The organism is Pseudomonas palmensis, assembly GCF_049942755.1.
Taxonomy (GTDB): domain Bacteria; phylum Pseudomonadota; class Gammaproteobacteria; order Pseudomonadales; family Pseudomonadaceae; genus Aquipseudomonas; species Aquipseudomonas palmensis.
Window position 1 is genome coordinate 5,124,051 of the sequence record NZ_CP187958.1, and the last position, 57,671, is coordinate 5,181,721.

A 57,671-nucleotide genomic window follows, 5' to 3' on the forward strand; every position below is an offset into this window, starting at 1 on the left:
TCTGTCGGTGCACTGCCTGGCACCACGCAGTTGCTGGAGGAGCAGGGTGATGGCCTGGCCGAGAACATGTACCGCATGGTGGGTGACTGGATGCGTGGCACCCAGGTACGCCTGCCCGACCAGCCGGTGGCGGCGGGTGAGCGTGCGTTCGGTTCGCACCGGCTGCGGCTGCTGGCCTTGACCGGTCACAGCGGTGCCGACCTGGCGGTGTTCGACGAGAAGACCGGAGTGTTGTTTGCCGGCGATCTGTTGTTCTACCAGCGTGCGCTGACCACGCCCAACACCCCTGGCCTGGCGGTGTGGCTACAGGATCTGCAGCGGCTCGAGGCGCTGCCGTGGAAGGTGCTGGTGCCGGGGCACGGCCCGCTGGCCACGGACCGTGCGCCGTTTGCGCAGATGGTTGATTACCTGGGGTGGCTGGACAAGGTGATGCGTGAGAGTGCGGCGCAGGGGCTGGACATGACCGAGGTGATTGCCACGCCGATACCCCAGCGGTTTGCGGGCATAGCGTTGAGTCAGTACGAGCTCATTCGCAGCGTGAGCCATCTGTACCCGCAGTATGAGCGGCAGGTGCTCAAACGGGTGGATCGCTAGAAGGTCTGGGGCCGGGCCAACAAGGCTGACAGGCCATGGTGGCCCGGCATCACATCAAACCGCGCCTTTACAACGGATAGTGCTTCAACTCCCGCGCAATCAGCATGCGCTGAATCTCGCTCGAGCCCTCATAGATCTGCGTGATCCGCGCATCGCGGTAGTATCGCTCCACGGGGTAGTCTTCCAGGTAACCATACCCACCATGCACCTGGATGGCCTTGGAACACACCCGTTCGGCCATCTCCGAAGCAAACAGCTTGGCCTGCGAAGCCTCGCTCAAACACGGCTTGCCCGCACTGCGCAAACGCGCCGCATGCAGTATCAACAACCGCGCCGCATTGAGTTGCACCTGCATGTCGGCCAGCAGGTTGGCCACACTCTGGTGCTCGTTGATCGGCTTGCCGAACTGGATGCGGTCACGCGAATACACCAGCGCCGCCTCGAACGCCGCACGCGCAATGCCCAGCGCCTGAGCCGCAATCCCGATACGCCCACCCTCAAGGTTGGACAGCGCGATCGCCAGGCCCTTGCCACGCTCGCCCAGCAGGTTGGCTGCCGGCACACGGCAGTTGTTCAAGGTCACCGCACAGGTGTCGGAGGCGCGAATGCCCATCTTGTGTTCGCTGCGATCGACCACGAAACCTTCGTTGTCGGTCGGCACCAGAAACGCCGACAACCCTTTCTTGCCCAGCTCCGGGTCGGTCACCGCAAACACGATCGCCAGGCCCGCGCGCCGCGCATTGCTGACGAACTGCTTGGACCCGTTGATCACCCACTCGTCACCCACGCGCTCGGCACGGGTGCGCAGGTTGTGCGCCTCGGAGCCGGCCTGGGGTTCGGTAAGGCAGAAGCAGCCGATCACCTGGCCGGTGGCCAGACGCTCCAGCCAGGTCTGCTGCTGCAGGTCGCTGCCATAGGCGAGCAGGGGGCCGCAGCCAACCGAGTTGTGGATGCTCATCAACGCCCCGGTGGCGCCATCGCCGGCGGCAATCTCTTCCACCGCCAGTGCATAGGCCACGTAGTCGGTGTAGCTGCCGCCCCATTGCTCGGGCACCACCATGCCCAGCAAGCCCAGCTCACCCATCCTGGCCACCACGCCATCGTCGATCCAGCCGGCCTTTTCCCAGGCCTGGGCATGCGGGGCGATCTCGTTACGGGCGAAGTCGCGCGCCATGTCGCGGATCATGATCTGTTCTTCAGTCAGTTCCAGGTCTTGCATGTGCGTACTCCGGCCCTCACAGGCCTTCGAAGAATTGATCCACCCGCGAGCGTGAAAGCTCGGCGACGGTGGCGGGGTTCCAGCGAGGCTGCTTGTCCTTGTCGATGATCAGCGCGCGTACGCCTTCGATCAGGTCGCCGTGCTCGAACCATTGCCGGTCCAGGTGCAGCTCCATCGCAAAGCAGTCCTCCAGGCTCAGGTGGCGCCCGCGGCGCAGCATCTCCAGGGTCACGGCCATCGCCAGGGGCGAGCGCGTGGCCAGCAGGTCGGCGGTCTTGAGTGCCCATTCGTGGCTGTCGCCGACGGTCACGGCACGCAGTTGCTCGATGATGCTGGCCACATCGGGCAACGCGAAGAAGTGGTCGATGGCCGGGCGCAGCGCAGCCAGGGGAGGGTTGTCCAGGGTCTGGGTGCCCAGCCTGGCCAGCACGCCCTGCAGGTCCTTGAGCGGGTGCTCGCTCCACTTGAGCGTGTTCAGGCGTTCATCCAGGGTGCTCAGCCTGGCGCTGTCGATGTGCCAGTCGGCCAGCCCGCAGTACAGCGCGTCGGCCGCCTGGATCTGCACGCCGCTCACCCCCAGGTAGGTGCCCAGTTCACCGGGGATGCGCGACAGGAAATAGCTGCCGCCCACGTCCGGAAAGTAGCCGATGCCGGTTTCGGGCATGGCCAGGCGGCTGCGCTCGGTGACCACACGCAGCTCCGCGCCCTGGGCCAGGCCCATGCCGCCGCCCAGGGTAAAGCCGTCCATCAGGGCAACGATGGGCTTGCGGTAGTGATGAATGCACAGGTCCAGCGCGTACTCCTCCACGAAGAAGTCGCGGTGCAGGCTGTCGCCTGCCTTGAAGCTGTCATGCAGCGAACGGATGTCGCCGCCGGCGCAGAAACCCTTGGGGCCTTCGCCACGCAGTACCACTGCGTGAACCTGCGGGTCGACGGCCCAGGCGTCGAGCTGCTGCTGCAGCTGACGCACCATCGGCAAGGTCAGGGCGTTGAGGCCGGCGGGGCGGTTGAGGGTCAGATGGCCTACATGGTTGCGTACGGTAGCCAGTACGTTGGTATCGACCGGGGAATGCGCTTGCGCGGTCATCGCTGTCTCCCTGCTTTGTTATTGATTTTCCACATGATTTGTCGCGCCGTGGAGATGAATTCAAGGATCGTCGGATCGTAACAGTGCAATTTTGCCCATTACAATCGACAAAACTGCAGTGCCTGTCTGCATTTTTGCATGGTGGTCTCGGCCATCCGGAGCGGGTGCTGGCACTTTAGCCTTGTGACACTGGCGGACACAGGATTAGTTCCCCGGTGCCTGGCACCTCGCGCCTCGCCAAAGCAGCAGCGCCTTGCCCCCAAGGCAGCGTAGGGCGCGCGGCGCCGCTTTTCGATAATCGCCTCCGACAACCGTCCACCCGTTTGCGGAGAGCGTCATGCACAACAATAAGAATGCCCATACACGTTTCCTGCCCTTGGTGGCGAGCCTTGCCGCGCTGGGCCTGACCCCGCTGGCCCAGGCCGAGATCATGCTGTACGACAAGGACGACACGACCTTTTCCACCGACGGCTACATCAACGCCTTCTACGTCAACAGCAAGGTCGACCGTGACGGCGAGCAGTTCGACCGTCGCCAGTCCCGGGTCAAGATGGGCTTTCTGCCCAACTACCTGGGTTTCAACATGACCCGTCAGATCGACGACCTCAAGCTGGGCGGGCGCGCTTCGTTCTGGGTCACCATCAACGACAGTGAAACCAACGGCACCGACACGGCCATCGACGTGCGTCAGTTCTACGGCACCGTGACCAATTCAGAGTGGGGCGAAGTACTGATCGGCAAGGACTTCGGCCTGTTCGCCCGTTCCAACATCCTGCTCGACGAGTTGCTGGCCGGCTATGGCCAGGTCAGTGACACCCTCGGCCTGGTGGACGGTGGCGGCGTATCGTTCGGCAACATCGGCACCGGCTACCCGTACCCGTTCCCCACTGCGCAGATCACCTATCGCACCCCGGTGATGGATGGCCTGCGCATCGCCGTGGGCATCATGGACCCGGTCGATACCAACGATGACAGCGCGGTGGGCAAGGCCTACCAGAAGAATCCGCGCACCGAGAGCGAGATCACCTACCAGTTCGACCTGGGGGGCGCCAAGATCTACAGCTGGATCAACGGTGGCTACCAGACCTCGGACAACACCGACCACAACGTCGACTCGGTGACCTCCAAGGGCCTGGGCTATGGCGTACAGGCCAAGATGGGCGCCTTCTCGCTGACCGGTTCCGGCTTCACCGCCAAGGGCATCAACCCGTTCTTCACCAACAACGCCGGGGAAGCCACCTTGCGCGAGGTCGACAGCAAGGGCTACCTGATGCAGGGCTCGTACAAGTTCGGCAAGAACCGCCTGGCGTTGTCGTACGGCAAGACCAAGGACGACGGCAACGGCGCGGTCAACACCGGCGCCGACTACGAGACCCGCGGCATCGCGCTGTTCCGCGACATCAATGCCAACCTCACCCTGGTAGCCGAATACAACCAGTTCGAAATCCGCGGGCATGAGGGCAGCAGCCAGAACGAAGACACCGATACGCTGGCCCTGGGTGCCGTGCTGACCTGGTAAACCGCGTCGCCCCCTTCGCTGGCAAGCCGGCGCCCACAGCGATGCCACTGTTCTTCACGTCAGTGGCAAACCTGTGGGCGCCGGCGTTCCAGCGAAAGGGCACCGCCCTTGCAAACCTACAACCAATGCCACCCCCACCCACTACCCAAGTAGCATTCGACCCCCTCCAGCCCCTTCGTACACTGGGCCCATCCGTTAAAGCCCCCGCCGGAGGCCGTCATGCACCAACCCCCCGCCGAGGGCATTGTCAGTGCCGTCTCGCGCGCCAGTGTCGCCGAAGAGGCCGCACAGGACCTGGCCCGTCAGCTGCTGCACCCGCACCTGGGCTTCGTGCTGTTCTTCTGCTCCGCCGAATACGACTTGCCAGCCCTGGCCCACTCGCTGCAACAGAGCCTGGGCGGCATCCGCCTGGCAGGCTGCACCAGCGCCGGCGAAATCACCCCCGAAGGCTACGGCCGCGGCTGCATCACCGCGCTGGGCTTCGATTACCGGATGTTCTCGATTGCCGCCGAACTCATCGCCCCCATGCAGTACTTCAGCCTGATCGACGCGCAGCAGATGGTCGAGCGCCTGGTCGGCGACTGTCGCAGCAACACCCTGGCCCCGATCAAGGGCCACAGCTTCGCCCTGACCCTGCTCGACGGGCTGTCCAGCCGTGAGGAAACTGTGCTTGCCGCCCTCAGTGCCGCCCTGGGCGACATCCCGCATTTCGGCGGCTCGGCCGGCGACGACAACTACCTGCACCACACCCATGTGTACTTCGACGGCGCCTTCCACAGCAGCGCTGCCGTGGTGCTGCTGGTCAATACCTGCCTGGATTTCGAGGTGTTCACCACCCACCACATCCAGCCGCGCCAGGAAAAGCTCGTGGTCACCCGCGCCGACAGTACCCTGCGCCGGGTCTACGAGCTCAATGCCGAACCCGCCGCGCAGGAATACGCCGCGCTGATCGGCGTGCCCCCCGAACAGCTCGACCACCGCACCTTCGCCGCCCACCCGCTGGCGGTGCGCATCAACGAGCGCTACTACGTGCGGGCCATCCAGCAGGTGCACGACGACGGCAGCCTGAGTTTCTACTGCGCGGTGGAGAACGGCATCGTGCTCACCGCCATGCGCCCCGGGCCCCTGCTGCCCAACCTGAGCGCGTTGTTCGACGGCTTGCGCGAACGCCTCGGGCCGTTGCTGCTGACCATCGGCTGCGACTGCTTCCTGCGCCGCCTGGAGCTGGAAGGCAGCGCCGAGTTCGAAGCCGTCGGCGCCTTTTTGCAGCAGCAGCCTGTGGTGGGGTTCAACTCCTATGGAGAACAGTTCAATGGCATGCACATCAACCAGACGTTCACCGGCGTCGCCATTGGCCAGCCCCGTGCACGCCGTGGACATTGACCAGGCCGCGCTGATCGCCCGCTTGCAGCATGAAAACCGCAAGCTCAGCCGTATCAACGCCGCCCTGATCGAACGCCAGGAATCGGGTGCCGCGCGCCCGGACGACTCGTATGCGGCGTTCCAGCACTCGGTGGTGCTGGCCGAGCAGGTGCGCGAGCGCACCGATGCGCTGAACCAGGCCATGGCCGAACTCAAGGCCAGCAACCACCTGCTCAGCGATGCGCGGCTGCGCGCCGAAACCGCGCACCAGTACCTGGTGGACGCCATCGAAAGCATTTCCGACGCCTTCGTGCTGTTCGACCCGCAGCAGCGCATCGTGCTGTTCAACCAGCGCTTCAAGGCGTTCTGGGCCAACAGCCGCATCCGCATCATCGGCGGCATGCGTCTGGCCGAGATCAAGCGGCTGATGCAGAGCACCGGGCTGTTCTGCGAAGAACAACGCGGCCCCAGCGCCGAGCACATGGTGTACCGCCTGCAGGGCGGGCGCTGGCTGCAGGTCAGCGAGCGCCCGACCCAGGGCGGCGGCTGCGTGATGCTGTTCACCGACATCACCCAGATCAAGCTCAGCGAAACCCAGCGCCGCGAACAGGCCGTGGCGCAGAAGTCGCATCTGCTGCAGCGTGCGGTCGACAACCTGTCCCAGGGCGTGGCCATGGTCAATGCCGACGGCGTGCTGGAGTTGTGGAACCGGCGCTTCCTGGAACTCAGCGGGCTGGCCCCGATTGCCGCCCATCGCGACTTTGCCGAGGTGATCGCCGACAGCGAGCTGGCCTTGCTCACCCCGGCCAGCACCGATGCCAACGGGCGCAGCATCCATGAACTGGAGCAGCGCCTGTTCGACGGGCGCATGCTCGAAATCCGTACCCATCCGCTGCCGGCCGGCGGTTTCGTCAACACCTTCACCGACATCACCGAGCGCTATCAGCATGCCGAGGCGCTGAGCGAGAGCGAGCGCTGGATCCGCCTGATCACCGACCACGTGCCGGCGCTGATCGCCTACCTCAACGCCGACCTGGTCTACGAGTTCACCAACAAGGTGTACGAGCAGTGGTACTGCTGGCCGCGCGGGGTAATGCTCGGCCAGAGCCTGCGCGAGGTGCACAGCGCCGAGCATTACCAGCGCCTGGAGAGTTACGTGGAGCGGGCACTGTCGGGCGAGAGCGTGACGTTCGAGTTCGCCGAAACCAACGCCCACGGCCAGGAGCGCTACATGCTGCGTTCCTATGTGCCCAACCAGCTGGCCAGCGGCGAGGTGGTGGGGATCTTCGTGCTGATCCGCGACATCACCGAACGCCGGCGTACCGCCGAAGCCCTGCACCAGGCCTACCAGAACCTGGAGTTGCGGGTGCGCGAGCGCACCGCCGAACTCACCCAGCTCAACCAGCAACTGCTGCGCGAAATCGAAGAGCGGCGCCGCGCCGAAGCGCGCCTGCGCGAGGCCAAGCAGGAGGCCGACCAGGCCAACCTGTCCAAGACCAAGTTCCTTGCCGCGGTCAGCCACGACCTGCTGCAACCGCTCAACGCCGCGCGCCTGTTCACCAGCGCGCTGCAGGAGCAGAACTGTGCAAGCCCGGCGCTGGTGCGCAACGTCAGCAATTCGCTGGATGACGTCGAAAGCCTGCTGGGCACCCTGGTCGACATCTCCAAGCTCGATGCCGGGGTGATCAAGGCCGATGTCGCGACCTTCGCGGTCAGCGACCTGCTCGACAACCTGGCCGCCGAGTACGCCCATGCCGCCGCCAGCGAAGGCTTGCGCATGAGCTACGTGCGCAGCAGCCTGCGGGTGCGCAGCGACATCCAGCTGCTGGCACGCATCCTGCGCAACCTGCTCAGCAATGCCATCCGCTACACCCCGCAGGGGCGCCTGATGCTCGGGTGCCGTCGGCGTGGGCAGCGGGTGTTCATCGAGGTATGGGACACCGGCATCGGCATCGCCCCCGACAAGTGCGCCGAGGTGTTCCAGGAGTTCAAGCGCGGCGACCTGCAGCGTCCCGACCAGGATCGCGGCCTGGGCCTGGGCCTGGCCATCGTCGACAAGATCGCCGGCATTCTCGGCCACCGCGTGCACCTGCGCTCCACGCCGGGCAAAGGCTCGGTGTTCTCCATCGAGGTGCCGCGCAGCAAGCGTGCGCCCCGGCGCGAGCCGCAACCGTCACAGGTCGAGCCGCTGACCGAACGCCTGGACGGCGCACGTATCTGGGTGGTGGACAACGATGCGGCGATCTGCGCGGGCATGCGCAGCTTGCTGGAGCAGTGGGGCTGCTCGGTGGTCACCGCCCTGAGCGAACAGGACCTGGCCCGCCAGGTGGCACTGGACAGCGAGTGGGCCGACCTGCTGATCGTCGACTATCACCTGGACAACGACCGCAACGGCCTGGAGGCGGTCGGGTCGATCAATACGCAGCGGCATACGCCGTTGCCGGCCCTGATGATCACTGCCAACTACAGCGTGGAGCTCAAGCAGCAGGTGCGCGACCTGGGCCACAGCCTGCTGCACAAACCGGTGCGGCCGATGAAGCTCAAGGCCGCCATCAGCCACCTGATCGGTTGCGAACTCAGCGTGGCTGGCGCCCGCTGACGAAGTGCGCCGCGTCGTTGTAGCCGTGGGTGGAGGCATGCCCGGGGGTAACCAGCGAATCGATGAAAGCTTCGTCTTCGGCGGTGATCTTCACCTGCAGCGCACCGCCATAGGTGTCCCACTGCGCTTCGGTGCGCGGGCCGACGATGGCGGAGCTGACGTGCTGGTTGTTGAGCACCCAGGCAATGGCGAACTCGACCATGCCCACGCCCTTGGCCTGGGTATAGGCGTGGATCTTCTGCGCGATGGCCAGTGACTCGCTGCGCCATTCGGTCTCGAGGATGCGCTTGTCCTGGCGCCCGGCGCGGCTGTTGGCGTCCGGGGTGGCGTCGGGGGCGTACTTGCCGCTGAGCACCCCACGCGCCAGCGGGCTGTAGGGCACCACGCCCAGGCCGTGAAAGGCTGCAGCGGTGAACTGCTCGGTTTCGGCCTGGCGGTTGACGATGTTGTACAGCGGCTGGCTGATCACGGGCTTGGGGATACCCAGGCGTTCGGCCAGGTTGCACACCTCGGCGATGCGCCAGCCGCGAAAGTTCGACACGCCCCAGTGACGGACCTTGCCCTGGCGCAGCAGGTCGCCGATGGCTGCCACGCTGACCTCCAGCGGGGTGGCGTGGTCTTCGCGGTGCAGGTAGTAGATGTCCAGGTAATCGGTGCCCAGGCGCGTGAGGCTGGTGTCGATGGCATTGAAGATATGCTTGCGGCTCAGGCCGCTGCGGTTGGGCAGGCCGTCGACCGGGCCGAAGCCGACCTTGGAGGCCAGCACCCAGTCGTGACGGTGGCGGGCGATGGCTTCGCCGACGATTTCTTCGGAGCGGCCGGCGTTGTACACGTCGGCGGTATCGATGAAATTGATGCCCTGGTCCCAGGCCTTGTCGATGATACGCAGCGAGTCTTCGGTGCTGGTCTGCTCGCCGAACATCATGCTGCCCAGGGTGAGGGCGGAAACCTGCAGGCCACTGCGGCCCAGGGGACGGTAGATCATGCTCGAGCATCCTTTTGCGGGAGGGGGTCGAGCTGTTTTACAGGGTTGAAAGCTTCGTCGGCAAGGCCGGCTCCCGCACAATCGTGTGAACGGCCCTCAGGCCCGTAGGAGCCGGCCTTGCCGGCGAAGCGGTCGTCAGCTGGAGCGCGACACCCGCAGCGCCACCAGGCTGCCCACCACGATCAACCCCGCCAGCGAATACAACGCCACGTCGGTCGAGCCGGTCTGGTCCTTGATCCAGCCCACCAGGTACGGGCTGAGGAACCCGGCCATCTGGCCCACCGAGTTGATGATCGCCAGGCCCGCCACCGCAGTGCCCGCAGTGAGCAGGGCAGTGGGCATCGGCCAGAACATCGGCAGGCCGGTGAGCGCGCCCATGGTCGCGATGCTCAGGCCCAGAATCGCGATCACCGGGCTGTGGGCGAAGTTGACCGCCATCAGCAGCCCCACCGCGCCCATCAGCATCGGCACCACAAGGTGCCAGCGCCGCTCGTTGCGCAGGTCTGCCGAACGCCCCACCAGCAGCATGAACAGCCCGGCCAGCAGGTACGGGATGGCGCTCAGCCAGCCGATCAGCAGGGCATCGTCGAAACCCATGTTCTTGATGATCGATGGCAGCCAGAAGTTGATCGCATACACGCCGCTCTGGATGCAGAAGTAGATGAAGCCGAAGGTCCAGATCAACGGGTTGGCCAGCACCGACAGCAGGCTGTCGCTGGCGGTTTTCGGCTTGGCCGCCGCGTCAGCGTTCAGGTCGGCCTCAACCGCCTGGCGCTGCGCCGGGGTCAGCCAGCCGGCCTTGGCGTAGCCATCGCTGAGCAGCACGATCGCCAGACAGCCGAGCACCACGGTAGGCACGCCCTGGATCAGGAACATCCATTGCCAGCCGGCCAGGCCGCCCTGGCCGGCGGCGAAGTGGTTGAGAATCCACCCCGAGAACGGCCCGCCCAGCAGCCCCGACACCGGGATCGCCGACATGAACAGCGCCATGATGCGCCCGCGCCGCTGCGCCGGGAACCAACGCGAGAGGTACAGCACGATACCCGGGAAGAACCCCGCTTCGGCGGCGCCGGTGAACAGGCGCAGCACGTAGAACTCCATGGGGGTGGTGACGAACAGCAGGCAGGTCGACAGCGTGCCCCAGGCGATCATCATCAGCGCGATCCAGCGCCGTGGCCCGAAGCGGTTGAGCGCCAGGTTGCTGGGCAGGCCGCACAGCACGTAGCCGATGAAGAAGATGCCGGCACCCAGGCCGTAGATGGTTTCGCTGAACTTCAGCGCGTCGAGCATCTGCAACTTGGCAAAGCCGACGTTGACGCGGTCCAGGTAGTTGAACAGGTAGCAGATGAAGATGAACGGGATCAGCCGCAGGGTGATGCGCCGGTACAGCGCGTTGCGGTCGATGTCGTGGCCTTGGTCAGGGGCAGGGCGGTATGACATGATTCTCTCTCTGTTTTTATGTTTATCGCCGCAACTGCGTCGAGGCAGTTGTCATGACGAGTCTGTTTGAGCCAGAGGACGCTGTCTTTGTGCTTTTGCACAGCCTTTGCGCTGCACCGCTGTGCCCTCGACCAACCATTGCGACCACAAGGATCCGCCCATGTTCGAGCTCGACCACGACCTGGCACAGGATATCGTCGACCGTGCGATGGCCATTCTGCCCTACAACGTCAATGTCATGGACAGCCAGGGGCTGATCCTGGGCAGTGGCGAGGCGCAGCGTATCAACACCCGTCACGAAGGCGCGCAACTGGTGCTGGCCAACGCGCGCATCGTCGAGCTCGACGAAGAGGCCGCCAGATGCCTCAAGGGCGTGCAGCCGGGTGTGAACCTGCCGCTGCTGCTGGACGGGCGCCTGATCGGCGTGCTCGGCATCACCGGCGACCCGCAGCAGGTGCGCACCTACGCCGAACTGGTGCGCATGACCGCCGAGATGCTGCTGGCCCAACGGCACCTGCAAGTGCAGCAGCAGTGGCGCAAGCAGCGCTGCGACGACCTGCTGGCCTTGCTGCTGGGCGGCAACGGCGACGCCACCCGGCTGGTGGACGAGGCTCGGCAACTGGGGCTCAAACCCCAGCTCACGCGTATCCCGTGCCTGTTCGAGCTGGAGGAGGGCCCGGCCGCCGAGCCGCTGGCGGCCTGGCTGATGCTGCGCTACCCCGACAGCTGGTGCGTGAGCCCGGCACGTCAGTCGTTGCTGTGGTGCCGCCCGGCGACGGTGGCGCTGGACGAACAGCGCCTGCTGGACAAGATGCAGGCCCAGGGCTGGACCGTGCAGCGCCTGGCAGTGGCTGGCCCGGCCGAAGGGCTGGACAACCTGCGCCGCGGTTATCGTCGGGTGCGCGACCTGCTTGCCTACGGGCGCGAGGTACTGCCCCGCCAGCGCCTGCTGACCCTGGCGCGCTATCGGCTGCCGGCGCTGTTGTGGCGTCATCGCAACGACGATGCACTGGACGAACTGCTGCAACCGCTGCAACGGCTGCGTGCCAAGGACAGCAACGGGCAGCTGCTGGCCACCCTGCGGGCCTGGTGCGCCCACGACGGGCAGAGCCAGGCGTGCGCCGAGGCGCTGGGCATTCACCGCAACAGCTTGCGTTACCGACTGGAACGGGTGGCCGAGTTGAGCGGGGTGGACCCGATGCGGCTGGAAGGGATGCTGAGCCTGTACCTGGGGTTGCAGTTGTTGCCCGTGAACAGTTGATTGCCTGTGCGGGCCGCTTGGTCGGTGCATTGTCCAACTGAACAAATAACCCTGCGCCCGCCTGTGCATCCGACCGACGCCCGCCGCCGGCGCAACTGTCAGCATGCAGCTCATCTGGATAAGGAGCACACCGCATGAAAATCGTCATCGCCCCCGACTCGTTCAAGGACAGCCTGAGCGCCGAAGACGTGGCCGCTGCCATCGCCCGGGGGCTGGCCGATGCCTTGCCACAGGCCGAGCTGGTCAGTTGCCCGATGGCCGATGGCGGCGAGGGCACCCTGCAGGCCCTGGTGGCGACCTGCAGCGGCGAACAGCGCAGCCTGCAGGTGCAGGGCCCGCTCGGCACACCGGTACTGGCCCACTGGGGCTGGTTGGCCGACAGCCACACCGCCATCATCGAAATGGCCCAGGCCAGCGGCCTGCAACTGCTCGGCCTCGCCCAGCGCGATGCTTGCCGCAGCAGCACCTATGGCACCGGGCAGCTGATCGGCGCGGCGCTGGATGCCGGGGCACAGCGCATCATCCTGGCCATCGGCGGCAGTGCCACCAACGATGCCGGCAGTGGCATGCTGCGAGCGCTGGGGCTGCGGCTGTTCGATGCCCAGGGCGCTGAACTGGCACCGGGCGGCCTGGCCCTGGCGCACCTGGCCCGGCTGGACAGCAGCGGGCTGGACCCGCGCCTGCTCGACGTGCAGGTGGAAGTGGCCGCAGACGTCGACAACCCACTGTGCGGGGCCAATGGTGCCTCGGCGATCTTCGGCCCGCAAAAGGGGGCGAGCCCCGCCCAGGTCGCCTTGCTCGACCATGCACTGGGGCACTTTGCCGACCATTGCGCCGGCCTGCTGGAGGAAGACGTTCGGGCGTTTCCGGGCTGTGGCGCAGCGGGCGGCATGGGCTTTGCGGCCAAGGCCTTCATGGGCGCGCAGTTTCGTGCTGGGGTCGAAGTGGTGGCCGAGCTGGCCGGGCTGGAGGCGGCGGTACGCGGTGCCGACCTGGTGATCACCGGGGAGGGGCGCTTCGATGCACAGACTCTGCGCGGCAAGACTCCGTTCGGTGTGGCGCGCATAGCCAGGCGTCACGGCGTGCCGGTGGTGGTGATTGCCGGCACCCTGGGCGAGGGCTACCAGGCGCTGTATGAGCATGGCATCGATGCGGCATTTGCGTTGACCAGCGGGCCGATGAGCCTTCAGCAGGCGTGCGAGCAGGCAGCGCCGCTGCTGCGCGACAGGGCGCGGGACATCGCGCGGCTGTGGGCCTTGCACCAGGGTCTGTAACAAGCCCACTACTGCTTCGCCGGCAAGGCCGGCGCCTACAGACAGCGGCCAACCTGTAGGCGCCGGCCTTGCCGGTTATATACATAGATCAGCAACTGGCAACTGTTCGCCTGGCAACACCCTCCCGACACTAGCCCTCGAATACAACACTCGATTACTTGCCGCTTTATAACTAAACCCCTTTAAACAAGGCACTTCGCCAGTTGGCACGCTCGCTGCAATAGTCCCTGTGAGATTGACTATACCAATAGAAACTCGCCTAATTTTAATCAGGTGGGGAGCAAGACCTTGAAACGCGTGCATTGGGCAACTTCGGCAGTATTGCGACATTCATCCCTGTTCGCTGTAAGCAGCGCACTATTAACATTCATCCCGTTGGCCTCGGCCGCCGACACCGACACCAGCGGCGACAAGCGCCTGGGTACGGTCACCGTGCAGGCCGCCAAACAGAGCCCTGTGCAGGCGGCGCAGAGCAAACTCGACGAGGTCGCCGGCGGTACCAGCCTGGTCACCCAGGCTGAAGTCGAAAAGGGCCGCTCGGCCACCCTGGAAGACACCCTGGCGTACCAGCCCGGCGTCTACGCCCAAGCTGCCGGTGGCAACGATGCCATCAAGATTTCCATTCGCGGTTCCGGCGCCAATACCTCGCCCGGCTATTTCCGCGAAGGCACCAAGTTTCTCTTCGACGGCCTTGCACTGACCGGCGCCGGTGGCACGCCCTATGAACTACTGGATACCCAGGGCCTGAACTACACCGAAGTACTGCGCGGTGCCAACGCCTTCGAATACGGCGCACTTTCACTGGGGGGCGCGATCAACTTCGTGACCAACTCCGGGCTGACCGCACCGGGCAACCGCATCAAGCTCGAAGGCGGCAGTTTCGGCTGGCAGAAGCAGACCCTGAGCACCGGCGGCGTGGCCGGCAATGCCGACTACTACGTCAGCGTCGACAACGCTCGCCGCGACGGCTACCAGGACTTCACCTTCACCAAGGCCAAGGGGGTGGTCAGCAACTTCGGCTACCGCTTCAACCCCAAGCTCGAAACCCGTCTGTACATCCGCTACCGCGAGGAATACCACGAGAACTCGGGCACCCTGACCCTGGCGCAGCTCAAAAAGAACTCCAAACAGACCAACGCCGCCACCTACGCCACCCGTGGCGACTCCACCAAGCGCGGCTCGACCTGGGTCGGCAGCAAGACCACCTACACCTTCGATGACGATGCCACCCTCGAAGCCGGGCTGGTGTACCACAACTACCCGCAGATCCTCAGCCGCAAGAGCACCGTCAACCCCAACTACTGGGACTGGCGCGACATCAACTACTCGCTCAAGTACAGCCGCACCGACCAGCTGTTCGGCCTGCCCAGCACCACCACCGCGGGCTGGAGCAGCACTCAGCACATCCGTTCCGGCGCACGCACCTACAAGGGCGACAAGGACCTGGGCATTCTGCAGAAGCAGGTCGAGTACGACGGCTCGTTCGACCATGTGTTCACCCTGGGCAACGACCTGGGCCTGACCGACAACCTGTACCTGGCCACCGGCGTGTCGGCGATCGAGATCAAGCGTGACATCAACGTCACCTACAGCGACCGCCCCAACACCAGCGGCCTGCCCAGCCACTACAAGTACGACGAGTGGAAGCTGGCCCCGCGTATCGGCCTGCGCTACTACATCGCCCCGGACGTGCAGCTGTTCGCCAACGCCAGCCGCACTATCGACCCGCCAAGCTCCTGGTCCAGCTCCGGCTCCGGGGTCACCAGCAACTACGCCAAGCCACTGGTGCCGCAAGCGGCCAACACCGTGGAGTTCGGCATCAAGGGCAAGTCGGGGATCTTCGACGGCAGCCTGGCGTTCTACAAATCCTGGGTCAAGAACGAGCTGCTCAACGTCGAAGTGCTGCCGGCCACTGCCACCTCTGCTGCGGTGGTGTCCACCTCCAATGCCACGCCCACCATCCACCAGGGCATCGAGGCCGGCCTGAGCACCCGCCTGTGGGAAGGCGCCAACGGTGACAGCCTGACCTGGCGCCAGGCCTACACCCTCAACGACTTCCACTACGAGAACGACCCGCTGTTCAAGAAGAACGAACTGCCGGGCCTGCCCAAGCACGTGTATCAGGGCGAGCTGCAGTACCAGTGGGCCAGCGGTTTCTACGCCGGGGTCAACGTGCGCACCGCCTCCAAGACTTCGGTGGACTACGCCAACAGCTTCTACGCGCCGTCCTACACGCTGTGGGGTGCGCGCCTGGGTTACGACGACCCGGGCAAGACCTGGCAGGTGTACCTGGACCTGAAGAACATCACCGACCAGGACTACGTGACCGCCGTGCTGCCGACCTACAACTCCCAGGGCAGGGACGTCGCGTCGCTGTACCCGGGCGACGGCTTCGGCGCCTTCACCGGCGTGACCTACAACTTCTAAGCCAGCGCGGCCAGCGCCGACGTGCACCTGCACGCGGTGCTGGCGGAGGAAGCACATGACCCTGATCACAAGGCTCGCACGCCTGGCCGTACTCGCCAGCGTGGTGGCGCTGGGCGCCTGCAAGCCGGCCAGCGAAGCGCCGCGCAACAGCGTATCGAGCGCCGACGGCGTGCTGCGCGACGGCAGCCTGAGCTACGCCGCCGAGGACTACCGCGAAGCCGCGCCAGGCAAGCCGGGCGGCACGCTGCGCATTTCCACGGCGTCCGACACCACCACCCTGGACGTGCATTCGATTTCCCACGGCAACGTGCAGTGGCTGGGGCGCATCCTGTTCGACTGCCTGCTGTACCAGGACGAGCAGGGCAACATCTCGCCGTGGCTGGCCAAGTCGTGGGACATCTCGCCGGACGGCAAGACCTACACCTTCCACCTGCGCGATGACGTGACCTTCAGCGACGGCGAGAAATTCAACGCCCGCGCCGTGCAGATCAACCTGGAGCACATGCGCGACCCGGCCACCAAGTCGCCGCTGGCCGCCGCGTACATCGCGCCCTACGTGGACGGGCGCATCGTCGACGAGTACACCTTCGAGGCGCACCTGCGCGAACCCTATTCGCCGTTCCTGGACGTGCTGGCGCAGTCCTGGCTGAGCATGATCTCGCCGCGCCAGATCCTCGAGGCGCCCAAGTCCATCGCCGAGCATGCCATCGGTTCGGGGCCCTTCGTGCTGGAAAGCTACACCCGCGACCAGGGCGCCACCTTTGTCAAACGCAAGGGCTACAACTGGGCGCCCCCGGTGACCCGGCACAACGGCGAGGCCTACCTGGACCGCCTGGAACTGAGCATCGTGCCCGAGCCGATGATCCGCTTCAGCGCGCTCGAGTCCGGCCAGTCGGACTTTACCGTGGACGCGCCGGCGCAGAACGCCAGGGCCATTCGCAGCAACCCCGACCTGCAGATGAGCAGCCGCATCCGCAAGGCCAACCCGTTTCGCAGCCTGACCTTCAACGTCGAGCAGTTCCCGTTCCAGGACGTGCAGGTGCGCCGTGCCGTGGCCAAGGCCATCGATCGCGACGGCCTGGCCTGGATCACCGGCTTTGGCGAGTACCAGCCCAAGGGCGATTTCCTGGCCGCCAACACCCGCTACTACGACCCCGCGTTCAAGGATGTGCTGGCTTATGACGTGGCCGAGGCCAACCGCATTCTCGACCAGGCCGGCTGGAGCGAACGTGACGCCAGGGGCTACCGGGTCAAGGACGGCCAGCGCCTGTCGGCGCGCCTGCTGATGTACGAGACCGGCGCCTTCCCCGGTAGCGTGGCAGTGGCCATCCAGGCCGACCTCAAGAAGGTCGGTTTCGAGCTGGCCATCGATCTGCTGCCCCTGGCCCAGGTCACCGAGCGCCGTTATGCCAGCAACTTTCAGGCAATCGCCGGCGGCTACTGGCACACCAACACCCCCGACGGGCTGTACATCCTCTACCACAGCAATGCGATCAGCACGCCCAAGCTCATCGGCCAGAACGCCGGGCGCTTTCGCGATGACGCCCTCGATGCGGCGCTGTCGGCGGCGCGCCGTTCCACCGAGCCGGTGGAACTCGCCGCGCTGTACCGCACCGCGCAGCAACGCCTGGTGGAAACCGTGCCGGCCGTACCGGTGTACGAGAGCCATGTGCTGGTGGCCTACCGCAAGGCGGTCAAGGGCGTGATCTTCGATACCTCGCACAACACCCCGTTCTTCACCAGCGTATGGCTCGACCAGGAGGCCCGATGAACACCCTGCGCCTGATACTCCGTCGGCTGCTGGCCGGCATCGGCGTGCTCTGGGGCGCGGCGACCCTGACCTTCCTGGCCTTGAACCTGAGCGCCGGCGACCCGGCACTGGCCATCCTCGGCGGGCCGGAGGCGATGCCCAGTGCCGAGCTGATCGCCCAGGTGCGCGCCGAATACGGCCTGGACCAGCCGTTGATCGTGCAGTACGGCCATTACCTGGGGCGCCTGGCCCAGGGCGACCTGGGCGAGTCGTACCGCCTGCGCATCCCGGTGGGGCAGATCATCGCCGGGCAACTGGGCGCCACCGTGCAACTGTCGCTGGCCGCGGCGGTACTGGCGGTGCTGCTGGCCGTGCTGGTCGCGGTGCTCACCGCCAATCGCGCGCCATGGCTGCGCTCGCTGGTGTCGGGCACGGAGCTGGTGCTGTCGTCGGCGCCCTCGTTCGTGATCGGCCTGGGCCTGCTGCTGGTGTTCGCGTTCGGCTGGCACCTGCTGCCGCCGTCCGGCTCCAGCGGCTGGCAGGCGCTGATACTGCCGAGCGTGGCGCTGGCCTTGCCGGTGGCGGCGGTGCTCAGCCAGGTACTGCGCCAGGAACTGGAAGACATTCTCGAACAACCCTTCATCGCCATGGCGCGCGCCCGCGGCATGTCCGAAACCGGCGTGCGCCTCAAACACGCGCTGCGCCATGCGCTGGTGTCGCTGGTGACCCTGTCCGGCTTCGTGTTCGCCAGCCTGCTCGGCGGTGCGGTGGTGATCGAGCTGCTGTTCTCGCGCCAGGGCATCGGCCGGCTGATGCTCGACGCCGCAACATCCAAGGACGTGCCGCTGCTGCTGGGCATCACCCTGCTGGCGGCGGCGATCTACGTGGTCGTGAACTTTCTCGTCGACCTGATCAATCACTGGGTGGACCCGCGTGCCAAGGCCGTGTGATGCCACCCCCAAGCAAGGACCTGTCATGACCCAATCCAATTCCTACACTGCGCTGCAGGCGCGCTTCAAGCCGCTGTTCGCACAGATCGGCGAGGGTGCGGTGGCGCGAGAACAGCAGCGCGAACTGGCCTTCGAGGCCGTGGCGTTGCTGCGCGATGCCGGCTTCACGGCGCTGCGCGTGCCCCAGGCGCATGGGGGGGCCGGCATCAGCCTGCCGGTGCTGTTTGGCCTGCTGATCGACCTGGCCGAGGCCGACTCCAACCTGCCGCAGATCGTGCGCGCGCACTTCGGTTTCGTCGAAGGGCGGCTGTCGGCCCGCGAACCGGCGTCCCAGGACTACTGGTTCGCCAAGGTGGTGGCCGGGCAGCTGTGGGGCGCGGCAATGGCCGAGCGCAGCGACAGCAGCACCAACTCGGTCAGCCTGGAGGCCGCCGAGGAGGGCTGGCGCCTGAACGGCGAGAAGTACTACTGCACCGGCACTATCTACGCCGACTGGGTGGCGGCCGTGGCCATGCACGACAAGGATTTCGTCAGCGTGGTGGTGGCAGTGGACGCCCCCGGCGTGACCCGTGAAGACGACTGGGACGGTTTCGGCCAGCGCCTGAGCGGCAGCGGCACCACACGCTTCGAGCAGGTGGCGGTGCCCGAGCAGCATGTGCTGCGCCGCTTCAAGCCCGGCGAGCTGCGCGCCGAGTCGTACATCTCGGCGTTCTACCAGCTGTTCCACCTCGCCACCCTGGCCGGTATCGCCCGCGCCGCGCTGCGCGATGCCACCGCCTTCGTCCAGGGCCGCACCCGCGCCTTCGGCGTGCCGGGCCAGTCCAGCCCCAAGGACGACCCGCTGGTGCAGCGGGTGATCGGACGCCTGTCGAGCCTGGCCTATGCCAGCGAAACCCTGGTGCTGGCTGCCGCCGAGGTACTCGAGCGGGTACACCAGGCCGAGCTGAACGACAGCGCCCAGGAAGCCGACTACGTCGAGGCCGATATCCGCACCTTCCAGGCCCAGCAGATCGTGCTGGAGCAGGTGCTGGAAGTCACCACCCTGCTGTTCGAGGTGGGCGGCGCGTCGGCCACCAGCCAGGCCCGGCGCCTGGACCGGCACTGGCGCAATGCGCGCACCCTGGCCTCACACAACCCGGCGATCTACCGCGAGCGCGCGCTGGGCAACTACTACCTCAACGGCGTCAGCCCCGGTGCTGCCTGGCGTGCGCTGCATGCCCAGGACGGCACCACCGTGCGCGACGAAGCCAGCGCGGTGTAACCGCCTTCATTCAGGAGCAGCAGCCATGAGCCAGACCGCAAGACAGATGAGCATCGGCATGAACATCCTCGGCTTCGGCGCGCATGCCAGCGCCTGGCGCAAGGCCGAAGTACCGGCCAACGCCTACCTCGACGTCGAGTACTACCGCAACATCGCGCGCATTTCCGAGCGGGGGTGCCTGGACGCGATCTTCCTCGCCGACGGCCCGGCGCTGGCGGGCGACATCGCCCAGCACCCGGCCGGGCGCCTGGAACCGACCGTGCTGCTGACGGCCGTGGCCCTGGCCACCCGGCACATCGGGGTGATCGCCACCGCGTCCAGCAGCTACAACGACCCGTTCAACCTGGCGCGGCGCTTCAGCTCGCTGGACCACATCAGTGGCGGCCGGGCGGCCTGGAACGTGGTGACCAACGCCGGCGACGCCGCCGCGCAGAACTTCGGCCTGGCCGGTGCGCCGCGCCATGTGGACCGCTATGCGCGGGCCGACGAGTTCATCGACGTGACCCTCAAGCTGTGGGACAGCTGGGAGGACGACGCGATCATCGGCAACGCCGCCAGCGGCCAGTTCGCCGACCCGCACAAGGTGCACAGCATCGATTTCGTGGGCGAGCATTTTTCGGTCAAGGGGCCGCTCAACCTGCCGCGCTCGCCGCAAGGCCGGCCGGTGCTGGTACAGGCCGGCTCGTCCGAGGGCGGCAAGGCCCTGGGCTCGCGCTATGCCGACGCGATCTTCACCACCCAGACCACCTTGCCCGACGGCCAGGCGTTCTATCAGGAGATGAAACAGCGCGCACGCCAGTGGGGCCGCAACCCCGACCACCTGAAGATCATGCCGGGGCTGTCCACCGTGATCGCCAGCACCGAGGCCGAAGCCCGTGCGCGCTTCGATGAACTGAACGCCTACAGCGGCGAGGCGGGGCTGGTGCAGCAACTGGCGTTTCGCATCGGCCTGCCCCCCGACGAACTGGACCTGGACGCGCCGCTGCCGTGGGAGCGTATTGGCCCGGTCAGCGAATTCGAGCGCGGCTCGCACGGTTTTCTCGAAGCCCAGTTGAACCTGGCACGGCGCGAGAACCTGACCATCCGCGAACTGTCGCGGCGCATCCTGGTGGGCCACCGCCTGCTGGTGGGCACCCCGGAACAGGTCGCCGACACCCTGGAGCACTGGTTCCGCGCCGGCGCCGCCGATGGCTTCAACATCATGCCCGACATGTTCCCCTCGGGGGTCGAGGTGTTCGTCGACCAGGTGGTGCCGCTGCTGCAGCAGCGCGGGGTGTTCCGCCGTGAATACACCGGCAGCACCCTGCGCGACCACCTGGGCCTGCCGTACCCGGCCAGCCAGTACCAACGTGCGGCAGAGGCCGTCTGAACCGATTAGCGAGGCACACCCCATGAACTACCGCACACTGGGCAACAGCGACATCAAGGTCAGCGTCATCGGCCTGGGCACCATGACCTGGGGCCACCAGAACAGCGAGCAGGACGCCCACCAGCAGCTGGACCTGGCGCTGGACCACGGTGTCAACCTGGTCGACACCGCCGAGATGTACCCGACCCCGACCCATGCCGACACCTGGGGCAGCACCGAACGCTTCATCGGCACCTGGCTGGCCCGGACCGGCCGGCGCAGCGATATCGTGCTGGCCAGCAAGATCGTCGGCCCCACGCGCAACCCCGGTAGCGGCACGCATATCCGCGATGGCCTCAGCCGCCACGACCGCGCCAACATCGTCGCCGCGCTGGACGGCAGCCTCAAGCGCCTGCAGACCGACCACCTGGACCTGTACCAGCTGCACTGGCCCGACCGCAGCACCAACTTCTTCGGCCAGCGCGAGTACCCGTATGTCGACGACCCACAGGCCATTGCCATCGGCGAAACCCTGCAGGTGCTGGCCGAGCAGGTGCAGGCGGGCAAGGTCCGCCATATCGGCGTGTCCAACGAAACCCCGTGGGGGGTAGGGCAGTTCCTGCGCCAGGCCGAGGTGCTGGGGCTGCCGCGCATCGTCAGCATCCAGAACCCCTACAGCCTGCTCAACCGCCTGTACGAAGGCGGCCTGTCGGAATTCAGCCATCGCGAAGGGGTGGGCCTGCTGGCCTATTCGCCGCTGGCCTTCGGCGCGCTCACCGGCAAGTACCTGGGCGGCGCACGGCCTGAAGGTTCGCGCCTGTCGTCGGTGTACCGCACCTTCAACCGCTACGACAGCGCGTCGGCGCAGCAGGCCATTGCCGCCTACGTGGCACTGGCCCGCGAGCTGGACGTGAGCCCCGCGCAACTGGCCCTGGCTGCGGTGATCGGCAAGCCGTTCGTCAGCAGCGCCCTGACCGGGCAGACGAGCCTGGCGCAACTGCGCGAGAACATCGGCGCGCTTGAGCTGCAACTGAGCAGCGAGACCCTGGCGCGCATCGAGCAGATCCACGCGCACACCCCGAACCCGGCGCCCTGAGCCGCAACCCCTAGCCTGTGGAGGTGCCCATGGCGCCCATCAATCAAAGCGCGAGCGTCGGCCTGATTGCCGCCGAGCCGCTGTTCGTGGCCCGGCGGCGCAAAGTGTGGCGCTGGGCCATCCGCCCGGGCCTGGTGCTGGCCGGGCTGTTCGTGCTGCTGCTGGTGATTGCGGCCATCCAGCCGCACTGGCTGGTGGCGGGCGACCCGCTCGAGGCCAGTGCGCGCCAGGCGTTTCGTGCCCCCGACAGCCTGTACTGGCTGGGCACAGACGAAAACGGCCGCGACATCCTCACCCGGCTGGTGTACGCGGTGCGCCCGTCGCTGGTGCTGGGCCTGTCGGCCACCGCCATCGGCCTGCTGCTGGGCACCCTGTTCGGCCTGGCGGCGGGGCTCGGCCCGCGCTGGCTGGACGGTGCGGTGATGCGCGGGGTGGATGTGCTGCTGGCATTCCCCGACCTGCTGCTGGCCCTGGTGATCATCACCTTCTTCGGCCAGGGCCAGTTGAACACCATCATTGCCGTGGGCATCGCCAGCGTGCCGCGCTATGCACGCCTGGTGCGCGCACAGGCCCTGGTGGTGCGCGGTGCCGGCTACGTCGAGGCCGCCACCACACTGGGCCTGGGCCGGCACGCGGTGATCCTGCGCCATGTACTGCCCAATGCGATCAAGCCGATCCTGATCCTGGCCACCATCGGCATCGGCGGCAACATCGTCTCGGGCGCGGCCCTGAGCTTTCTGGGCTTTGGCGCGCCGCCGCCGGAGCCGGAGTGGGGCGGCATGCTCGCCGTGGGCCGCAACTACCTGGCCAACGCCTGGTGGCTGGTGGCCTGGCCCGCCCTGGCAATCACATTGACCGTGGTCTCGATCAGTACGATCGGCCGCGAACTGCTGCGCCGCAGCGAAGGTAAACGCCCATGAGTCGCGCACCGCTTATCGATGTACAGGACCTGCACGTGCGCTTTGGCGCCCAGGCCGTGCCCACCCTCAAGGGCATCAGCTTCCAGCTGCACCAGGGCGAGTGCCTGGCGCTGGTGGGCGAGTCGGGCTCGGGCAAGAGTGTCACCTCACGCACGCTGGCCGGGCTGACCGGCGCCCATGCCCAGGTGCAGGCCAGCCGCCTGGACTTTGCCGGGCACGACCTGCGCGAGTTCGACGAGCGCACCTGGCGCCAGGTGCGCGGCGCGCAGATCGGCTTCGTGATGCAGGATGCCCTGGGCGCGCTGGACCCCTTGCGCCCGGTGGGCAAGGAGATCGCCGAGCCGCTGCAGCTGCATACCGGGCTCGACCGCGCGCAGCGTCAGGCCAGGGTGATCGAGCTGCTGCGCGCCGTCGGCGTGCCGCAGCCGGAACTGCGCGCCCGCCAGTACCCGTATCAACTGTCGGGCGGGCTGCGCCAGCGGGCGCTGATCGCCTCGGCCATCGCCTGCAACCCGCGCCTGTTGATTGCCGACGAGCCGACCACCGCGCTGGACGCCACGGTACAGGCGCAGGTGCTGAGCCTGCTCGAATCGCTGCGCGGCGAGAACACCGCGATGCTGATCGTGAGCCACGACCTGGCGGTGGTGTCGCGCCTGGCCAACCGCGTGGCGGTGATGCACAACGGCGTGATCGTCGAGCAGGGCAGCGTCGAGGCGGTGCTGCACGACCCGCAGCACCCCTACACGCAGTTTCTGCTGCGTGCCGGCCGGGCGGTGCACTTTCGGCGCACGCCGGGGGCAGCACGAACGCCGTTGGCCATCGTGGCGCCGACCCAGGAGCCACCGCTGTTGCAGGTGCGCCAGCTGAGCAAGGCGTTCAAGGGCCCGGACGGGCAGATGCGCACCGTGGTCAACCAGGTGTCGCTGCAACTGCGCCGCGGCAAGACCCTGGGCATCGTCGGCGAGTCGGGCTCGGGCAAGACCACCCTGACGCGCATGATCCTGGGCCTGGAAACCCCCGACAGCGGCGATATCCAGATCAAGGGCCAGCCCTGGCTGAAGCTTTCCGAGGCGCACAAGCGTCAGTTGCGGCGCAGCATCCAGGTGGTGTTCCAGGACCCGCTGAGCTCCTTCGACCCACGCTACAACGTGCAGCGCGTGCTGTTCGAGGCGCTGGAGGTGGCCGGGCACAAGCGCACCGACTGGCGCAGGCGGGCCGAGGAACTGCTGGGCCTGGTACGCCTGGACGCGGCGCTGCTCGACCGGCGCCCCATCGAGCTGTCGGGCGGGCAGCGCCAGCGCATCGCGATTGCCCGCGCGCTGGCCGCCGGGCCGCAGATTCTGGTGTGCGACGAGCCGGTGTCGGCGCTGGACGTGTCGGTACAGGCGCAGATCCTCGAACTGCTCGACGACCTCAAGCAGCGCCTGGGCCTGGCGTGCCTGTTCATCTCCCACGACCTGGGGGTGATCAACCAGGTCAGCGACGAGGTGCTGGTGATGAAGGACGGCGTGGCGGTGGAGAGCGGGGCGGTACGCGACGTGTTCGACCACCCGCAGCATCCCTACACCCTGGCCTTGCTGGAGGCCATTCCGCACCTGGAAAGCGGCCGTCGTACCTCGTTCGAATTCCTCAAGTTGGCGATCTGAACCATGAGCCTGCATTTCTCGACCCGCCACACGCCGCGACGACGGCTGCACCACTGGAAGATCGACCACCTGCCGGACACGCCGCTGGCCTTCGTGCGCCTGTGCATCGGCAATTACAAGGTCTGGTACTCAAGCATCCTGCTGTTGCAGTGCATCGCCGTGGTCAGCGCGGTGCTGATCCCCTGGGCGCTGGGCCTGATCACCCGGCAGGTGACCGAGGCCGCCTCGGTGCACGCCGCGCTGCCGGGGCTGGTGGCGCCCCTGAGCCTGTTCGGCACGCTGCTGGTGCTGGAACTGCTGAGCGCCCGCAGCGCCGCCGCCTGCCACATCAAGGTGCTGCCGCTGCAACGGCGCACCGTGACCCATGCCTTGTTCGCCTACCTGCAACGCCATTCCCAGCGCTTTGTCAGCAGCGAGTTCGCCGGGGCGCTGGCGCACCGCATCGCCGAGGTGGCGCTGGGGGTCAACCAGACCCTGGGCATCCTGCTGTTCGACATGCTCGGCCTGGCGCTGACCCTGAGCCTGGCCACCGCCTTGCTGTGGAGCGCCTCGGGCCTGTTGGCCGCGTTCATGCTCGGCTGGTCGCTGCTGTTCATTGGCATTTGCTATGTCCTGGCGCGGCGCAGCCACCCGCTGGCGCAGCAGTATTCGGCGGCGCGCAGCACCAGCAACGGCAAGGTGGTGGACGCGGTGAGCAACCTCACCAACATCCGCCTGTTCGCCCGCCAGCCGTTCGAGCACGGCTACCTGGGGCACTACCTTGACCGCGAGGTGGACGCGGCCTACCGCTCGTTCTGGTACATGGAGAAGATCCGCTGGTTCCAGTCGGCCGGCGGCGTGGCCCTCAAGCTGGGCATGCTGGGGCTTGCGCTGCAGCAGTGGTACGTGGGGCGCATCGACATCGCCACCTTCGTCATGGCCACCAGCCTGTCGCTGCTGATCATCAATGACGTGAGCAACCTGTCGCGGCGCTTTCTGGAGTTCTTCGAGGCCACCGGCAACATCGCCAACGGCGTGCGCACCCTGGTGCGGCCCCACGAGGTGGTGGACCACCCCGGCGCACGGGCGCTGCCGCCGGTGCGCGGCGACATCGAGTTTCGCGACGTGAGCTTCGGCTATGCGCCCGACAAGCCGATCTTCCAGCACCTGAACCTGGTGATCCCGGCGGGGCAGACCGTGGGCCTGGTGGGCACCTCGGGCTCGGGCAAGTCGAGCCTGCTCAACCTGCTGCTGCGCCTGTACGACGTCAACAGCGGCCAGGTGCTGGTGGATGGACGCGATGTGCGCGAAGTGACCCAGCATTCGCTGCACCAGCAGATCGGCCTGATCCCCCAGGAACCTGGCCTGTTCCACCGCAGCATCGGCGAGAACATCCACTACGGGCGCCTGGAGGCCAGCTTCGAAGACGTGGTGCATGCCAGCCGCCGCGCCGGCGCCGACGACTTCATCGACAGCATGGAACACGGCTACGACTCGCTGGTGGGCGAGCGCGGGGTCAAGTTGTCGGGTGGCCAGCGCCAGCGCATCGCGATTGCCCGGGTGTTGCTCAAGAACGCCCCGATTCTGGTGATGGACGAAGCCACCTCCAGCCTGGACTCGCTCACCGAGCGTTTCATCCAGGAAAAACTCGACGAAATCATGCACGGCAAGACCGTGCTGGTGGTCGCGCACCGCTTGTCCACGGTGGCGCACCTGGACCGCATCCTGGTGTTCGACAAGGGCCGCCTGATCGAGGACGGCAGCCATGCACAGCTGCTGCGCCAGCGCGGCCAGTACCACCGGTTGTGGAGTCGCCAGGCCGCTGGCCAGTTCGACGAAACACCCGCTACCGAATCTGCCTGAGAGTTTTCAAACGCCCAAGGAGGCGCCCATGCCGCATTTGTCCGAAGTCCCCAAACACGCCCCCCAACACGCACTGACCAGCGTTGCGCACCTGCATCAACGCCTGGATGCCTTGCTTCCCGAGATTGCGGCCGGTGCAGCCGAGCGTGAACGTGAGCGCCACCTGCCGTATGACGCCATACGCCAGCTGGCCGCTGCGGGGCTCTATACCGTGCGCATCCCGCTCGCCTACGGTGGCCCCGGCGGCTCGGTGAGCGACGTGATCGGCCTGCTGCTGCGGGTGGCCTCGGTGGACTCCAATGTGGCCCAGGCCCTGCGCCCGGGCTTTGCCTTCGTCGAAGGGCTGCTGGCCGCCGACCATAGCGGTGCAGAGCAGGAACGCCAGCGCTGGTTCGCGCGCTACCTGGACGGCGCCGTGCTGGGCAACGCAGGCTGGGAGGTGGGCGGCGCCAATGGCGCGATCAGCGCGCGCATCGTGCCCGATGGCGAGCACTTTCGCGTCAGCGGCAGCAAGTACTACAGCACGGGCGCGCTGTACGCCGACTGGGTCAGCGCCGTGGCGCTGGACGAACAGGACAGACCGGTGTCGTTCGTGCTGCCGCGCGATCGCCTGGGCCTGGAGCTGGTGGACGACTTCGACGCCATGGGCCAGCGCCTGACCGCCAGTGGCACCACGCGCCTGAACGATGTGCAGGTGCTGGCCAGCGAGATCCGTCCGCGCACCGTGGAAGAGGGCAAGCGCACCATCGTCACCCCGTTTCTGCAGTTGTTCCTCGCCACCGTGGAGGCCGGCATCGCGCGCAATGCCCAGGAGGATGCAGTGCGCTTTGCCCGCGAGCATGCGCGACCGATCAAGCACAGCAGCGCCAGCCAGTCGGTGGACGACCCCTATGTGCAACTGAGCGTGGGCGAAGTGGCCGCGCGCGCCTTCACCGCCGAAGCGGTGGTGCTCAAGGCCGCAGCGGTGATCGACCGCGCCTGGGCCCTGCAACTGGACCCGCAGGCGGTGGATCAGGCCGCCATCGACGTGGCGCAGGCCCAGTACATTGCCGCCGAATCGGCGCTGCGGGCCGCCGAGCTGCTGTTCGATGTGGGCGGTGCGTCCACCACCGGGCGCAGCCACAACCTCGACCGGCACTGGCGCAACGCGCGTACGGTGGCCAACCACAACCCGCGCCACTGGAAGGCCTCGGCGGTCGGCACCTGGTACCTCAAGGGCACGCCGCCGCCGACCTCGGGGCTGTTCTGAGTGACCATGGCCGAACCCCTGCCGGCCTTGCGGCCGGTTTCGCGCAAGGTGCCGATGATCATCGGCTGCGCGCTGTGCATGGAACTGATCGACTCCACCGTGGTGATGACGGCCTTGCCGCAGATGGCCAGCGACTTCGGCGCGCCGAGCGTGCGCATGAACCTGGTGGTGTCGCTGTACATGCTGGCCGCCGCGCTGTGCGTGCCGGTCAGTGGCTGGGCCGCCGACCGCTTCGGCCCACGACGGCTGTTCGTGGTGGCGATCGTGCTGTTCATCGTGTCGTCGCTGGCCTGCGCGGCCTCCACCTCGCTGCTGCAGCTGTGCCTGGCGCGCATGCTGCAGGGCGCGGCGGGGGCGATGATGGTGCCGGTGGGGCAGGTGATCCTGCTGCGCTGGTCGCCGCGCGAAGACCTGATGCGCAACCTGTCGTACCTGACCATTCCGGCGCTGATCGGGCCGATGATCGGGCCGCCGCTGGGCGGGCTGATGGTGACGTTCGTGTCGTGGCACTGGATCTTCCTGATCAACCTGCCCATCGGCCTGGTGGGCATCGTGCTGGTGCTGCGCCATGTACCGCATTATCCCGGGGTTCGTGCGCGGGCGCTGGATGTGCGCGGGCTGCTGCTCAGCGGCACCGCGCTGGGGGCGCTGGTGTTCGGTTTCGAGGCGCTGGGCCACGGCCTGCTGCCGCGAGCGTGGGTGGCGGTGATGATCGGGGCGGGGCTGCTGTGCGGCGCGTGGTACATCCGCCATGCACGGCGCTGCGCCGAACCGCTGCTGGACTTGTCGCTGCTGCGCATTCCCAGCTACCGCATCAGCTTCTGGGGCGGCAACCTGCTGCGCCTGGGTACCTCGTCGGGCCCATTCCTGCTGGTGCTGATGTTTCAGCTGTGCTTTGGCCTGAGCCCGCTGCATGCGGGGCTGCTGACCCTGGCGGGCGGCGCGGGGGCGTTTCTGATGAAGCTGCTGGCAGTGCGGGTGGTGCGCCGCTTCGGCATCCGTCGCACGCTCACCGGCAATGCGCTGCTCACCGGGCTGACCCTGGGGGCCTGTGCCAGCTTTACCAGCGATACGCCGTACTGGGTGATCGTGCTGATGCTGTTCGCCAGCGCAGTGATCCGTTCGCTGCAGTTCAGCACCCTGGGCGCGCTGACCTATGCGGATGTACCGGCGGCGCTGAGCAGCCGGGCCAGCAGCCTGTCGGCGATGACGGTGCAGTTGAGCATGAGCCTGTCGGTGGGGCTGGCCGCCTCGCTGCTGGGGGTGCTGATGAACCTGCGCGGGCACGCCACCCCCGTCACCAGCGACGTGGCCTGGGTGATGCTGCTGTGCGGGCTGGCGTGCATGGCCTCGGCACTGGTGTTCCGGCGCCTGGCAGCAGACGCCGGCAATGCGGTGTATGCCGCGCGTGGCTGATCAGATCGACAGGTTGAGCACCCGCTCGCCCTGGGTGGCGCCAGTGGGCCGGCGGCGATTGACCGCCAGTTCGCCGATCTTGATCAGGCGGGTACGCGTGACATTGCGGGTCAGGCCCAGCAGGTTGGCGGTGTGCACCTGGTTGTAGTGGCTGAAGCGGTAGGCCGCGCGCAACAGCGCGTCCTCGACCTGTTCGTGCAACGCGCCGGCCTGTTCCTCGAAGAGTTTCTGGAAGGCCCGCTCGAGCAGCGCCTGGGCCGAGTCGTCCTGGCTGGGGCTGTCGTCCTGGCGTTCGATGCGCATGTTCGACAGGCGCAGGTCGTCGTGCTCGATCAGGCCGTCGCGGCAGATCAGCAGGGTGTGGTGGATGACGTTTTCCAGCTCGCGGATGTTGCCCGGCCAGCCGTAGGTGCGCAGCTTGTGCTCGGCCTGGGCGCTCAGGCGCACCTGGCCGTAGCCCAGGCGCTGGCTGTAGGCATCGATGAAGTGGCGGGTCAGCGGCAGGATGTCGCCGGGGCGTTCGCGCAGCGGCACCAGCTCCAGACTGACCACGTCCAGACGGTAATAGAGGTCTTCGCGAAAGTGCCCGGCATTGATCGCCTTTTCCAGCTGCACGTTGGTGGCGGCCAGTACCCGCACATCGATGGGAATGCTCTTGCGCGAGCCCAGGCGCACCACTTCGCGCTCCTGCAGCACGCGCAGCAGCTTGACCTGGATCGGCATCGGCAGGTCGCCGATCTCGTCGAGGAACAGGGTGCCGCCGTTGGCCTCTTCGAACCAGCCGGCCTTGGCCGCCAGGGCGCCGGTGAAGGCGCCTTTCTCGTGGCCGAACAGCTCGGCCTCGACCAGCGATTCGGAAAACGCGCCGCAGTTGACGGCCACGAACGGCTTGTCACGTCGCCCGCTCAGGTTGTGAATGTGGCGCGCCACCAGCTCTTTGCCGGTACCGGTCTCGCCGATGATCAGCACGCTGGCTTCGCTGGGCGCCACCTGTTGCAGGTGCGCCAGCAGCGCACGTGACTTGGGGTCTTCGAACACCTGCGCGGTGGCGCGGATCGAGGTGGCCAACGCGGGCGAGGGCGGTAGGGTCAACAATTGCATGGCAGTCACACTATGAATAGAACGTCGGAATCGGCAGGCGCTGGTTCAAGGCCCAGTCGCCCAGTTCGTGGAGTTTGTAGTCCAGCGGGTCGTGCAGGCTCTGGGTGCGCAGGTTGCGCCAGTGCCGGTCGAGCCCCACCGAGGCCTGCGTGGCGCGGGCGCCGGTGACCTCGAAGACCTTGCTGCACAGCTCCAGGCCGTCGCGGCTGGCCGCCACCTTGGCGGTGGCGATGGCCACCGCCACCCGGCCGCGCTGGTCTGCGCCGAGCGCGGCGCCCTTGGCCCAGGCCCGGTCGAGTTCGCCGGCGGCGTTGTCGAGCAGCAGCCGGGCGCCTTGCAGGCGTACCCAGAAGTCGCCGAAGTGGCCCAGTACATAAGGATCGTCGCGGCTATCAAGGGCTGTGGACTTGAACCAGGGCCGGGTCTCGTTGAGGGTGTACTGGCGCGCTTCTTCGAACGCGCCTTCGGCGATGCCCAGGCAGATGTTGGCGAAATGCAGCTGGGCGATCAGCGGCCGCAGGCAGGCGAACGGCGTGCTCAGCGGGCCGGGGTCGAGCAGCAGGTCGCCTTCTTCCACGCGCACCCGTTCGAAGGTGGCGCTGCCGCTGTCGGTCTGGCGCTGGCCCATGTTGTGCCAGTCGTCGTGCAGGGTGATGCCGGTGCGACCGCTGGGTATCGCGGCAATCAGCAGCTTGCCCCCGGCAGCCTCGTCCACGGCCGAGGCAATCAGCATTTGTGAATCGCTGGCGCCCGAGCAGAAGCTCTTCTTGCCGGAGAATTCACGCCAGCTGCCGTGGTGCTTGACGATGGTGCGGGTGTCGAGGGGGTTGAGGGCATTGCCCCAGAACCAGTTCTTGCGCGCCGTCAGCTCGTACCAGGGCTGCCATTGCGAAGGTGCGCCGAACAGACGCACGGTGGCCAGCATCAGGTGGTGAAAGCCGAACACATGGGCAATCGAGCTGTCGACCCGGGCGAATTCGCGCACCACATCGAAGGTCTGGCTCCAGGTGGCGTTCAGCCCGCCGAACTCGCGGGGGATGCTCAGGGCCAGCAGGCCGCTGGCACGCAGGGCATCGCGTTCGGCCTTGGGCGTGCCGCCCTTGCGGTCGCGCTCTACCACGCTGCGGCTGAATGTCTGGGCCAGGTCGCGGGCAATCTGCAGCGGGGTCGATCGAGGGGTATGCAACGTGGCGCTCACGCGGGTTACCTGTGCAAAAAGGTTCGGGCCTCAAGGCCGGGCCCTGTCGATGCTAAATGATCTAAAAAACCTTAAATAAATAACGTTTAGGAATGTTGATATACAGCTTTTCATATTCCAAGCAGATCTATATTTGTCGTTATTTATTCTTTTTGATTTTTATCTTTGCGGTGCACTCTGCATTCACGCACTGCAACGACGGTGCTCCCAACTGCTAAGGAGCCACACCATGACCATCAAGGCGATCAACGTACGTAACCAGTTCAAGGGCACCATCAAGGAGATCATCGAGGGGCCGGTGGTCTCGGAAATCGACGTGCAGACCCAGGCCGGCATCGTCACCTCGGTGATCACCACGCGGTCGGTGCATGAGCTGGAACTGAGGATTGGCAGCGAGGTGATCGCGTTCGTGAAATCGACCGAGGTGTCGATCGCGAAGCTGTGAGAGGGGTGTGACGGTGAGCGCCGGGTGGCCTCACCGCAATGCTCAGTCGGCTGTCAGCACGTCCCTTCTGGCCGGCAACACTTCCAGCTCCCCGAACGACACCGACGCATCCACGTAGCGCAGCGCCGATTTCACGTCGCGCCAGCCCACGTGGGCCATCAGCGCTTTCATGTCCCAGCCATTGCCACTGGCCCAGGTGGCAAAGCCACGACGCAGCGAGTGGCTGCTGTAGAGGCTGGCGGGTAGCCCGGCATCTGCAAAAATCCGCCTCAGCAGCACGATCAGGCTGCCACTGTTGAGCGCCTGCTCGCCCAGGTTGCCCCAGCGATCGAGCTTGCGAAACACCGGCCCGCGGGCGATGCCCGCCACGCTGATCCAGTCGATGTAGGCCTGTACCGGGCACAGGCTCTTCAGGGCAGGGGTGCGATGACTGACCCCGCGGCCCTGCCGGTCCCCTTTGCTTTGCGCCAGGTACAGCTGCATGCCCACGCCCGCCTGGGCCTGGATGTGCTCCACGCGCAGGCGCGCCAGTTCATCGCCCCTGAACCCTCGCCAGAACCCGATCAGCAGCAGGGCGACATCGCGCCGTGCGCGCAGCAGCTCGGGCAGGCAGTGCGCCTGTTGCGCCTGTGCGGCCTTGGCGTGCAGTGCGTCGACCGTGCGCTGCAGGTGTTCCAGGGTCAGGGCTGCTGCCTGGCGCTCCTGCGCCGGGTGCACCGCGCGTATGCCCTTGAGCATCTGGCGCACCAGCGGCGCCTTGGTGGGGTCGGGAAAGCCCTGGCTGGTGTGCCACTGGCCCAGCGCGGCCAGGCGCTGGCGCAAGGTGTTGATCGAGTGCTGCTCGGCGTAATCGGCCAGGTAGCGCGCGATGCTGTCGGCCGTGGCCGGTAGAAAGCCACCCCAGCTCACCTCGAAATGCTCCACGGCCGCGCGGTAGCTGCGCCGCGTGTTGTCCCTTACGGCTGCGTCCAGGTAGCGATCGAGCTTGTTCATCGGCAGGTTCTCCATCGGTGTACGGCTGAGCGACTGCAACCGGGCGTTTTTTGCCTATCACATGTGATAAGCCGTGATTATTTCATCTTTTACTCTGATTTCTATAGGCATTTTTTCAATTTAATTTAGTATGTATCTACATAGTACGTACCACATTACGAAATAGTAGGAGCACCCATGGCCCGTGGCGGTATCAACAAGGCAATCGTGCAGAAGGCGCGTCAGGCGCTATTGGCCCGTGGCGAACACCCCAGTATCGATGCCGTACGCATCGAGCTGGGCAACACCGGGTCCAAGACCACGATTCACCGCTACCTCAAGGAGCTGGACGCGCAGCAACCGACACTGGCAGCGGACAAGCCGGGCATGAGCGAAGCCCTGGCCAACCTGGTCAGTCAGCTGGCCCAGCAACTGGTGGAGGAGGGCGACGCGCGTATCGAAGCGGCGCAGAACGTGTTCCACCATGAAAAGGCGGCGTTGCAGGGCGAACTGCAGGCGATCCAGCAGGCGCTGGCGACCCTGCAGCAGCAACACCAGATTCAGGCCGAGGCGCTGGCGGGTGAGTCGGCGCAGTTGGCCACGACCCGCAGTACCCTGCAGACCGAGCAGACGCGCAATGCCACCTTGAATCAGGCGGTAGGTGAGTTGAACCTGCGCCTGAACGACAAGGACGAGCAGATCCAGTCGCTGGAAGACAAGCACCAGCATGCCCGCGATGCGCTGGAGCATTACCGCACCGCCACCCGTGAGCAGCGCGAGCAGGATCAGCGCCGCCATGAGGCGCAGGTGCAGCAGTTGCAGGTCGAGGTGCGTCAGTTGCAGCAGAGCCTGATCGTCAAGCAGGACGAACTGACGCGGCTCAACCGCGACAACGAGCGCTTGCTGGTGGAGGCGCGTCAGGTGCAGCGTGAGCGGCAGGCGCTGCAGGACCAGCAGGCGCAACAGGCACAGGAGATCAAGACCTTGATGGCCAGCCTGGCGCAGTCGTTGGGTGCGCGGGAGGAGCTGCTGCGGCAGAACCAGGTGCTGGGGCAGCAGGTGGAGCAGGGGGCGGGTGAACAACGCCAGCAACAGCAGGTGATTGAGCAATTGCAGGCGCAGGTCGAGCAGCGCGATGCAGAGCTGGAGGCCTTGAAGGCAAAGGAGCAAGCCTCAGACCGAGCTGAAGCCGAGCAGACAGGGCAGGGTGCGTTGCAGCGAATCTAGGAGCCGGCCTTGCCGGCGTCTTGGGGGGCGCCAGTTAGTCGCGCAATGACAAGCGCATCGCACACCGCCCCTGCAACCCTCGCGAAGCCTCGTACGCCATCTGCCGGCGCAACATACCGCTTAACGACGCCTCTTCCAGCCTCTCGAAACCCAACCGTGCATAAAACGGTGCATTCCACGGCACCGCCACAAAGGTGGTGAGGGTCAGGGCCGCGAAGCCCTGGGCCTCGGCATGCGCGCGCACGGCCGCAATCAATCGCCGACCCAGGCCCTGGCCTTGCTGCGCATGATCCACCGCCAGCTCTTCGATGTGCAGCGACTCATCGAACGCGCTGGCACACACGAACCCAATTGGGCGATCCCGCCGATCCACCACCACCCACTCGAGCCCGGCAGCCACGAACTCCAGGTGCTCGACGCTGCTGAGCACCGTGTGCTCGGCAATCCACGCCAGTGCCGGCACTTGCACAAAGGCCTGGGCCGCAGAGCGCTCTATGGCAGGCAGCAGGGGAGCATCGGTAGGGGTCGCCAGGCGAATGGAAAAGGACATCGGGCACGCTCTGCAATGGGAACCCACGCAGTCTGTGCAAAGCACCAGGGTTGTGCAAGCGCCCCCGGCATGGGCAATACGGGGGCACGCTTTTTCCTTGCCAGTGGCGACATAAATCATAATTTCGCTAATACCCGGCGGCGCACAGAATGCGGGCAACCCCCTCATGCAGAAGCGCACAGCCATGACCGTTGAAAAAACCCGAATTGATACGCTTGTAGTAGGCGCCGGTCAGGCCGGCGTGGCCATGAGTGAGCACCTGGGCCGCCTCGGGGTGCAGCACCTGGTGCTGGAACGCAACCGCATCGCCGAAGCCTGGCGCACCGGTCGCTGGGACTCGCTGGTGGCCAACGGCCCGGCCTGGCACGACCGCTTCCCGGGCCTGGAATTCGAAGGCCTGGATGCCGACGCCTTCGCCGGCAAGGATCAGGTGGCGGCCTACTTCGAGACCTATGCCAAGAAGATCGACGCGCCCATTCGTACCGGTGTCGAAGTGCTCAAGGTCGAACGCAACGAAGGTCGCCCGGGCTTTACGGTGCAGACCTCCATGGGCCTGATCGAGGCCAACCAGGTGGTGGTGGCCACCGGGCCGTTCCAGCGCCCGGTGATCCCGCCTATCGCTCCGCAGCTTCCCGGCATTACCCAGCTGCATTCGGCCGACTACCACAACCCCCGGCAATTGCCCGAAGGCGCGGTGCTGGTGGTAGGCGCGGGCTCCTCGGGTGTGCAGATCGCCGATGAACTGCAGCGCGCCGGCAAGCAGGTGTACCTGTCGGTGGGCGCGCACGATCGCCCGCCACGCGCCTACCGCAATCGCGACTTCTGCTGGTGGCTGGGGGTGCTCGGCCTGTGGGACGCCGAAGGCGTGCAGCCCGGCAAGGAGCACGTGACCATCGCGGTCAGCGGTGCCCGTGGCGGACATACCGTGGACTTTCGCAAGCTGGCCCACCAGGGCATCACGCTGGTGGGCCTGACCCGCGCATTCGATCAAGGTGTGGTCAGCTTCGAGGCCAACCTGGCCGAGAACATCGCCCGCGGCGACGAGAACTACCTGGCGCTGCTCGATGCCGCCGACGACTACATTGCACGCAACGGCCTGGACCTGCCCGAAGAACCCGAAGCACGCCACATGCTGCCCGACCCGCAGTGCCTGACCCAACCGATTCTTGAGCTGGACCTGGCCAAGGCCGGTGTCAGCTCGATCATCTGGGCCACCGGTTACTCGACCGACTACAGCTGGCTGAAGGTCGATGCCTTCAAGCCCGACGGCAAGCCACAGCATCAGCGCGGTGTGTCCCGCGAACCGGGGATCTATTTCGTCGGCCTGCCGTGGCTGTCGCGCCGCGGCTCCGCCTTTATCTGGGGCGTGTGGCACGACGCCCGGCACATCGCCGAGCACATCGTTAAACAGCGCACCTATTTCGACTACCGCGACGCCGCGCAACGCGAGGCTGCCGCCCACTGTGATTCCAACGTCCAGAAACTGGGAGTACGTTGATGCCTACCCATACCCGCATCCGCATGTTCAACACCAAGGATACCTACCCCAACCAGACCCTGGACAACGATCTGTGCCAGGCCGTGCGTGCCGGCAACACGGTCTACGTGCGTGGCCAGGTGGGCACCGATTTCGACGGTCAACTGGTCGGCCTTGGCGACCCACGGGCCCAGGCCGAGCAGGCGATGCGCAACGTCAAGCAACTGCTCGAAGAAGCCGGCAGCGACCTGAGCCACATCGTCAAGACCACCACCTACCTGATTGACCCGCGCTACCGCGAGCCGGTGTACCAGGAGGTCGGCAAATGGCTCAAGGGCGTGTTTCCGATTTCCACCGGGCTGGTGGTCAGTGCCCTGGGCCAACCGCAATGGCTGATGGAAATCGACGTGATCGCGGTGATCCCCGAATAAGGAGCGGCACATGACTTTTTCTATCGTCGGACGCTGCGCCGAAACCGGCCAGCTGGGTATCGCCATCAGCTCGTCGAGCATCGCCGTGGGCGCGCGTTGCCCCTGGCTGCGCGCCGGCGTGGGCGCGGTGTCGAGCCAGAACATCACGTTGCCGGCGCTGGGCCCGCAGATACTCGATGGCCTGGCCGACGGGCTGGCCCCCGCCACGGCCCTGGACCAGGCGCTGTCGAGCAATGGCTATGGCCAGTACCGTCAGGTAGCGGTGTTGGATGCCCAGGGGCGCACCGCACTCTTCAGTGGCAGCCACGCACTGGGCACCCACAATGCAGTGGCAGGCGATCAATGCGTGGCCGCCGGCAACCTGCTGGCCAGCAGCGCGGTGATCGAACGCATGGTCGAGGCCTTCGAGCGCAGCGAGGGCTGCCTGGCCGCCCGGTTGCTCACGGCATTGCAGGCGGGGCAGGCCGCAGGCGGCGAGGCCGGGGCGGTGCACTCGGCGGCACTGTCGGTGGTCGGCGATCTGACCTGGCCGATCGTCGACCTGCGGGTGGACTGGGCCGACGAGAATCCCATCGGCGAACTGCACAAACTGTGGACCGCCTATGAACCCCAGTTGCAGGACTACCTGACCCGCGCCCTGGACCCGACGCAGGCACCCAGCTACGGAGTGCCCGGCGATGAGTGAATGGCGTAGCCGCACCCTGCTGGCGCAGCTGGTCGGCTTCGCCACGGTGAGCCGGGATTCGAACCTGGCGCTGATCGAGTTCGTGCGCGATTACCTGGACGATCTGGGGGTGGACTGCGAGCTGATCTACAACGCCGAACGCACCAAGGCCAACCTGCTGGCCAGCATCGGCCCGGGTGTGGAGGGTGGCGTGGTGCTGTCCGGACACACTGATGTGGTGCCGGTGGACGGCCAGGCCTGGACGGTGCCGCCGTTCGACCTGAGCGAGCAGGACGGCAAGCTGTACGGCCGGGGCACTGCCGACATGAAAGGCTACCTGGCCTCGGTGCTCGCGGCGGTGCCGCTGTTTCTGGCAAGCCCGTTGCGCCGCCCGGTGCACCTGGCGTTTTCGTATGACGAAGAGGTGGGTTGCCTGGGGGTGCGCAGCCTGCTCGAGGTGTTGCCACGGCGTATCCCGATGCCGGCGCTGTGCCTGATCGGCGAGCCCACCGAACTCAAGCCGGTGCTCGGGCACAAGGGCAAGCTGGCCATGCGCTGCCATGTGCACGGCGCGGCCTGTCATTCGGCCTACGCGCCCTATGGCGTCAACGCCATCGAGCAGGCGGTGCGGCTGATCGGCCAGCTGGGCGCAATCGGTACGCGCCTGGCGGCGCCGGAGCTTCACGACGAACGATTTGACCCGGCATTTTCGACCGTGCAGGTGGGCACGATCCAGGGCGGCACGGCGCTGAACATCGTGCCGGCCGATTGCCGTTTCGATTTCGAGGTGCGGGCGCTGCCGGCGTTCGCCCCGCAAGCGGTGGCCGATGAATTGCAGGCGTTTGCCGCGCGCGAAGTAGTGCCGGCGATGCAGGCGGTCAATGCCGACAGCGGCATTCGTTTCGAAGCACTGTCGAGCTACCCGGGGCTTGCCACGCCACCGGACAGCGCGGCGGCGCAGCTGATTGCCCGGCTGTGCGGCAGCGATGCCTTCAGCACGGTGGCCTTTGGCACCGAAGGCGGGCTGTTCGACCAGGCCGGCATACCGGCGGTGGTCTGCGGGCCGGGCAGCATGGACCAGGGACACAAGCCGGACGAATACGTCAGCGTCGAACAGCTGGCTGGTTGTGACCGGCTGATGGAGCGTCTGGCGGCGTTTTTGAGCGAGACATAACACACAGATCGGCATACGAGCCGGCCAACGTTGCACCTTTTACTGCCGTAGAGCAGGACGACCGTACCCGCGGTCGCCTAACAAAACCCCGCCGGCGCGCACGAGCGTGCCGGCCTAGTCGAGGAAGTGAGCCATGACCCGATCCTTGCGTTGCAGCGTTCCGTTTGCCCTGGCCCTGTTGAGCAGTGCCGTGTTTGCCGCCCCGCAGAACCTGACCGTCATCTCGTTTGGCGGCGCCACCAAGCAGGCACAGGAAAAGGCCTACTTCCAGCCATTCAATGCCAGCGGTGCGGGCACCGTGGTGGCAGGCGAGTACAACGGCGAGCTGTCGAAAATCAAGGCCATGGTCGACGTCGGCCACACCAGCTGGGATGTGGTCGAGGTCGAAAGCCCCGAGCTGTTGCGCGGCTGTGATGAAGGCCTGTTCGAGAAACTCGACCCGCAACGTTTCGGTGACCAGGCCAATTTTGTGCCCGGCACCTTCACCGAGTGCGGCGTGGCCACCTATGTATGGTCGATGGTGATGGCCTACGACCATGCCAAGCTGGCCAAGGGGCCGACCTCATGGGCGGACTTCTGGAACGTGAAGGACTTCCCCGGCAAGCGCGGCCTGCGCAAGGGCGCCAAGTACACCCTGGAGATCGCCTTGCTCGCCGACGGCGTCAAGCCCGATGAGTTGTACAAGGTGCTCGGCACCCCTGAAGGGGTGAGCCGCGCGTTCGCCAAGCTGGACCAGATCAAGTCCAACATCCAGTGGTGGGAAGCCGGGGCGCAACCTGCGCAGTGGTTGATTGCCGGCGATGTGGTGATGAGCGCGGCGTACAACGGGCGCATCGCGGCTGCGCAGAAGGAGGGCATGAAGCTGAGCATCGTATGGCCGCAGAGCCTGTTCGACCCTGAATACTGGGCGGTGGTGAAGGGTACGCCGAACAAGAAACTGGCCGAGGATTTCATTGCGTTCGCCAGCCAGCCACAGGCGCAGAAGGTGTTCTCGGAAAACATTCCGTATGGCCCGGTAAACAAGCAGACCCTGGGTTTGCTGCCAGCCGAAGTACAGAAGCAGTTGCCCACTGCCGAAGCCAACCTGGCCCAGGCGCGAGCAGTGGATGCGGCGTTCTGGGTTGACCATGGCGAGGAGCTGGAACAACGCTTCAATGCCTGGGCGGCGCGCTGATTCGAGCCAATATCCCACCCAGGCCTTAGCCCCCGCTACTGATACTTCTGTCAGTAGCGGGCTGGTGTTGCTCACCGTTACTGTTTGCCTTGCCGTTGGGCAGACAGTGGGAGAGCGACATGAACACCTTGCGACATACGCTGGCCCGGCCTGTCCGTACCGAACAAGCCCCCCTGGAACATCAAGACGCGCCGCCCGTATGCGCGTCACCAGCCCGCAATGGCAGCCAACGGCAACCCCTGAAGTGTGATCGACATGGGCAATCCTGCCAAAGGAGCCGGTGATGCCCATCCATCTTGCGACCAGAGCTTGTTGTTTGCTGGCAGCAGTATTGCTGACTGGCTGCATCCATCCGAGCCAGCAGTCGACGCCTCATGCGCCAGGCACCCAGGCGTCGAGCAGCGAGCTTTCCTCCGTCGACGCTTCGCCTGGCGAAGCCGCTGCGCGCGCACGTTGCACGCGCTACTTCGAGTCGGGGCAGTGGAGCTACCGCTACGACCCAGGCATCCGCAAGAACGCCTGGACCCTGGAGCTCACGCCTACCTATTGCGGACGACGCATCCGCCAGGACGAAACCAACGCCGCCTACGCGGAACTGTACAAGCGCTACGGCAGTGACTGGCGCTGGCGCCTCGACAACGGGGGCGGCATGCGTCGTCAGTTGGTGTGCCACCTGGCCACCGCCCGCTACAAGAAAACCTGGAACCTGGAGCCTTTTCGACCCGATGTGTCTCATCGCGTATCGGTGGCTGCCGGTTGCAATCCGACGCCACGTTGACAGGCAGTTTCAGCATTGCAGCACAAGGAGTGGACCATGAACAGGTTAAAGGTGTTGATGTTTCTGGGGTGCGTCGCAGCCAGTGCGCCGGGGTTGGCACAGTGGGCGCCTGGCTCACCACGCAGCTCGCTGGAGGACGGCAATGCCACCGTAGCCGACCTCAGGTACAACTACAGCGCAGGCAACTCGCATTGCGGTGATTCAGGCAAACCGCCGTTTCTATGCAGCGGTGTCCTGATGCGCGTCACCCAGCGGCCGCAGAACCCCGGGGCATTTCGCATCTGGGACCCTAGCCCGACCTCGGCGAGAAGTGGCGGAACGTCGTTCTCCTACATACGTTACGACGCAAGGTTCAGATCAGTGGCGTGGGGATTCAACGACGGTCTGATCATGTATCCCCAGGACCGCAGGCCAGCGGGCAAGGACCTGCTGATGGTGCAGTGCGCCTACAGCATGGATGGCTGGAACTGGTTCAGGAACACACCCTGCGGCACCATGGTCTACGAGGGAGTTGTTTACCCACACAGCCGGCCATGCCAGAGCCAGGGCGTCACCACGCCTCAACAATGGCTCGGGATCTGGTACCAGCCCGCCAAGTACCGCCCGCTGAATCAATGCGGCTTCGACATGCGCAGGGGCGTTGCCAACAGTGCCGGTTACTTCATGCTCATGCTGCAGATGAAAAACATACTGGCCGCAGAAGGGTTCAGCGAGCAGAACGAACTTGTTGTTACGACATGGCCGGCGGGTCGTGCCAGAACCCTGCCCATCCAGGCATTCTTCTATATGCCAGTGGGTGTGCCTGCCCACTGGCCGGCAGGGGTACCGAACGGGCTGGCCGCTGCCAGGCTCAACCAGAAGGAGTTTCGGGCCGACACCGGCATCATCGTGCCCATTGTGCGGCTGACGCCACCTGCCAACATCAATGATCACTTCCGCTTCGACTTTATCGTTGCCGATCAAGCCGAAACAGGTTCGACCGGGGTCGTGCCTCCGAAACCGGTGCCAGGCCGCTGCCCGCGCTACATAGACTCGGTGAAATGGGGCGCGATCAATGGCAACCAGTGGAGCCTGGAAATCAAGCCTTCCGCCTGTACCCGCACTATTGCCGCAGACCAGACCGACCTGGCGTTCCAGGAGCTGCTGAACAAGGCCGGCAGTGACCGGCAGTGGAGCAACACCAACAGCATGCGTCGCCAGTTCGTCTGCCTGCTGACCACGTACCGAACCAAAGCATCCTGGTTCATCGAGCCGCATCGCCCTTATGTGTCCCACGAGGCGGCGGTCAAGGCCAACTGCAACCCCTAGGTTGTTGCAGGCCCGCACTTTATTGCGGCCGAGCACAGGTCGTGAGTTGTCGCTTTATTGATACCTGCTGAAACTAAGCACTTGGCAGGCAGACGCAGTTACAGCGTGCAGTGATCGGCCCGCTTTCACGCCAGCCACAGCCTGAACTGCTCCTTGCAGTAATCCACGAACAACTGCGCAGGCTTGGTCAGCTGCGCACGTTTGAGCCAGGCGGCCACCAGTGCCGAACCGGTCACGTCTTCGGCGATATCCACGCACACCAGTGGCTGGCCGTCATAGCTGATGGTGGAACGTGGCCGCGTCACCAGCAGTGCGAAACCGAAACCCTGGCCGACCATGCCGCGCACCATCTCGATAGAGGGCGAGCCGAACACGATGTTCGGGTTCAGGCCCAGTTCCTCGAAAATGCTCACGAAATAGGTACGGCTGGGTTGCACGTCCAGCAGGATCATCGGCTCAAGTACCAGGTCGCGCAGCGAGACCTGGGCTTGACCGGCGAAGCGATGGCCAGCAGGCAGCAGGGCGTAGGGCCTTTGCGGCGCGGTCAGCGGCTCGGTTTCGATGGTGCTGTCCAGGTCATGCTGGTAGAAGATCGCCAGGTCGAAGCGGCCGGCCGTCAGCCCCTGTACCAGCTCTTGCTGCTCGCCATCGCGCAGGCGAATTTCCACGCCCGGAAAGCGTTGGCGAAACCCGGCGATCAGCCGCGGCAGATAGAGTGGGGCGACGGTTTCGAAACAGCCGATGTCGATCTGCCCACTCACCACGTCGTTGTCCGCCAGGGCGTTCTGCTCGAACTCATGGGCCATGCGCAGCAGTTCCTGAGCCTTGCGGTAGAACCGCGCACCGCCCGGGGTCAGTGAAACCCCCTGGGCATGATGCCGAATCAGCAACTGTACGCCGAACCCGTCTTCGAGCCCCTTGATGGCCGTGGATATCGATGGCTGTGCGATGTACAGCTTGCGCGAGGCTTCGGCTACGCTGCCGCATTCGACCGTGGTGACGAAATATCTAAGCTGACGCAGGGTATAGGACGCCACGCAAACACCTCAGGTTGTAGTTTTTGCCTACCTTACCGCGTGCTGGCCTTGCGTGCCCCGCAGGTTGCAGCGGATTTTGCGGGGCACAGAGCATATTTTTCCTTCGCTGGCGGGTACGCGGCCCCTGACCATTGATCGGCTGGCTGGCACCTACCACGTCCAGGGGCCTCGAAAAACTGCAGGGCCCGCATTTGTCGGACCACGACCTGAGGTGACCGCCATGGCTATCGATCCACGCCCGCAGGATGACCCACTGTGGAAGGACCCGCTCAACGACCCGCGACGCGAACACGACCCGGTGACTGACCCGAACGTGCGTGGCGACGACGATCGCCGCGAACACCCTAACGACGTCGAGGGCATTCCCGACACCAACCCGTCAGTGCCCGAACCTGACGAGCCGACGCCACTGTCGGATGAACGACGCTGAACCTGTACCGGAGGACGCCAAGCATGATTCATGACCCGCGCAACCGCGAGCCCGTTGCTGAAGACCAGCCACAACCGCTGCCGCAAACCTGGAAACGCCCGGACGATGGCAAGAGCCTGCCTGAACGCGATGTGGAGGTGCCGTTGCAGGATGCCGGACGCCCGGACGAAGGAGGGCAGGAGCAGAGCAATACACCCGAACCTCACAAGGAAAACCCCTACAGCCCTGACTTCAAGCCACAACGTGAGCGCAAGCCGCGCACTGATGCCGATATCGATACCGATGGTGGCTAGCACGCGATTTTGTGCTGCGATGATTTTAACGAACCGTTGAAAATTAAACTTTATGTTGATATTTTCTCGGTTCGTTTTTTCTTGTGGTGCGCTCGATGGCCCTCGATACAACCCCTGAACGCCAGCTGGTGCTGGGCGTACTGCACGCAACGGTGCAGATGCTTGGCACTGTGCTGGGACGCACCACCGAGGTGGTCCTGCACGACCTGACCCGGCCGGAACATTCGGTGATTGCCATTGCCAACGGGCATGTCAGTGGGCGTCAGATCGGCAGCCCGGTACTGGCCGGGCCTCGTGAAGACCAGGGGTTCAATGCGGTGCTGCAGGCCCTGCGCGACAAGGGCAGCCATACCCCGGTGGTGGTGGGCAACTACCCGAGCCTGGGCCGCGACGGCAAGACCCTGCGCAGTGCCACTGCGGTGTTCCGCGACGCCTTGGGCGAGCCCTATGCCAGCCTGTGCGTGAACACCGACTTCAGTGGCATCGCCGCCGCCCAGGCGTGCCTTGAACAGCTGCTGCCCGGCACCGGGGCAGCCCCCGGCGAGCCCACCGAGAACCAACCCGACCTCGAGCAGTTGATGGCGCAGATCATCGATGCCGCCCTGCACGACGCACGCAGCCAGGGCCGGCGTATCGCCAAGGCGCAGAAGCTCGAGGCGGTGCGCCAGATGCACGATGGCGGACTGTTCATCGTCAAGGGCGCCGTCGAGAAAGCTGCCGCCGCACTCGGGGTGACACGCTACACCATCTACAACTACCTCGATGAAATCCGCAACCGCTGAGCAAGCGTTGAAATTCAATCGATCGTCGAACTGGCCTGACCTGGAGCCTGGTATGTCCCTGCATCTCGAAACCCCTTTGGTACCTTCGCGCCCGCTCAGCCTGGCCAGCGGCCAGGACGTGTGGCTCAAGCTCGACGCCCTGCAGCCCTGTGGCTCGTTCAAGCTGCGTGGCGTGGGCCTGGCTTGCCAGGCCTATGCCAGGCAAGGCAAGCGCCGCTTCGTGTCCTCGTCGGGGGGCAACGCCGGTATTGCGGTGGCCTATGCGGGCCGCTGCCTGGGCTTGCCGGTGACCGTGGTGGTGCCGCAAACCACCACCGAACGCGCCAGGCAGCTGATTCGCCAGGAGGACGCCGAGGTCATCGTGCACGGCAGCGCCTGGCACGAGGCCAATGCCTATGCGCAATCGCTGCTCACCGACGACGCGGCCTTCATCCACCCCTTCGACGATCCGCTGCTATGGCAAGGCCATGCCAGCCTGATCGACGAGGTGGTCATCAGTGGGTTCAAGCCCGATGCGATCGTGCTCTCGGTGGGCGGGGGCGGCCTGTTGGCCGGGGTGTGCGAGGGGTTGGCACGTAACGACTGGGCTGACGTGCCGGTATTTGCCGTGGAGACCGACGGCGCCGCCTCGCTGGCTGCCGCGATGGCCAGCAAGGCCCCGACGGCCCTGCCCGCAGTGACCAGCGTGGCGACCTCGCTGGGGGCCAAGCAGGTATGCCAGCAGGCCTTCGAACTCAGCCAGCAACGGCCGATTCACAGCCATGTGGTGACTGACGCTCAGGCGCTGGATGCCTGCGAACGTTTTCTGCTCGACCACCGTATCCTGGTGGAGCCGGCCTGTGGTGCAGCGCTGGCGCTGGCCTATGCACCGAGTGAGGCACTCAAGGCATATCAGTCGGTGCTGGTGGTGGTGTGCGGCGGGGTGACGGCCACCCACGAACAGATCCGCGAGTGGCGCGCCAGTTGCTGAAGCGGGTCAGTCCGACGCCAGCTCGAATACCTGCCAGCGTACCGAACTGACGCCTTTCTCAAGGCTCACCCGGCTGGCCAGGTGCTCGAGCTGCGAGGGCGCCTGCGGGTCGCCCATCAACTCGGCCCGCACCTCCAGCTTGGCCGGGTTGGGCAGGTCTTCACTGTGCAGTGATTGCAGGCGCAGGCCGCTGCTACCAAAGCTGTGCAGCATCAGGCTGCGTACCTGGATCTCGTCTTCGGCGCGGCATACGATGCGCACCTCGTAACGCTGCTCGGCCTCGCTGGCCGGTAACACATCCTGCTGGTTCAGCCGCTGGGCGATGTCACGCAGCAGGATGTTGGCGCATAGAACCATCAGGCTGCCCAGGCTCGCCTCAAGCAGTAACCCCAGGCTGCACAGCACACCGACGGCGGCGGTACACCACAGCGTGGCAGCGGTGTTCAGGCCGCGCACGTTCATGCCGTCGCGCATGATTACGCCGCCGCCCAGAAAACCGATGCCCGACACCACATAGGCCGCCACCCGCGAAGCGTCGGCCGGGAGCATGCCCGGTACGGCCTGGGTCACCAGCACGAACAGGCAGGCGCCGGTGCTCACCAGCGCATTGGTGCGCAGCCCGGTGAGGCGCTGACGCAGTTGACGTTCAGCGCCGATCAGCGCCCCCAGTACCAGCGCGACAGCCACGCGCAGCAAGAATACTTTCCAATCCATGAACCACCTCAAGGCACCGGCAGACAGCCGGCGTCAGCGCACTTGTGCGCGTAAAGATTTCGGGGATGGCAACGGGTACGAGCAGCCGACACACCTCGTCACGATGAGGGGCGTCAAGCGGGGAGGGGAAATGAAGATGCGTCATCCCGCCAGGGATGCGGATCGCCACTGACCACCGTGTTCGGCGAGCAGTGGCAGAAGGGTCTGCTGGACTAGCTCGCCGGCTGTACCTGTCGCAATCGACTAGGGCAACTGTCCAATGCAGGACTCCTGTGCAGGCTTGCAAAAATGCGGGCGAGAACGTAACGCCATGGTGCGAGCCGGTCAAGGCTTTTGTTGCAAGTGAATGAGTGTGCCAGCCTGGGCAGAGGGTTCAGCACGCGTAACTTTCACTCGATGTGCCCAGTGTTGCCATACACGTTTCATGCCTTGCAACTGGCAATATTACCAGTCTGAAAACACAGGTGCTCAGCATGAACTTGTTTAACTAGCAACTTGACCGGGAGGGCAGTGATCTTACACTCTGAATGCCACGCTGCCAGATAAAGGGCATCCTCATGAACCTCCATTTTTCGCGCACCCTTATTGCTTTCACGCTTTTCGTGATAATGATTGTGCTCTCGCTGGTCATCATCCTTTTCATGAATAAGTCCACAACGCCTCCTCCTGCACCACAGGGTATTTCAGTGTTGCATTTGTACAAAAAAAACAGCGGGGGATGCACTATCCAGATGACCGTCGGCATGCATCGCTTTGCCAACAATGATTGCGACAATGACGAGATGTATAACTTCGCCGTTGAAAACCCTCGGGATGGCGTAAGGTTCGGCATTTACAATGCCGGGCACTGTAATTCGGATGAGTCCTATTCGCACTACAAAATCGTCAATCCGATCTATGGTCAGATGACTGCAAAAATAAGTGTTTCAAAGGCCCATTATGTCGCTATTGGCCAGGAGGTAACCCGGGGCATCATCTCCGAGGGCTTCAAGGATGGGAAGCTGGAGGGCAAGGTGTCCTGCGTCTATGTATCAGCCGATGGATAAAGCACACTCCCGGCAACCCGTTCCACTCAACCGCAGGAAGCGACATCATGGCCCACGTTACAGACACTGCAGTTGCAACCTTGAGTTATTTTCTGATCGAGGCAGATGCGTTCAGAGGACAACAGAATGCCAAAGCACATCTGTTCGCGAATGGTCGTCAAAAATCAAAAGTGATCATAACCTTACAAGCCCGTAACTCGTATGGCGAAGTGGTACTGTTACCAGTTGGCGGCCTCGAGATAATTCCGTACACCACCGCGCCCGGGGGGTGGGTTTCTGGGACGCAGCCGCCCGAAACCGGGATACTGCCTTATGATGAAGGCACCGTCAGAAGTGGCAAGACTTCAAAAAAAAAACATACTGACAGCAATGACTATCAGACCTTTGTACGCTACCTGCATTTGGACCCCAGTGTTGATGCGCGCACGGTGTTCAAGTTTGCAGCCAGGATCAGAGTGCAAAGCAGAGTCTGGACGACCAACAATCTTGATGTCCCGTATGGTGGCCAAGGCGAAGGAGGGCGTTTCAATAGCAGCGTTCAGATAGAGGCTGTAGAACCAACGCAATACAGGGTAGGGCACGGGTTGGTCGTATCCAGGCCTGTGGTGGTGTTCCAGGGCGCCTCCTCAGAGGCCGGAGGGCGTGCGGCACGTGTCGAAAATACCTACGTTACATTGCAGAACCCACGAACCGCCAATGTCGTGAAGATCCACAGCATGCAACAACCCGCCTATGGATCGTCGCTCCACTTGAACAAGGCAACCTGCATCGGAGCCCCCAACAGCACGGCATCGACCCCCACGATCGTGGGCTCAACCGAAATGATGATGGCCTACTACGACCTTCTCAGCCCCCTGAGATCACCGCGTGACGCAATCTGTATTGCGGTGGGCATGATCGCCTACTTCAACGTCGTTCTGAAGAGACTCCAGCAAAGCTACACCTACGGCATGGATGTCTATGGCAACCGCTTCGATCTGTCGGTGCACCTGCATTCCGAAGACCCGAATGCAAGCAACCAGGCACCGTGGGGGTATACCTTGACCGTTGAAGGGGTGCCTCCCCGATCATTCGAGGCGCTTGCATCTTCGCGAGCTGCGCCACCATTGGGGAGTTGGCTGTCGCAGATACGTATGAGACTAGGCTCGCCAACGGGACACCTTTACCCGAATCTGCGCCAGCAGGTGGAAGTTGTAGTGGAAATACAGCCACGCACCAATCAGGACGTCTCCCAGCAAGAGCTCGACAGCGTGTGCCTGCTGCTACGCAACGATGACGGTACCTACACTGCGCTGCAGTGCGAGGATAACGGGCAAGCCCAATGGTTCTACAGGACGGTACGCAACGCCTACGACTACTACCCAGGCACGTCAGCACAGGCCAGCGCGCATGCAGCTTCAGAGGGCGAAGCACTTGCCGTCTACACCCGCCGGTTCTACGTGCATTCCCGTGCCCTTGCGGGCACCAATGTCACCCTTTGGGCGGGCATCATCCGCATACAGGGCGCTGAAGAGTACTTCTACGTCACGGACGGCAGCGAAACCAGTTTCGACGAGCACGTCGATATCAGCACAAAGCCCATCCCTGTGTTCGGCCTTGACGACTACAGCTTTGAGCGGGAACTGGTAGGCGGTGAGGGAAATTCCGATCTTTTCATCTGGGAATATGTGCTGAGCACCTGGGTGGCCTTGCGTGCCGTGGAACCTACGGGTTTCGGGATGATCCAGTGGGCCGTGCGTTCGCCCAGTGACACCCGGGCCTCCCACGTCGGCTACGCCGCCCCGGGCCACAGCGAGGTGTCCTACAACCCTCTGATCGAGCTGGGCGACGACTTCAGGCCAGTGCCCAGCGTGTCAAGGATACGCCCGCAGAGCGTCGTTGTGGTACTTCAGGGGGGCAACAACATACCGTTTCATAGCCAGTCCTCCCGAGAGCAAGGTGGCCCGCGCCCGCTGTTGTTCGTTGACGCGTATGGCAACGACCACACCTTGATGATCCATTACGCCGATACCTCTGCGTCCGGCTCACGCAGCCTGCGGCTGTCGCTGGCAACGGGTGCCGAAAGCCGGAGCGCCACGGATGACGAGGCCTGACGACGTTACCCGGCGCCTGCGCGCCGGCGCGCTCTACACCCAGGCGAGTAATTTTCTGAGCCATGTAAGCACCGGCGTGGACCCCAGAACCAGCCAGTTCACGCTGGCTTGCGAGCTGCCGGCACTGCACGCCAACCACCTTGCCGGGCCGGTCATTCAACCTGCGCTGCATTTCAGCCCACTGGGCTCGCACACCGACAGCGGGTATGGCCTCGGCTGGACGCTCGGGTTGTCCATGCTTGATTTCAATACCGGTCAGCTACGGATCAATTCGGGCGACACGTTCAAGTTCGATAGCGACCGTTCGGATTTGAGCAAGGGCGGGCAACTGGTGTTCGAAGACCAGAAGCTGTGTTCGTTCAAGGTGTTCACCGTTGACGACAGGGCTCGCTGCTTTCGCATCGACTACAAGGATGGCGTCTGCGAGTACCTCGAGGTCCAGGACAACAGCGGCATGGCCATGCTCAAGCAGATCGTTTCTGCCCAGGGGCGCCGCGCGTACCTTGAATGGCTTGCAGGCAGTGGCCCCTACCTGCTGTGGACCATCCGCGACGAGCAGCGTCTGTTGCTGGACGTCCAGCATGATAGGGATGAAACCCGCTTCGTGATGTTTCCGGGTTCTGACAGCACCACAGTCGTCACGCTGCTGCGAAGTGACCGGCTCAATGAGCTGATCCTGCCTGATGGCGGCAACCGCTGGGCCTTCACCTATTGGCAGGATCCGCAAAGCCGATTGCTGTTCCCGAGCAAGGTGCTGGGGCCGCTGGGCAGCACGGACGAAGTCGATTACGCCACGGGGAACAATGGGCTTCGGCTGCCACAGGGCGCGCCGCTGACCGCTTTGCCCAGGGTGTCCACGCATCGGCACGACCCCGGTGCGGCCCAGCCGGTGGCCTACACCACCTACGCCCTGATCGGCTCCAACAACTGCTTTGGCTACGGGGGTGTCTCGGCAGGTGAATGGGCAGACGGCAAGGACAACCTCTATCTTCTGCCACGTTATGACTATGGATGCCTGCAAACCCTGCACGACGAACAGGGGCGCAAGGTGCAAAGTGTCGAATACACCTGGAATCACTATCACCTGCAGACGCAGAAGTTGACCGTGCGCGGCGAGTGCAGGGTTTGCCAGCAGAGCGTGTACGCAGACGACCCTGCAGTGGGTTGGGACGACCAGCCGGCCTGGTGTCAGCTGCCGATTGCCCGCATTACCCGCTATGAAACCGGCAACCGGTTCAGGGAGGAACGCGACACGTGCGAATACGATGCCTATGGCAATGTACTGAACCAGCGATTCGCCGATGGGCGCAGCGAAAGCCGCGAATACTATCCGCTGGGTGGCGCGCAGGGCTGCCCGGATGACGGGGGAAGGTTCGTGCGCTGGCTCAAGCGCTTCACCACTACTGCCCCGGCACCCGATGCACGGTCGGCGGGTCATGTGGCGCACACCGACTATGCCTACGTCAGGCTGCACAAGCGCCAGGCAGAGGATCGACAGCACCTGGTGCTGGACAGCGAAGTGGCTCGGGAAGCGATTGATAGCGGGGAAGTTGAAACGGCCAGAATCCTGCAGCGTGTCGAGCAGGCAGCCGACAGCCCGTTCCATGGCCTACCGATATCCAGTGTCACGCTCTACAACGGCTACGCCGCCACCACGAATTTCCTGCGCACCTTCGAAGGCCCGTTGCTGTGCGAAACCCAGCAACGGATCAGCCATGACCACCTGGTAATCAGCTCATCGACCCTGCGCCACGTGCTGACGGGCCTGACCATCGAAGAACGCAACGAACACGGTACCGTGACCCGTTTTGACCACGACGCACTGGGCCGCACCATACGCCGCATAGAAAGCGCGAACACGCCGTATGCGACCAGCACCCGCTGTACCTACCAGCTGGTTGGCCTGCAGCGTGATCGAACGGTGTACGTCGAGCAGACCGACAGCAACGGCCAGCGCCTGCGTGTGGAGCTGGATGGTCAGGGACGCCCGGTGCGCGAACTGCTCGAGTTTCTGGACAGCCCCGGTGCCCCCCTGCGTGAAGTGCGCCGAGTGACCTACGACGTACAGGGCAATGTCACCAGTGAGACCTCGCAGGACTGGGCGGCCGCCCAGAACACCCCGTTTTGTAGCAGTACGGTGCTCACCGCCTACGATGACTGGGGCTCCGTGTGCCGGGTGCAGCATGCAGACGGCACGGTGGACCATACAAAGCACGACCCCATCCAGCGTACCCAAGTGTCCTGGCAACAGAGCGCCACGGGGGAGCAAGGGCCTCGCACCACGCTGTACCTGAATGCAAGCGGCAGTGTCGAACGTGTGGAGCTGCATGAGCCTGGGGGTGGCCCGTTGTTGCGCCGGGAGCGCTGGACACTCGATGCGCTTCAGCGTCCGGTAGCCCATACGATAGAGACGCCCGATGGCGAGCAGCGCACCACGTCCACCGTCTACGACCGTGACGGCCGGGTCGCGCAGCGTACCCTGCAAGACCACAGCCGCGTGAAATGGCGCTTCGCACCCCACAGCGATGGCGATGCCATAGCAACCCTTTCACTATGCACCGCAACCCGCGAGACGTTGCTGCTCAAGCAGGCCTTCGATGGCCTGGATCGCCCCCTGACGCGTGATTGCGGCGGGCAGCAGGAAACCCTGGCGTATGTGGGGCAGATTCCTCCCGAAGCACTCACACGCTCCAACGGCAGTGTCACGCACTTCGGCTATGAACCCGAGCTGGATTATCAGCTCAAGCGCATCGCACGGCCGAGCGAAAACAGTGAAAGTACCTTCACCTACAGCCCGCCCCACGGTCGCCTTACCCGGGCCACCGGCGGGCTGGGGCAGATAGATTGGGATTTCACCGCCTCGGGTGTGACCAGTGCCGAGCACTGGCACCATGCAGGCCAGCCCCATACCTGCGGCTGGCAGTATTCGTTGAACGGTCGCGTGCTGTCGTTTGCCGATGTACACGGCCAGATGACTTACTGCACCTACGATGCCGTGGGGCGTATCAGTGGCCAGCACTGCGGCCCGCTGGCCTTGCAACTGGGCTACGACGCATTCGGTCGGTTGGCGCAGACCCTCACCACCGACGGCCAGCACGGCCAGTCCCAGCAGCAGACCCTGACCTACGACCTCCTGGGCCGTGAGTGCACCCGGACATGGGTGTGCCATGGTATCTCGGGTATGCAGCGCTTTCGCCAGCGCTTGAGCTGGACCCAGCAGGATCAGGTGGCGACACGCACGTGGGAATCGCTGGAGGCGGAGCAGGCTACCTTGTTGAGCGAAGAGCACTACCGCTACGACGTGCGCAATCGCCTGGTCGAAGCCACCACGCAAGGGCCTCATCTGGTCACCGACCCCCGCACCGGGCAGCGCATTCGTCGCCAGACGTTCTGTTTCAATGCGCTCGACGGTTATGAACAGATCGACACCGAGTACGAGAATGGTCAATGCAACCACATGAGGTTCGCCTACGACAGCGATGTGGCTGCAGATCGTCCGGTTCAGATCACCCACAGCTGGCCGCAGGCTCTGATCATCGACCTTGAATACGACGCCGCTGGTCAACTGACAAGGGAGCGGCATGACGGACAACTGTGGCGGGCATTGTCCTGGGACAGCCAGGGGCACCTGACGCGCCGGGAGGACGGCACCAGTACCTGCGACTATGCGTATGACCCGCTGGGCCGTCTGATCGAGACCCGCGTCAATGGCACCACGAGCCACCGTTTTTATGACGGCCAGCGTATGGTCAACGAGCAGAGCGACCAGGGCTGGTTGACCTTGATGCGTGCCGGCAGCACCGTGTTCGCCCAGACCCTGCTGAGCCAGGCGGTACGCACGGTTATGATCAGCGCCAGCGATGGGCAAGGCAGCGTGCAGATTGAAACCGGCGAGAGCAATTGCTTTGTGGGTTACAGCGCACATGGCCTGGACAACGGCACCGCGCAAAGCCGGGTGGGCTACGCCGGTGAAGTGCGCGAAACCGACAGTCTGTTGTACATGCCCGGCAGCAACCGCCCTTACGACCCGTGCCTGTTCATGTTCCTCAGCCCCGACAGTGCAAGCCCCGATGGTGCGGGCGGCTTGAACCGCTATGCGTATTGCAGCGGCGACCCGGTCAACCGCGTTGACCCAGACGGGCATGCGTGGTGGAACTGGGTCGTGGCTGGTATCGGGCTGGTGATGGGGGCGATTGCAGTGGTCGTGACTGCCGGCACCGCAGCGCCTGCGGTAGGTGCGGCGTACACAGCTTTGCTCGGTGCCGGTGCGAGTACTGCAGGTGCTGCGGCAGGCGCTGTCGCGGCGGTGGCCACCACATCCATTGCAGGAGCCGTATCGGTGGCAGCGGTAGCGGTGGAAGCCATTGCCCTGGGTAGCGGAGCTGCGTCGATGGCGCTTGAGGCCAGTGGCAACGAAAAGGCTGCGGGCATTCTGGGCTGGATATCGTTCGGAACAGGCCTGGCTTCGTTAGGTATGTCGATTGGGTCGTCTGCGCCAAAAGTTGCCGCGAAGGCCAATCGCCTAGTGGGTGGCCTGCGCAATGGTCAACTGCTGAAAAGAAGCGCTTCGAAGTTTTCCAGCCTGCCGACTGTGACCACGCAACCCCTGAGTTCGGCACCGAAGGGGGCCTGGAAAAGCTTTTCGACGGGGCAGGATAAAATCATCTTCGGTAGCAACCGCCCCGTTGCAGGAAAAAACTTCAATACGCCCCTGAATTATTTCCGCCGTAGAACGAGTGTGAATGCCGTTCCACGGGAGATCTTGATTTTTTCGGGCTCTCACGGCGCACCCGATGGAGCCAACTGGGCCAGTAATGGCATCCGCAGATCAACCTTGATCAATTCAGATTTTTTCCTATCGGATACGGCGACCCATGGTGGCGCAGTGGGAGGAAGAGTGAGGGTAGTCGACCTCAAGGGAATGACGGAGGTGGAGTTTGGCCGCTACCTGAACAATAACGATAGCCATGTGATTCTCGGCTTTTGCTTTGGAATAAATGATCAGGCATTGAGGTTCTACAAGAACCTGGCACCGGTGACGAGTTACGTACCGTAGGGTATTGGGTATGGAAAACTAGGTACGTAACGGCAAATAGGGCAACAGGCGTTGGGTTTCACTGCGCACCACCGCATAGCATTCACAACTCAGTCGTTCCAGCTGCGGCCGATCGAGCACCTTGATGTGCCCGCGGCTGTACTCGATCACCCCCAGGCGCTGCAACTTGCCGGCCGCATCGGTGACGCCTTCGCGGCGCACGCCCAGCATGTTGGCGATCAGCTCCTGGGTCATGTTCAGCTCGTTACCGGTCAGGCGGTCCAGCGACAGCAGCAGCCAGCGGCACAACTGCTGATCGATCGAGTGGTGGCGATTGCACACGGCGGTCTGTGCCATCTGGGTGATCAGCGACTGGGTGTAGCGCAACATCAGCAGCAACAGCTCGCCATGGCGGTCGAACTCGTCCTTGAGCCGCTGGCCCGGCAAGCGCCAGGCAAGCCCGGCACTTTGCACCACGGCACGGTTGGAGGTGCTTTCGCCGCCCATGAACACCGCAATGCCCACCAGCCCCTCATTGCCCACCACGCAGATCTCCGCCGAGGCGCCGTTTTCCATGACATACAGCAGCGAAACGATGGCATCGGTGGGAAAGTACACATGCGTCAGCCTGTCGCCCGGCTCGTAGATCACCTTGCCCAGCGGCAAGGCAACCTGCTCAAGGTGCGGCAGCAGCCGCTCGCGTACCGGGTCGGGCAGGGCGGCGAGCAGATGGTTCTGCCCGCTGGCTGGATCATGGGACATGGGGCCGGCATCCATAGGGTAAGGCCCTAGGGTACTCCCTTTAGCAAGGGTAACGTCGCGGTTGCCGATGCAGCGCACAGCAAGGTGACCTGATGCTCGGCGCCATCATCGACCAGCGACAGGCTTGTGCCGTCGATCACCCCGCCATCCAGGCTCAGCACCTGTACGGCCTGTGTGCCCCGGTGCACATCGATGTGATAAACGCTGGCGCCATACCGGTACTGCAGGCTGAAGCCCGACCATTCTGGCGGCAGCAGCGGTTGCAGCAGCAGGGTGTTGCCCTGGCGCTCCACCCCCAGCAGCGATTCGACGATCAGCCGGTACATCCATCCGGCCGCACCGGTGTACCAGCTCCAGCCGCCGCGCCCGGCATGGGGCGCCACACCGTAGACATCCGCCGCCATCACGTAGGGCTCCACCTTGTAGGTTTCGATGCGGGTGGCATGGCCCTGGCTCTGGGGGCTGATCATGCGCATCAGTTCCCAGGCGCGGGCGCCGTCGCCCAGGCGGGCGAACGCCATGCTCGCCCACACGGCGGCGTGGGTGTACTGGCCACCGTTTTCACGAACCCCCGGTACATAGCCCTTGATGTAGCCGGGGTCGAGCGTGCCCTTGTCGAACGGCGGGTCCAGCAGCAGCACGATGCCGATATCACGCCGCACCAGGTGGCGGTCCAGCGATGCCATGGCACTGCGGCAGTGATCCATGGGCGCGGCGCCCGACAGCACCGACCAGCTCTGGGCGATGGAGTCGATGCGGCACTCCTGGTTGCTGGCCGACCCCAGGGGCTGGCCATTGTCGAAATACGCACGCCGGTACCAGGCGCCGTCCCAGGCATGGGCCTGCAGATTGCTGCGCAGCCGCCGCGCCTGCTCGCCGCAGCGCTGGGCAAAGCGGGCATCGCCATGCAACTGCGCCGTTTCGGCGAACCGACGCAGTACCTCGTGGGCGAAAAAGCCCAGCCATACGCTTTCGCCTATGCCGTGCTCACCCACCTTGTTCATGCCGTCGTTCCAGTCGCCGCTGCCCATCAACGGCAAGCCGTGGGCCCCGACGCAAAGGCCGTGCTCCAGCGCGCGCTGGCAATGCTGGTAGAGGGGCTCTTGCAGGGGCGAATGACCGGGCAGGTCGTAGTAGGACTCCTCGCCGTTGTTGAGTGCGCGACCGTCCAGATAGCCGACGGGCTCGTTCAGCACCGCAGTGTCACCAGTGATCTGCACATAGCGGCTGGTGGCCAGGGCCAGCCAGAGCATGTCGTCGCTGCAACGGGTTCGCACGCCGCGATCCATCGGCGGGTGCCACCAGTGCTGCACGTCGCCCTGCACGTACTGGTGGCGGGCACACAGCAGCAGGTGGGCGCGGCTGCTGGCAGGGTCGGCGTGCACCATGGCCATGCTGTCCTGCAACTGGTCCCTGAAGCCAAATGCACCGCCGGACTGGTAATAGCCGCTGCGGGCATGGAAGCGACAGGCAATCACCTGGTACATCAGCCAGCCGTTGACCAGCACGTCCAGCGCAGGCTCCGGGGTGTGGATGCGCAGGCTGCCCAGGATGGTGCGCCAGTGCTGCGTGACCCGCGCCAGTTCGACGTTGGCGGCGCGTACGCCGCGGTACTGCTGCACCCGCCGGGTGGCGGCCTTGGCGTCCTGCTCGGCGCCCAGGCGGAACACCACTTCGCGGCTTTCACCAGGCGCCAGCTCGACGCTTACCTGCAGCGCACCACAGGGGTCCATGCCGCCGCCGAGGCGCCCCGAAAGGCGCGCCCGGCGCAGGGCTGCCGGGTCGGCCAGGGTACCGTTGCGCCCCAGAAACTCGACCCGGTCGCCACTGAGGCCGGCCTGGGGCCAGTCGCAGTCCAGAAACCCCACGCGACCCGAGAATTCGATGGAGTAGGCGTTGCGCGCAAACAGTGCGCCACTGAACGGGTCGGCTTCGGTGACGACGTGCATGGCCGACTTGCTGCGCAAGTCCCCCAGCACCCATTCCACGTAGCAGGTCGCTGACAGGCGTCGCGCACGATCGCCGGTGTTGCGCAGCACCAGGCGCGAGAATTTGACCGGCGCATCCAGCGCCACGAACACCCACAGCTCACTGTGTATGGCGTCCTGCACATGCTCGAACACGCTGTAGCCAAAGCCGTGGCGGGTTCGGTAGGCGCCGCTGCCCGGGCAGGGCGCCGGGGTCGGCGACCAGACCTGCCCGGAATCTTCGTCGCGCAGGTACAGCACTTCGCCGCCGGGGTCGCTGACCGGGTCATTGTGCCAGGGGCTCAAACGGTACTCGTGGGCGTTTTCGTACCAGCTGTAGGCACCGCCGGTTTCCGAGACGATGCTGCCGAACCCGGGGTTGGCCAGCACGTTGACCCAGGGCGCCGGGGTCGGCTGGCCCGGGCGATGATTGATGATGTATTCACTGCCGTCGGCGCTGAAGCCGCCGTAGGCGTTGCCCAGCGTGGGCGCCATGGCCAGCGGCTGCAGCGTGTAGCCGGCACTCTGCGGCCCTTGCAGCAGGCTGGGGGTGAACGGCGCCAGGGCCGGCTCGATGCGCCGCCGGTGGACCTGCTCGGCCAGGCTGCCATGGCTGTCGTTGAGTATCAGGCGTGCCACCGAGCGCATCAGCGTGCGGTCTTCGCTGGACAGCTGCTGCGCAGGACGCACGAAGATGCCGCCGGGGCGGTCCAGCAGGGCCGCTTCGACCCCGGAGGTCACCAGGCCCATGATCAGGTCCTGCAGTTGCTGGCGGTAGCCGGCCTGGTCTTCGTTCCA

45 protein-coding genes (2 of these 45 cut by a window edge) are annotated in these 57,671 nt (G+C 65.1%); 33 read left to right on the forward strand and 12 right to left on the reverse strand.

Features of this window, described 5'->3' with window-relative positions; genetic code table 11:
* Positions 1-594, forward strand: the 3' portion of a protein-coding gene (locus ACPRTJ_RS23795; protein WP_426427380.1) for a quinoprotein relay system zinc metallohydrolase 1. The gene continues 333 nt to the left of window position 1, outside the view; only the last 594 of its 927 coding nucleotides appear in the window; its start codon lies off the left edge, out of view; its stop codon occupies positions 592-594.
* Between the two features lie 67 nt (positions 595-661).
* Here ACPRTJ_RS23795 and ACPRTJ_RS23800 read toward each other — a convergent pair whose 3' ends face one another.
* Positions 662-1,813, reverse strand: a complete 1,152-nt coding sequence (locus ACPRTJ_RS23800; protein WP_043860156.1) for an acyl-CoA dehydrogenase family protein — start codon at positions 1,811-1,813, stop codon at positions 662-664.
* A 16-nt stretch (positions 1,814-1,829) separates the two neighbouring features.
* Positions 1,830-2,900: an enoyl-CoA hydratase/isomerase family protein gene (locus tag ACPRTJ_RS23805; protein WP_313325979.1), complete on the reverse strand. Its 1,071-nt coding sequence runs from the start codon at positions 2,898-2,900 to the stop codon at positions 1,830-1,832.
* Between the two features lie 337 nt (positions 2,901-3,237).
* Between ACPRTJ_RS23805 and ACPRTJ_RS23810 the strand changes: the two genes are divergently transcribed.
* The 3 genes from ACPRTJ_RS23810 (at position 3,238) to nahK (ending at position 8,380) form a co-directional block, all read left to right on the forward strand.
* Positions 3,238-4,419 (forward strand): porin, encoded by a 1,182-nt coding sequence (locus ACPRTJ_RS23810; RefSeq protein ID WP_043860154.1) that lies wholly within the window; start codon positions 3,238-3,240, stop codon positions 4,417-4,419.
* A gap of 219 nt (positions 4,420-4,638) precedes the next feature.
* Complete coding sequence (nosP, locus tag ACPRTJ_RS23815; RefSeq protein ID WP_058540175.1) at positions 4,639-5,802, forward strand: nitric oxide-sensing protein NosP; 1,164 nt, start codon at positions 4,639-4,641, stop codon at positions 5,800-5,802.
* The gene (gene nahK, locus ACPRTJ_RS23820; RefSeq protein ID WP_078481000.1) at positions 5,732-8,380 is read left to right on the forward strand and encodes a hybrid sensor histidine kinase/response regulator NahK/ErcS'; all 2,649 of its coding nucleotides are present in this window, start codon (positions 5,732-5,734) and stop codon (positions 8,378-8,380) included. Before nosP ends, nahK begins: the two co-directional genes overlap by 71 nt.
* Here the strand turns inward: nahK and ACPRTJ_RS23825 are convergent.
* Complete coding sequence (locus tag ACPRTJ_RS23825; RefSeq protein ID WP_116054017.1) at positions 8,358-9,365, reverse strand: aldo/keto reductase; 1,008 nt, start codon at positions 9,363-9,365, stop codon at positions 8,358-8,360. The two genes, nahK and ACPRTJ_RS23825, sit on opposite strands and share 23 nt — an antisense overlap.
* 135 nt (positions 9,366-9,500) lie before the next feature.
* On the reverse strand, positions 9,501-10,805 hold the full coding sequence (locus tag ACPRTJ_RS23830; protein ID WP_078480999.1) for an MFS transporter: 1,305 nt from the start codon (positions 10,803-10,805) through the stop codon (positions 9,501-9,503).
* A 160-nt stretch (positions 10,806-10,965) separates the two neighbouring features.
* On the opposite strand from ACPRTJ_RS23830, the gene ACPRTJ_RS23835 reads away from it, so the two are divergent.
* From ACPRTJ_RS23835 to ACPRTJ_RS23895, 13 genes are all read left to right on the forward strand, one after another.
* A complete protein-coding gene (locus ACPRTJ_RS23835) occupies positions 10,966-12,066 on the forward strand; it encodes a sugar diacid recognition domain-containing protein (RefSeq protein ID WP_043862760.1) in 1,101 nt (366 codons plus the stop codon).
* A 134-nt stretch (positions 12,067-12,200) separates the two neighbouring features.
* Complete coding sequence (locus ACPRTJ_RS23840; protein WP_054914526.1) at positions 12,201-13,340, forward strand: glycerate kinase; 1,140 nt, start codon at positions 12,201-12,203, stop codon at positions 13,338-13,340.
* 297 nt (positions 13,341-13,637) lie between these two features.
* Positions 13,638-15,767: a TonB-dependent receptor family protein gene (locus ACPRTJ_RS23845; RefSeq protein ID WP_229590261.1), complete on the forward strand. Its 2,130-nt coding sequence runs from the start codon at positions 13,638-13,640 to the stop codon at positions 15,765-15,767.
* A gap of 55 nt (positions 15,768-15,822) precedes the next feature.
* A complete protein-coding gene (locus ACPRTJ_RS23850) occupies positions 15,823-17,538 on the forward strand; it encodes an ABC transporter substrate-binding protein (protein ID WP_426427381.1) in 1,716 nt (571 codons plus the stop codon).
* Positions 17,535-18,467, forward strand: a complete 933-nt coding sequence (locus tag ACPRTJ_RS23855; protein WP_054914524.1) for an ABC transporter permease — start codon at positions 17,535-17,537, stop codon at positions 18,465-18,467. The genes ACPRTJ_RS23850 and ACPRTJ_RS23855 overlap by 4 nt, the downstream gene beginning before the upstream one ends.
* Positions 18,468-18,492: 25 nt before the next feature.
* Positions 18,493-19,728 carry an acyl-CoA dehydrogenase family protein gene (locus ACPRTJ_RS23860; RefSeq protein WP_058540179.1) on the forward strand — a complete coding sequence of 412 codons (1,236 nt, stop codon included), beginning with the start codon at positions 18,493-18,495 and terminating at the stop codon, positions 19,726-19,728.
* A 25-nt stretch (positions 19,729-19,753) separates the two neighbouring features.
* On the forward strand, positions 19,754-21,097 hold the full coding sequence (locus ACPRTJ_RS23865; protein WP_054914522.1) for an LLM class flavin-dependent oxidoreductase: 1,344 nt from the start codon (positions 19,754-19,756) through the stop codon (positions 21,095-21,097).
* Positions 21,098-21,119: 22 nt separating this feature from the next.
* Positions 21,120-22,172, forward strand: a complete 1,053-nt coding sequence (locus ACPRTJ_RS23870) for an NADP(H)-dependent aldo-keto reductase (protein WP_054914521.1) — start codon at positions 21,120-21,122, stop codon at positions 22,170-22,172.
* Positions 22,173-22,201: 29 nt separating this feature from the next.
* On the forward strand, positions 22,202-23,092 hold the full coding sequence (locus tag ACPRTJ_RS23875; protein WP_278929110.1) for an ABC transporter permease: 891 nt from the start codon (positions 22,202-22,204) through the stop codon (positions 23,090-23,092).
* Entirely contained in the window at positions 23,089-24,738 is a 1,650-nt protein-coding gene (locus ACPRTJ_RS23880) for a dipeptide ABC transporter ATP-binding protein (protein WP_426427382.1), read from the forward strand. The genes ACPRTJ_RS23875 and ACPRTJ_RS23880 overlap by 4 nt, the downstream gene beginning before the upstream one ends.
* A 3-nt stretch (positions 24,739-24,741) precedes the next feature.
* Positions 24,742-26,580, forward strand: coding sequence for an ABC transporter ATP-binding protein (locus ACPRTJ_RS23885; protein WP_426427383.1), 1,839 nt, complete (start codon positions 24,742-24,744; stop codon positions 26,578-26,580).
* A 28-nt stretch (positions 26,581-26,608) separates the two neighbouring features.
* Complete coding sequence (locus tag ACPRTJ_RS23890) at positions 26,609-27,829, forward strand: acyl-CoA dehydrogenase family protein (RefSeq protein WP_426427384.1); 1,221 nt, start codon at positions 26,609-26,611, stop codon at positions 27,827-27,829.
* A gap of 6 nt (positions 27,830-27,835) precedes the next feature.
* Positions 27,836-29,245, forward strand: coding sequence for an MFS transporter (locus ACPRTJ_RS23895; protein WP_043862770.1), 1,410 nt, complete (start codon positions 27,836-27,838; stop codon positions 29,243-29,245).
* Here the strand turns inward: ACPRTJ_RS23895 and ACPRTJ_RS23900 are convergent, their stop codons facing one another.
* Together ACPRTJ_RS23900 and ACPRTJ_RS23905 are read right to left on the reverse strand one after the other, a co-directional pair.
* Positions 29,246-30,346 carry a sigma-54 interaction domain-containing protein gene (locus ACPRTJ_RS23900; RefSeq protein WP_043862771.1) on the reverse strand — a complete coding sequence of 367 codons (1,101 nt, stop codon included), beginning with the start codon at positions 30,344-30,346 and terminating at the stop codon, positions 29,246-29,248.
* A gap of 10 nt (positions 30,347-30,356) precedes the next feature.
* A complete protein-coding gene (locus ACPRTJ_RS23905; protein WP_213086009.1) occupies positions 30,357-31,532 on the reverse strand; it encodes an acyl-CoA dehydrogenase family protein in 1,176 nt (391 codons plus the stop codon).
* Between the two features lie 241 nt (positions 31,533-31,773).
* On the opposite strand from ACPRTJ_RS23905, the gene ACPRTJ_RS23910 reads away from it, so the two are divergent.
* Positions 31,774-31,989 (forward strand): TOBE domain-containing protein, encoded by a 216-nt coding sequence (locus ACPRTJ_RS23910; RefSeq protein ID WP_043862773.1) that lies wholly within the window; start codon positions 31,774-31,776, stop codon positions 31,987-31,989.
* Between the two features lie 42 nt (positions 31,990-32,031).
* Here the strand turns inward: ACPRTJ_RS23910 and ACPRTJ_RS23915 are convergent, their stop codons facing one another.
* On the reverse strand, positions 32,032-32,982 hold the full coding sequence (locus ACPRTJ_RS23915) for a site-specific integrase (RefSeq protein ID WP_058540184.1): 951 nt from the start codon (positions 32,980-32,982) through the stop codon (positions 32,032-32,034).
* A gap of 177 nt (positions 32,983-33,159) precedes the next feature.
* On the opposite strand from ACPRTJ_RS23915, the gene ACPRTJ_RS23920 reads away from it, so the two are divergent.
* Positions 33,160-34,188: a DNA-binding protein gene (locus ACPRTJ_RS23920; protein ID WP_426427385.1), complete on the forward strand. Its 1,029-nt coding sequence runs from the start codon at positions 33,160-33,162 to the stop codon at positions 34,186-34,188.
* A gap of 34 nt (positions 34,189-34,222) precedes the next feature.
* On the opposite strand, the gene ACPRTJ_RS23925 is transcribed toward ACPRTJ_RS23920, so the two are convergent.
* Entirely contained in the window at positions 34,223-34,738 is a 516-nt protein-coding gene (locus ACPRTJ_RS23925; protein WP_104572454.1) for a GNAT family N-acetyltransferase, read from the reverse strand.
* A gap of 166 nt (positions 34,739-34,904) precedes the next feature.
* Between ACPRTJ_RS23925 and ACPRTJ_RS23930 the strand changes: the two genes are divergently transcribed.
* From ACPRTJ_RS23930 to ACPRTJ_RS23960, 7 genes are all read left to right on the forward strand, one after another.
* On the forward strand, positions 34,905-36,236 hold the full coding sequence (locus ACPRTJ_RS23930; RefSeq protein WP_426427386.1) for a flavin-containing monooxygenase: 1,332 nt from the start codon (positions 34,905-34,907) through the stop codon (positions 36,234-36,236).
* Positions 36,236-36,646 carry a RidA family protein gene (locus ACPRTJ_RS23935; RefSeq protein ID WP_003182257.1) on the forward strand — a complete coding sequence of 137 codons (411 nt, stop codon included), beginning with the start codon at positions 36,236-36,238 and terminating at the stop codon, positions 36,644-36,646. The genes ACPRTJ_RS23930 and ACPRTJ_RS23935 overlap by 1 nt, the downstream gene beginning before the upstream one ends.
* 10 nt (positions 36,647-36,656) lie before the next feature.
* A complete protein-coding gene (locus ACPRTJ_RS23940; RefSeq protein ID WP_426427387.1) occupies positions 36,657-37,331 on the forward strand; it encodes a DUF1028 domain-containing protein in 675 nt (224 codons plus the stop codon).
* Complete coding sequence (gene argE, locus ACPRTJ_RS23945) at positions 37,324-38,484, forward strand: acetylornithine deacetylase (RefSeq protein WP_426427388.1); 1,161 nt, start codon at positions 37,324-37,326, stop codon at positions 38,482-38,484. The genes ACPRTJ_RS23940 and argE overlap by 8 nt, the downstream gene beginning before the upstream one ends.
* A gap of 133 nt (positions 38,485-38,617) precedes the next feature.
* Entirely contained in the window at positions 38,618-39,658 is a 1,041-nt protein-coding gene (locus tag ACPRTJ_RS23950) for an ABC transporter substrate-binding protein (protein WP_043862780.1), read from the forward strand.
* 283 nt (positions 39,659-39,941) lie between these two features.
* On the forward strand, positions 39,942-40,436 hold the full coding sequence (locus ACPRTJ_RS23955) for a DUF2599 domain-containing protein (protein WP_078480985.1): 495 nt from the start codon (positions 39,942-39,944) through the stop codon (positions 40,434-40,436).
* Positions 40,437-40,472: 36 nt separating this feature from the next.
* Positions 40,473-41,744, forward strand: coding sequence for a DUF2599 domain-containing protein (locus ACPRTJ_RS23960; RefSeq protein WP_123752679.1), 1,272 nt, complete (start codon positions 40,473-40,475; stop codon positions 41,742-41,744).
* Between the two features lie 125 nt (positions 41,745-41,869).
* Here the strand turns inward: ACPRTJ_RS23960 and ACPRTJ_RS23965 are convergent, their stop codons facing one another.
* A complete protein-coding gene (locus tag ACPRTJ_RS23965) occupies positions 41,870-42,781 on the reverse strand; it encodes a LysR substrate-binding domain-containing protein (RefSeq protein WP_043862783.1) in 912 nt (303 codons plus the stop codon).
* A 220-nt stretch (positions 42,782-43,001) separates the two neighbouring features.
* On the opposite strand from ACPRTJ_RS23965, the gene ACPRTJ_RS23970 reads away from it, so the two are divergent.
* The 4 genes from ACPRTJ_RS23970 to ACPRTJ_RS23985 all read left to right on the forward strand — a co-directional run bounded on the left by ACPRTJ_RS23970 (position 43,002) and on the right by ACPRTJ_RS23985 (position 45,256).
* The gene (locus ACPRTJ_RS23970; RefSeq protein ID WP_043862784.1) at positions 43,002-43,211 is read left to right on the forward strand and encodes a hypothetical protein; all 210 of its coding nucleotides are present in this window, start codon (positions 43,002-43,004) and stop codon (positions 43,209-43,211) included.
* A 23-nt stretch (positions 43,212-43,234) separates the two neighbouring features.
* Positions 43,235-43,504 (forward strand): hypothetical protein, encoded by a 270-nt coding sequence (locus ACPRTJ_RS23975; protein ID WP_043862785.1) that lies wholly within the window; start codon positions 43,235-43,237, stop codon positions 43,502-43,504.
* 95 nt (positions 43,505-43,599) lie between these two features.
* Positions 43,600-44,286: a helix-turn-helix transcriptional regulator gene (locus ACPRTJ_RS23980; protein WP_054914513.1), complete on the forward strand. Its 687-nt coding sequence runs from the start codon at positions 43,600-43,602 to the stop codon at positions 44,284-44,286.
* Positions 44,287-44,338: 52 nt separating this feature from the next.
* Positions 44,339-45,256, forward strand: a complete 918-nt coding sequence (locus ACPRTJ_RS23985) for a pyridoxal-phosphate dependent enzyme (RefSeq protein ID WP_054914512.1) — start codon at positions 44,339-44,341, stop codon at positions 45,254-45,256.
* Positions 45,257-45,262: 6 nt separating this feature from the next.
* Here ACPRTJ_RS23985 and ACPRTJ_RS23990 read toward each other — a convergent pair whose 3' ends face one another.
* A complete protein-coding gene (locus ACPRTJ_RS23990) occupies positions 45,263-45,970 on the reverse strand; it encodes an MgtC/SapB family protein (RefSeq protein ID WP_043862787.1) in 708 nt (235 codons plus the stop codon).
* A 557-nt stretch (positions 45,971-46,527) separates the two neighbouring features.
* Here ACPRTJ_RS23990 and ACPRTJ_RS23995 point away from each other — a divergent pair.
* The 3 genes from ACPRTJ_RS23995 (at position 46,528) to ACPRTJ_RS24005 (ending at position 54,165) form a co-directional block, all read left to right on the forward strand.
* The gene (locus tag ACPRTJ_RS23995) at positions 46,528-47,016 is read left to right on the forward strand and encodes a hypothetical protein (RefSeq protein ID WP_146095014.1); all 489 of its coding nucleotides are present in this window, start codon (positions 46,528-46,530) and stop codon (positions 47,014-47,016) included.
* Positions 47,017-47,063: 47 nt separating this feature from the next.
* Positions 47,064-49,109: a hypothetical protein gene (locus ACPRTJ_RS24000; protein ID WP_275732006.1), complete on the forward strand. Its 2,046-nt coding sequence runs from the start codon at positions 47,064-47,066 to the stop codon at positions 49,107-49,109.
* Between the two features lie 76 nt (positions 49,110-49,185).
* Positions 49,186-54,165 (forward strand): RHS repeat-associated core domain-containing protein, encoded by a 4,980-nt coding sequence (locus ACPRTJ_RS24005; RefSeq protein ID WP_426427389.1) that lies wholly within the window; start codon positions 49,186-49,188, stop codon positions 54,163-54,165.
* An 18-nt stretch (positions 54,166-54,183) separates the two neighbouring features.
* On the opposite strand, the gene ACPRTJ_RS24010 is transcribed toward ACPRTJ_RS24005, so the two are convergent.
* Both ACPRTJ_RS24010 and ACPRTJ_RS24015 read right to left on the reverse strand, forming a co-directional pair.
* Positions 54,184-54,906 carry a Crp/Fnr family transcriptional regulator gene (locus ACPRTJ_RS24010; RefSeq protein WP_043862791.1) on the reverse strand — a complete coding sequence of 241 codons (723 nt, stop codon included), beginning with the start codon at positions 54,904-54,906 and terminating at the stop codon, positions 54,184-54,186.
* 26 nt (positions 54,907-54,932) lie between these two features.
* Positions 54,933-57,671, reverse strand: the final stretch of a protein-coding gene (locus ACPRTJ_RS24015; RefSeq protein WP_426427390.1) for a GH36-type glycosyl hydrolase domain-containing protein. Its footprint extends 5,853 nt past the window's final position; the window shows 2,739 of its 8,592 coding nt (coding positions 5,854-8,592); its start codon lies beyond the right edge, outside the window — the gene reads right to left on this strand; it ends in the stop codon at positions 54,933-54,935.

Coding starts and splice junctions, on each gene's coding strand:
- ACPRTJ_RS23810 (WP_043860154.1), top strand. CDS start 3,238: ATGCACAACAATAAGAATGCCCATACACGTTTCCTGCCCTTGGTGGCG.
- nosP (WP_058540175.1), top strand. CDS start 4,639: ATGCACCAACCCCCCGCCGAGGGCATTGTCAGTGCCGTCTCGCGCGCC.
- ACPRTJ_RS23830 (WP_078480999.1), bottom strand. CDS start 10,805: ATGTCATACCGCCCTGCCCCTGACCAAGGCCACGACATCGACCGCAAC.
- ACPRTJ_RS23835 (WP_043862760.1), top strand. CDS start 10,966: ATGTTCGAGCTCGACCACGACCTGGCACAGGATATCGTCGACCGTGCG.
- ACPRTJ_RS23940 (WP_426427387.1), top strand. CDS start 36,657: ATGACTTTTTCTATCGTCGGACGCTGCGCCGAAACCGGCCAGCTGGGT.
- ACPRTJ_RS23880 (WP_426427382.1), top strand. CDS start 23,089: ATGAGTCGCGCACCGCTTATCGATGTACAGGACCTGCACGTGCGCTTT.
- ACPRTJ_RS23800 (WP_043860156.1), bottom strand. CDS start 1,813: ATGCAAGACCTGGAACTGACTGAAGAACAGATCATGATCCGCGACATG.
- ACPRTJ_RS23955 (WP_078480985.1), top strand. CDS start 39,942: ATGCCCATCCATCTTGCGACCAGAGCTTGTTGTTTGCTGGCAGCAGTA.
- ACPRTJ_RS23865 (WP_054914522.1), top strand. CDS start 19,754: ATGAGCCAGACCGCAAGACAGATGAGCATCGGCATGAACATCCTCGGC.
- ACPRTJ_RS24000 (WP_275732006.1), top strand. CDS start 47,064: ATGGCCCACGTTACAGACACTGCAGTTGCAACCTTGAGTTATTTTCTG.
- ACPRTJ_RS23895 (WP_043862770.1), top strand. CDS start 27,836: ATGGCCGAACCCCTGCCGGCCTTGCGGCCGGTTTCGCGCAAGGTGCCG.
- ACPRTJ_RS23890 (WP_426427384.1), top strand. CDS start 26,609: ATGCCGCATTTGTCCGAAGTCCCCAAACACGCCCCCCAACACGCACTG.
- ACPRTJ_RS23935 (WP_003182257.1), top strand. CDS start 36,236: ATGCCTACCCATACCCGCATCCGCATGTTCAACACCAAGGATACCTAC.
- ACPRTJ_RS23920 (WP_426427385.1), top strand. CDS start 33,160: ATGGCCCGTGGCGGTATCAACAAGGCAATCGTGCAGAAGGCGCGTCAG.
- ACPRTJ_RS23875 (WP_278929110.1), top strand. CDS start 22,202: ATGGCGCCCATCAATCAAAGCGCGAGCGTCGGCCTGATTGCCGCCGAG.
- ACPRTJ_RS24010 (WP_043862791.1), bottom strand. CDS start 54,906: ATGTCCCATGATCCAGCCAGCGGGCAGAACCATCTGCTCGCCGCCCTG.
- ACPRTJ_RS23930 (WP_426427386.1), top strand. CDS start 34,905: ATGCAGAAGCGCACAGCCATGACCGTTGAAAAAACCCGAATTGATACG.
- ACPRTJ_RS23860 (WP_058540179.1), top strand. CDS start 18,493: ATGACCCAATCCAATTCCTACACTGCGCTGCAGGCGCGCTTCAAGCCG.
- ACPRTJ_RS23925 (WP_104572454.1), bottom strand. CDS start 34,738: ATGTCCTTTTCCATTCGCCTGGCGACCCCTACCGATGCTCCCCTGCTG.
- ACPRTJ_RS23850 (WP_426427381.1), top strand. CDS start 15,823: ATGACCCTGATCACAAGGCTCGCACGCCTGGCCGTACTCGCCAGCGTG.
- ACPRTJ_RS23870 (WP_054914521.1), top strand. CDS start 21,120: ATGAACTACCGCACACTGGGCAACAGCGACATCAAGGTCAGCGTCATC.
- ACPRTJ_RS23825 (WP_116054017.1), bottom strand. CDS start 9,365: ATGATCTACCGTCCCCTGGGCCGCAGTGGCCTGCAGGTTTCCGCCCTC.
- ACPRTJ_RS23970 (WP_043862784.1), top strand. CDS start 43,002: ATGGCTATCGATCCACGCCCGCAGGATGACCCACTGTGGAAGGACCCG.
- ACPRTJ_RS23950 (WP_043862780.1), top strand. CDS start 38,618: ATGACCCGATCCTTGCGTTGCAGCGTTCCGTTTGCCCTGGCCCTGTTG.
- ACPRTJ_RS23915 (WP_058540184.1), bottom strand. CDS start 32,982: ATGAACAAGCTCGATCGCTACCTGGACGCAGCCGTAAGGGACAACACG.
- ACPRTJ_RS23990 (WP_043862787.1), bottom strand. CDS start 45,970: ATGGATTGGAAAGTATTCTTGCTGCGCGTGGCTGTCGCGCTGGTACTG.
- ACPRTJ_RS23840 (WP_054914526.1), top strand. CDS start 12,201: ATGAAAATCGTCATCGCCCCCGACTCGTTCAAGGACAGCCTGAGCGCC.
- ACPRTJ_RS23960 (WP_123752679.1), top strand. CDS start 40,473: ATGAACAGGTTAAAGGTGTTGATGTTTCTGGGGTGCGTCGCAGCCAGT.
- nahK (WP_078481000.1), top strand. CDS start 5,732: ATGGCATGCACATCAACCAGACGTTCACCGGCGTCGCCATTGGCCAGC.
- ACPRTJ_RS23885 (WP_426427383.1), top strand. CDS start 24,742: ATGAGCCTGCATTTCTCGACCCGCCACACGCCGCGACGACGGCTGCAC.
- ACPRTJ_RS23910 (WP_043862773.1), top strand. CDS start 31,774: ATGACCATCAAGGCGATCAACGTACGTAACCAGTTCAAGGGCACCATC.
- ACPRTJ_RS23975 (WP_043862785.1), top strand. CDS start 43,235: ATGATTCATGACCCGCGCAACCGCGAGCCCGTTGCTGAAGACCAGCCA.
- argE (WP_426427388.1), top strand. CDS start 37,324: ATGAGTGAATGGCGTAGCCGCACCCTGCTGGCGCAGCTGGTCGGCTTC.
- ACPRTJ_RS23985 (WP_054914512.1), top strand. CDS start 44,339: ATGTCCCTGCATCTCGAAACCCCTTTGGTACCTTCGCGCCCGCTCAGC.
- ACPRTJ_RS23900 (WP_043862771.1), bottom strand. CDS start 30,346: ATGCAATTGTTGACCCTACCGCCCTCGCCCGCGTTGGCCACCTCGATC.
- ACPRTJ_RS23855 (WP_054914524.1), top strand. CDS start 17,535: ATGAACACCCTGCGCCTGATACTCCGTCGGCTGCTGGCCGGCATCGGC.
- ACPRTJ_RS23805 (WP_313325979.1), bottom strand. CDS start 2,900: ATGACCGCGCAAGCGCATTCCCCGGTCGATACCAACGTACTGGCTACC.
- ACPRTJ_RS23995 (WP_146095014.1), top strand. CDS start 46,528: ATGAACCTCCATTTTTCGCGCACCCTTATTGCTTTCACGCTTTTCGTG.
- ACPRTJ_RS23980 (WP_054914513.1), top strand. CDS start 43,600: ATGGCCCTCGATACAACCCCTGAACGCCAGCTGGTGCTGGGCGTACTG.